57 protein-coding genes, 3 tRNA genes and 1 pseudogene (1 of these 61 cut by a window edge) are annotated in these 50,622 nt (G+C 51.7%); 31 read left to right on the forward strand and 30 right to left on the reverse strand.

Annotated elements, in window-relative coordinates:
* From cbiM to ldtA, 9 genes are all read left to right on the forward strand, one after another.
* Positions 1-671, forward strand: partial view of a cobalt ECF transporter S component CbiM gene (cbiM, locus tag OGY17_RS19055; RefSeq protein WP_003834098.1) — the 3' portion only. 67 nt of this gene lie to the left of the window's left edge; only the last 671 of its 738 coding nucleotides appear in the window; its start codon lies off the left edge, out of view; it ends in the stop codon at positions 669-671.
* A 2-nt stretch (positions 672-673) separates the two neighbouring features.
* Entirely contained in the window at positions 674-955 is a 282-nt protein-coding gene (locus OGY17_RS19060) for an energy-coupling factor ABC transporter substrate-binding protein (protein WP_003030289.1), read from the forward strand.
* Entirely contained in the window at positions 942-1,619 is a 678-nt protein-coding gene (locus OGY17_RS19065) for an energy-coupling factor ABC transporter transmembrane protein (RefSeq protein WP_286608080.1), read from the forward strand. The genes OGY17_RS19060 and OGY17_RS19065 overlap by 14 nt, the downstream gene beginning before the upstream one ends.
* An 8-nt stretch (positions 1,620-1,627) precedes the next feature.
* A complete protein-coding gene (locus OGY17_RS19070) occupies positions 1,628-2,443 on the forward strand; it encodes an energy-coupling factor ABC transporter ATP-binding protein (protein WP_003839037.1) in 816 nt (271 codons plus the stop codon).
* On the forward strand, positions 2,440-3,960 hold the full coding sequence (locus OGY17_RS19075; RefSeq protein ID WP_137377231.1) for a cobyric acid synthase: 1,521 nt from the start codon (positions 2,440-2,442) through the stop codon (positions 3,958-3,960). Before OGY17_RS19070 ends, OGY17_RS19075 begins: the two co-directional genes overlap by 4 nt.
* Positions 3,957-4,502: a bifunctional adenosylcobinamide kinase/adenosylcobinamide-phosphate guanylyltransferase gene (cobU, locus tag OGY17_RS19080; protein WP_258883582.1), complete on the forward strand. Its 546-nt coding sequence runs from the start codon at positions 3,957-3,959 to the stop codon at positions 4,500-4,502. Before OGY17_RS19075 ends, cobU begins: the two co-directional genes overlap by 4 nt.
* Positions 4,499-5,242 (forward strand): adenosylcobinamide-GDP ribazoletransferase, encoded by a 744-nt coding sequence (cobS, locus tag OGY17_RS19085; RefSeq protein ID WP_003834082.1) that lies wholly within the window; start codon positions 4,499-4,501, stop codon positions 5,240-5,242. Before cobU ends, cobS begins: the two co-directional genes overlap by 4 nt.
* A gap of 24 nt (positions 5,243-5,266) precedes the next feature.
* Positions 5,267-6,331 (forward strand): nicotinate-nucleotide--dimethylbenzimidazole phosphoribosyltransferase, encoded by a 1,065-nt coding sequence (gene cobT, locus OGY17_RS19090; RefSeq protein ID WP_008785130.1) that lies wholly within the window; start codon positions 5,267-5,269, stop codon positions 6,329-6,331.
* Positions 6,332-6,458: 127 nt separating this feature from the next.
* Entirely contained in the window at positions 6,459-7,388 is a 930-nt protein-coding gene (gene ldtA / locus OGY17_RS19095; protein WP_128612319.1) for a L,D-transpeptidase, read from the forward strand.
* 24 nt (positions 7,389-7,412) lie between these two features.
* On the opposite strand, the gene OGY17_RS19100 is transcribed toward ldtA, so the two are convergent.
* The 5 genes from OGY17_RS19100 to mtfA form a co-directional block, all read right to left on the reverse strand.
* Positions 7,413-8,096 (reverse strand): ABC transporter ATP-binding protein, encoded by a 684-nt coding sequence (locus OGY17_RS19100; protein ID WP_032669186.1) that lies wholly within the window; start codon positions 8,094-8,096, stop codon positions 7,413-7,415.
* Positions 8,097-8,106: 10 nt separating this feature from the next.
* On the reverse strand, positions 8,107-9,795 hold the full coding sequence (locus OGY17_RS19105; protein ID WP_048235115.1) for an ABC transporter permease: 1,689 nt from the start codon (positions 9,793-9,795) through the stop codon (positions 8,107-8,109).
* Complete coding sequence (locus tag OGY17_RS19110) at positions 9,779-10,816, reverse strand: extracellular solute-binding protein (protein ID WP_286608056.1); 1,038 nt, start codon at positions 10,814-10,816, stop codon at positions 9,779-9,781. Before OGY17_RS19110 ends, OGY17_RS19105 begins: the two co-directional genes overlap by 17 nt.
* A gap of 260 nt (positions 10,817-11,076) precedes the next feature.
* Positions 11,077-11,152 (reverse strand) — tRNA-Asn (locus tag OGY17_RS19115).
* Positions 11,153-11,284: 132 nt separating this feature from the next.
* Positions 11,285-12,049 carry a DgsA anti-repressor MtfA gene (mtfA, locus tag OGY17_RS19120; RefSeq protein ID WP_286608059.1) on the reverse strand — a complete coding sequence of 255 codons (765 nt, stop codon included), beginning with the start codon at positions 12,047-12,049 and terminating at the stop codon, positions 11,285-11,287.
* Positions 12,050-12,142: 93 nt separating this feature from the next.
* Here mtfA and OGY17_RS19125 point away from each other — a divergent pair.
* A tRNA-Ser gene (locus OGY17_RS19125) sits at positions 12,143-12,232 on the forward strand.
* Positions 12,233-12,401: 169 nt separating this feature from the next.
* On the opposite strand, the gene ompC is transcribed toward OGY17_RS19125, so the two are convergent.
* A complete protein-coding gene (gene ompC / locus OGY17_RS19130; RefSeq protein WP_032943839.1) occupies positions 12,402-13,601 on the reverse strand; it encodes a porin OmpC in 1,200 nt (399 codons plus the stop codon).
* A gap of 441 nt (positions 13,602-14,042) precedes the next feature.
* Between ompC and OGY17_RS19135 the strand changes: the two genes are divergently transcribed.
* The 3 genes from OGY17_RS19135 (at position 14,043) to OGY17_RS19145 (ending at position 16,690) form a co-directional block, all read left to right on the forward strand.
* Positions 14,043-14,735: a phosphohydrolase gene (locus tag OGY17_RS19135; protein WP_286608062.1), complete on the forward strand. Its 693-nt coding sequence runs from the start codon at positions 14,043-14,045 to the stop codon at positions 14,733-14,735.
* 76 nt (positions 14,736-14,811) lie between these two features.
* On the forward strand, positions 14,812-16,242 hold the full coding sequence (locus tag OGY17_RS19140) for a DNA cytosine methyltransferase (RefSeq protein WP_502872514.1): 1,431 nt from the start codon (positions 14,812-14,814) through the stop codon (positions 16,240-16,242).
* Positions 16,223-16,690: a very short patch repair endonuclease gene (locus OGY17_RS19145; RefSeq protein ID WP_103014242.1), complete on the forward strand. Its 468-nt coding sequence runs from the start codon at positions 16,223-16,225 to the stop codon at positions 16,688-16,690. Before OGY17_RS19140 ends, OGY17_RS19145 begins: the two co-directional genes overlap by 20 nt.
* Here OGY17_RS19145 and yedA read toward each other — a convergent pair.
* Complete coding sequence (gene yedA, locus OGY17_RS19150; protein ID WP_286608064.1) at positions 16,682-17,602, reverse strand: drug/metabolite exporter YedA; 921 nt, start codon at positions 17,600-17,602, stop codon at positions 16,682-16,684. The two genes, OGY17_RS19145 and yedA, sit on opposite strands and share 9 nt — an antisense overlap.
* A gap of 175 nt (positions 17,603-17,777) precedes the next feature.
* Here yedA and OGY17_RS19155 point away from each other — a divergent pair, with 175 nt between their 5' ends.
* Both OGY17_RS19155 and OGY17_RS19160 read left to right on the forward strand, forming a co-directional pair.
* Entirely contained in the window at positions 17,778-18,692 is a 915-nt protein-coding gene (locus OGY17_RS19155; protein WP_172111214.1) for a DUF808 domain-containing protein, read from the forward strand.
* Between the two features lie 77 nt (positions 18,693-18,769).
* Positions 18,770-18,955 (forward strand): YodC family protein, encoded by a 186-nt coding sequence (locus tag OGY17_RS19160; protein ID WP_003834060.1) that lies wholly within the window; start codon positions 18,770-18,772, stop codon positions 18,953-18,955.
* Positions 18,956-19,161: 206 nt separating this feature from the next.
* Here OGY17_RS19160 and yodD read toward each other — a convergent pair whose 3' ends face one another.
* Entirely contained in the window at positions 19,162-19,389 is a 228-nt protein-coding gene (gene yodD / locus OGY17_RS19165) for a YodD family peroxide/acid resistance protein (RefSeq protein WP_003030417.1), read from the reverse strand.
* A 163-nt stretch (positions 19,390-19,552) separates the two neighbouring features.
* On the opposite strand from yodD, the gene dsrB reads away from it, so the two are divergent.
* Positions 19,553-19,741 carry a protein DsrB gene (gene dsrB, locus OGY17_RS19170; protein ID WP_191215641.1) on the forward strand — a complete coding sequence of 63 codons (189 nt, stop codon included), beginning with the start codon at positions 19,553-19,555 and terminating at the stop codon, positions 19,739-19,741.
* 54 nt (positions 19,742-19,795) lie between these two features.
* On the opposite strand, the gene rcsA is transcribed toward dsrB, so the two are convergent.
* The 14 genes and pseudogenes from rcsA to fliF all read right to left on the reverse strand — a co-directional run bounded on the left by rcsA (position 19,796) and on the right by fliF (position 31,296).
* Positions 19,796-20,419 carry a transcriptional regulator RcsA gene (rcsA, locus tag OGY17_RS19175; protein WP_003030421.1) on the reverse strand — a complete coding sequence of 208 codons (624 nt, stop codon included), beginning with the start codon at positions 20,417-20,419 and terminating at the stop codon, positions 19,796-19,798.
* A 233-nt stretch (positions 20,420-20,652) separates the two neighbouring features.
* A pseudogene (gene fliR, locus OGY17_RS19180) lies at positions 20,653-21,493 on the reverse strand (flagellar biosynthetic protein FliR).
* A gap of 8 nt (positions 21,494-21,501) precedes the next feature.
* Complete coding sequence (gene fliQ / locus OGY17_RS19185; protein ID WP_008785117.1) at positions 21,502-21,771, reverse strand: flagellar biosynthesis protein FliQ; 270 nt, start codon at positions 21,769-21,771, stop codon at positions 21,502-21,504.
* A 9-nt stretch (positions 21,772-21,780) separates the two neighbouring features.
* Positions 21,781-22,518: a flagellar type III secretion system pore protein FliP gene (gene fliP / locus OGY17_RS19190; protein ID WP_286608065.1), complete on the reverse strand. Its 738-nt coding sequence runs from the start codon at positions 22,516-22,518 to the stop codon at positions 21,781-21,783.
* Positions 22,518-22,895, reverse strand: a complete 378-nt coding sequence (fliO, locus tag OGY17_RS19195; RefSeq protein WP_286550215.1) for a flagellar biosynthetic protein FliO — start codon at positions 22,893-22,895, stop codon at positions 22,518-22,520. Before fliO ends, fliP begins: the two co-directional genes overlap by 1 nt.
* Positions 22,895-23,308 carry a flagellar motor switch protein FliN gene (fliN, locus tag OGY17_RS19200; protein WP_003030433.1) on the reverse strand — a complete coding sequence of 138 codons (414 nt, stop codon included), beginning with the start codon at positions 23,306-23,308 and terminating at the stop codon, positions 22,895-22,897. Before fliN ends, fliO begins: the two co-directional genes overlap by 1 nt.
* The gene (gene fliM, locus OGY17_RS19205; protein ID WP_003030434.1) at positions 23,305-24,309 is read right to left on the reverse strand and encodes a flagellar motor switch protein FliM; all 1,005 of its coding nucleotides are present in this window, start codon (positions 24,307-24,309) and stop codon (positions 23,305-23,307) included. The genes fliN and fliM overlap by 4 nt, the downstream gene beginning before the upstream one ends.
* 4 nt (positions 24,310-24,313) lie before the next feature.
* The gene (fliL, locus tag OGY17_RS19210; RefSeq protein ID WP_003030435.1) at positions 24,314-24,781 is read right to left on the reverse strand and encodes a flagellar basal body-associated protein FliL; all 468 of its coding nucleotides are present in this window, start codon (positions 24,779-24,781) and stop codon (positions 24,314-24,316) included.
* Positions 24,782-24,885: 104 nt separating this feature from the next.
* Positions 24,886-26,100, reverse strand: a complete 1,215-nt coding sequence (gene fliK / locus OGY17_RS19215) for a flagellar hook length control protein FliK (protein WP_286608066.1) — start codon at positions 26,098-26,100, stop codon at positions 24,886-24,888.
* A complete protein-coding gene (gene fliJ / locus OGY17_RS19220; protein ID WP_003834052.1) occupies positions 26,097-26,540 on the reverse strand; it encodes a flagellar export protein FliJ in 444 nt (147 codons plus the stop codon). The genes fliK and fliJ overlap by 4 nt, the downstream gene beginning before the upstream one ends.
* A gap of 21 nt (positions 26,541-26,561) precedes the next feature.
* The gene (fliI, locus tag OGY17_RS19225; protein ID WP_003030440.1) at positions 26,562-27,932 is read right to left on the reverse strand and encodes a flagellar protein export ATPase FliI; all 1,371 of its coding nucleotides are present in this window, start codon (positions 27,930-27,932) and stop codon (positions 26,562-26,564) included.
* The gene (gene fliH / locus OGY17_RS19230; protein WP_198802511.1) at positions 27,932-28,639 is read right to left on the reverse strand and encodes a flagellar assembly protein FliH; all 708 of its coding nucleotides are present in this window, start codon (positions 28,637-28,639) and stop codon (positions 27,932-27,934) included. The genes fliI and fliH overlap by 1 nt, the downstream gene beginning before the upstream one ends.
* Positions 28,632-29,630, reverse strand: a complete 999-nt coding sequence (fliG, locus tag OGY17_RS19235) for a flagellar motor switch protein FliG (RefSeq protein ID WP_032943832.1) — start codon at positions 29,628-29,630, stop codon at positions 28,632-28,634. Before fliG ends, fliH begins: the two co-directional genes overlap by 8 nt.
* Positions 29,623-31,296 (reverse strand): flagellar basal-body MS-ring/collar protein FliF, encoded by a 1,674-nt coding sequence (fliF, locus tag OGY17_RS19240; RefSeq protein WP_071445475.1) that lies wholly within the window; start codon positions 31,294-31,296, stop codon positions 29,623-29,625. The genes fliG and fliF overlap by 8 nt, the downstream gene beginning before the upstream one ends.
* Positions 31,297-31,512: 216 nt before the next feature.
* Here fliF and fliE point away from each other — a divergent pair, with 216 nt between their 5' ends.
* Positions 31,513-31,827: a flagellar hook-basal body complex protein FliE gene (gene fliE, locus OGY17_RS19245; protein ID WP_204558141.1), complete on the forward strand. Its 315-nt coding sequence runs from the start codon at positions 31,513-31,515 to the stop codon at positions 31,825-31,827.
* A gap of 54 nt (positions 31,828-31,881) precedes the next feature.
* Here the strand turns inward: fliE and yedF are convergent, their stop codons facing one another.
* Both yedF and yedE read right to left on the reverse strand, forming a co-directional pair.
* A complete protein-coding gene (gene yedF, locus OGY17_RS19250; protein ID WP_000790504.1) occupies positions 31,882-32,115 on the reverse strand; it encodes a sulfurtransferase-like selenium metabolism protein YedF in 234 nt (77 codons plus the stop codon).
* On the reverse strand, positions 32,112-33,317 hold the full coding sequence (yedE, locus tag OGY17_RS19255; protein WP_204558138.1) for a selenium metabolism membrane protein YedE/FdhT: 1,206 nt from the start codon (positions 33,315-33,317) through the stop codon (positions 32,112-32,114). The genes yedF and yedE overlap by 4 nt, the downstream gene beginning before the upstream one ends.
* A gap of 185 nt (positions 33,318-33,502) precedes the next feature.
* On the opposite strand from yedE, the gene yedD reads away from it, so the two are divergent.
* Positions 33,503-33,916 carry a lipoprotein YedD gene (yedD, locus tag OGY17_RS19260; protein ID WP_003030454.1) on the forward strand — a complete coding sequence of 138 codons (414 nt, stop codon included), beginning with the start codon at positions 33,503-33,505 and terminating at the stop codon, positions 33,914-33,916.
* A gap of 40 nt (positions 33,917-33,956) precedes the next feature.
* On the opposite strand, the gene amyA is transcribed toward yedD, so the two are convergent.
* The 4 genes from amyA to fliD all read right to left on the reverse strand — a co-directional run bounded on the left by amyA (position 33,957) and on the right by fliD (position 37,707).
* Positions 33,957-35,444 carry an alpha-amylase gene (gene amyA, locus OGY17_RS19265; protein WP_286608068.1) on the reverse strand — a complete coding sequence of 496 codons (1,488 nt, stop codon included), beginning with the start codon at positions 35,442-35,444 and terminating at the stop codon, positions 33,957-33,959.
* Positions 35,445-35,512: 68 nt separating this feature from the next.
* Complete coding sequence (gene fliT / locus OGY17_RS19270; protein ID WP_008785101.1) at positions 35,513-35,884, reverse strand: flagella biosynthesis regulatory protein FliT; 372 nt, start codon at positions 35,882-35,884, stop codon at positions 35,513-35,515.
* The gene (gene fliS, locus OGY17_RS19275) at positions 35,884-36,291 is read right to left on the reverse strand and encodes a flagellar export chaperone FliS (protein ID WP_286608069.1); all 408 of its coding nucleotides are present in this window, start codon (positions 36,289-36,291) and stop codon (positions 35,884-35,886) included. The genes fliT and fliS overlap by 1 nt, the downstream gene beginning before the upstream one ends.
* Before the next feature lie 15 nt (positions 36,292-36,306).
* A complete protein-coding gene (gene fliD / locus OGY17_RS19280) occupies positions 36,307-37,707 on the reverse strand; it encodes a flagellar filament capping protein FliD (RefSeq protein ID WP_286608070.1) in 1,401 nt (466 codons plus the stop codon).
* A 255-nt stretch (positions 37,708-37,962) separates the two neighbouring features.
* Here fliD and OGY17_RS19285 point away from each other — a divergent pair, with 255 nt between their 5' ends.
* The 9 genes from OGY17_RS19285 to sdiA all read left to right on the forward strand — a co-directional run bounded on the left by OGY17_RS19285 (position 37,963) and on the right by sdiA (position 46,552).
* Entirely contained in the window at positions 37,963-39,234 is a 1,272-nt protein-coding gene (locus OGY17_RS19285) for a FliC/FljB family flagellin (protein ID WP_286608072.1), read from the forward strand.
* 78 nt (positions 39,235-39,312) lie between these two features.
* Positions 39,313-40,515: a flagellin lysine-N-methylase gene (fliB, locus tag OGY17_RS19290; RefSeq protein ID WP_286608074.1), complete on the forward strand. Its 1,203-nt coding sequence runs from the start codon at positions 39,313-39,315 to the stop codon at positions 40,513-40,515.
* Between the two features lie 197 nt (positions 40,516-40,712).
* On the forward strand, positions 40,713-41,432 hold the full coding sequence (fliA, locus tag OGY17_RS19295; protein WP_016153479.1) for an RNA polymerase sigma factor FliA: 720 nt from the start codon (positions 40,713-40,715) through the stop codon (positions 41,430-41,432).
* Positions 41,433-41,488: 56 nt separating this feature from the next.
* Complete coding sequence (gene fliZ / locus OGY17_RS19300; protein WP_032943824.1) at positions 41,489-42,040, forward strand: flagella biosynthesis regulatory protein FliZ; 552 nt, start codon at positions 41,489-41,491, stop codon at positions 42,038-42,040.
* Between the two features lie 225 nt (positions 42,041-42,265).
* Positions 42,266-43,066, forward strand: a complete 801-nt coding sequence (gene tcyJ / locus OGY17_RS19305) for a cystine ABC transporter substrate-binding protein (RefSeq protein WP_003030469.1) — start codon at positions 42,266-42,268, stop codon at positions 43,064-43,066.
* A gap of 107 nt (positions 43,067-43,173) precedes the next feature.
* The gene (gene dcyD, locus OGY17_RS19310; RefSeq protein ID WP_267458561.1) at positions 43,174-44,160 is read left to right on the forward strand and encodes a D-cysteine desulfhydrase; all 987 of its coding nucleotides are present in this window, start codon (positions 43,174-43,176) and stop codon (positions 44,158-44,160) included.
* Between the two features lie 21 nt (positions 44,161-44,181).
* Positions 44,182-44,850 (forward strand): cystine ABC transporter permease, encoded by a 669-nt coding sequence (gene tcyL / locus OGY17_RS19315; RefSeq protein ID WP_003030474.1) that lies wholly within the window; start codon positions 44,182-44,184, stop codon positions 44,848-44,850.
* A complete protein-coding gene (gene tcyN / locus OGY17_RS19320; protein WP_003030477.1) occupies positions 44,847-45,599 on the forward strand; it encodes an L-cystine ABC transporter ATP-binding protein TcyN in 753 nt (250 codons plus the stop codon). Before tcyL ends, tcyN begins: the two co-directional genes overlap by 4 nt.
* Before the next feature lie 230 nt (positions 45,600-45,829).
* Entirely contained in the window at positions 45,830-46,552 is a 723-nt protein-coding gene (sdiA, locus tag OGY17_RS19325; protein WP_008785095.1) for a quorum-sensing transcriptional regulator SdiA, read from the forward strand.
* Between the two features lie 66 nt (positions 46,553-46,618).
* On the opposite strand, the gene OGY17_RS19330 is transcribed toward sdiA, so the two are convergent.
* Positions 46,619-46,843 carry a DUF2594 family protein gene (locus OGY17_RS19330; protein ID WP_003030482.1) on the reverse strand — a complete coding sequence of 75 codons (225 nt, stop codon included), beginning with the start codon at positions 46,841-46,843 and terminating at the stop codon, positions 46,619-46,621.
* A 19-nt stretch (positions 46,844-46,862) separates the two neighbouring features.
* The gene (locus OGY17_RS23365; protein ID WP_445082762.1) at positions 46,863-47,006 is read right to left on the reverse strand and encodes a hypothetical protein; all 144 of its coding nucleotides are present in this window, start codon (positions 47,004-47,006) and stop codon (positions 46,863-46,865) included.
* A 296-nt stretch (positions 47,007-47,302) separates the two neighbouring features.
* Between OGY17_RS23365 and uvrY the strand changes: the two genes are divergently transcribed.
* The 4 genes from uvrY to OGY17_RS19350 all read left to right on the forward strand — a co-directional run bounded on the left by uvrY (position 47,303) and on the right by OGY17_RS19350 (position 50,619).
* Complete coding sequence (uvrY, locus tag OGY17_RS19335) at positions 47,303-47,959, forward strand: UvrY/SirA/GacA family response regulator transcription factor (RefSeq protein WP_003834023.1); 657 nt, start codon at positions 47,303-47,305, stop codon at positions 47,957-47,959.
* Positions 47,956-49,788, forward strand: a complete 1,833-nt coding sequence (gene uvrC, locus OGY17_RS19340) for an excinuclease ABC subunit UvrC (protein WP_286608077.1) — start codon at positions 47,956-47,958, stop codon at positions 49,786-49,788. Before uvrY ends, uvrC begins: the two co-directional genes overlap by 4 nt.
* 55 nt (positions 49,789-49,843) lie before the next feature.
* On the forward strand, positions 49,844-50,392 hold the full coding sequence (gene pgsA / locus OGY17_RS19345; protein WP_003030490.1) for a CDP-diacylglycerol--glycerol-3-phosphate 3-phosphatidyltransferase: 549 nt from the start codon (positions 49,844-49,846) through the stop codon (positions 50,390-50,392).
* 151 nt (positions 50,393-50,543) lie between these two features.
* Positions 50,544-50,619 (forward strand) — tRNA-Gly (locus tag OGY17_RS19350).
* Positions 50,620-50,622: the final 3 nt, after the last annotated feature.

Consider the following 50,622-nt stretch of genomic DNA (forward strand, 5'->3'; position numbering starts at 1 on the left):
TTGTTCCTGAACAAGCGTTCGCCATGCACATTATGGAAGGTTTCTTGCCGCCGATGTGGGCGCTGGCCTGGTGGCTGCTGTTTTTACCCTGCCTGTGGTACGGGCTGGTACGTCTGCGTCAAATTGTGCAGGAGGATAACCACCAGAAGGTTTTGCTGGCCCTGTGTGGCGCTTTTATTTTTGTGCTGTCGGCGCTGAAAATTCCTTCCGTTACCGGAAGCTGCTCACATCCTACCGGTGTAGGCCTGGCGGTTATCCTGTTTGGACCGGGCGTGGTAGCCATCCTTGGGGCGATTGTCCTGCTGTTCCAGGCTCTGCTGCTGGCACACGGTGGTTTGACTACGCTCGGCGCGAACGGCATGTCGATGGCGGTAATTGGCCCGGTAGTGGGTTACATGGTGTGGAAAATGGCCTGCCGCGCCGGATTGCGTCGTGATGTCTGCGTCTTCCTGTGTGCAATGCTGGCGGATCTCGTCACCTATTTTGTGACTTCTGTACAGTTGGGCGTTGCGTTCCCGGATCCCTCTGCTGGCGCTACCGGCTCAATCATTAAGTTCATGGGGATTTTCTGCCTGACGCAGATCCCAATTGCGATTGCGGAAGGGTTACTTACCGTGCTGATTTACGATCAGCTAACCAAACGCCAGTTGATAACCGCACAAGGGCATTAACGATGAAAAAGACGCTGATTATATTGGGCATGGTAGTGGCGCTGGTGATCCTGCCGTTCTTTATCAACCACGGTGGGGAGTACGGCGGTTCAGATGGTGAGGCGGAAAGCCAGATTCAGGCTATTGCCCCGCATTATGAGCCCTGGTTCCAGCCGTTGTATGAACCTGCAAGCGGTGAAATTGAAAGTCTGCTGTTTACGCTCCAGGGATCGCTTGGCGCAGCCGTGATTTTCTATATCCTGGGTTACACCAAGGGCAGGCAACGCCGTGATGACCGGGCTTGACAGGCTTAGCTATCAAAGCCGTTGGGTTCATGTCTCGCCGGTGCGGAAATTTCTGCTCTGGCTGGTGATGATGATTCTGGCGTTTACTCTGCCCCCATTGGGGCAGGGTATTGAGCTTTTACTTATTGCCGCGCTGAGCTGCTGGCTGCTGCGTATTTCCTTCTGGCGCTGGTGCCGTTGGATGGCATTGCCGTTTGGTTTTCTCACGGTTGGCGTGGTGACCATTTTGTTTAGCATCAGCCGCGATCCACAGACGCTGTTGGCCAGCATACCTGTGGGAAGTTTCTGGTTGGGGATCAGCGCACCAGGTCTGGTAACCGCCAATGAAACCTTCTGGCGCAGCCTTGCCGCGTTGGCGGCAACCTTCTGGCTGGTACTGAATCTGCCGTTTCCGCAATTAATTATCTTACTCAAACGCGCGCACGTTCCTCGCCTGCTAACTGAGCAGATCCTGCTGACCTGGCGGTTTATTTTTATCCTGTTAGACGAGGCGCTGGCTATTCATCGCGCACAAACGCTGCGTTTTGGTTATCGTAGCTTGCCGTTGGGCTACCGCTCTCTGGCAATGCTGGTGGGATTGCTGTTTACCCGTGTGTTGATCCGCTACCAGCAAATGACCACCACACTGGATATCAAACTGTATCAGGGTGATTTTCACCTGTAAGGAAAAGTATGCTTGCCACCTCAGCGCTTTGGTTTCGCTATCAGGATGACCCGATCCTCAAAGGGCTAACGCTGGATTTTTCGACGCATGCCGTCACCGGACTGGTAGGCGCTAATGGCTGCGGGAAATCCACGCTGTTTATGAACCTGAGTGGCTTATTGCGCCCACAGCAAGGCGCGGTGATGTGGCAGGGCAAACCGCTGGATTACAGCAAGCGCGGCCTGCTGGCGCTGCGTCAACAGGTGGCAACGGTATTTCAGGACCCCGATCAGCAAATCTTTTATACCGATATCGACAGCGATATCGCCTTTAGCCTGCGCAATCTTGGGGTGGATGAAGCTGAAATCGCTCGCCGCGTGGAAGATGCGCTTACGCTGGTCGACGCCCAGCATTTTCGCCATCAGCCCATTCAGTGTTTAAGCCATGGGCAAAAAAAACGCGTAGCGATTGCCGGGGCGTTGGTGTTGCAGGCGCAGTATCTGCTGCTGGATGAACCTACTGCGGGCCTCGACCCGTCAGGCCGCACGCAGATGATTGAGATAATCAAACGCATCGTTGCGCAAGGAAACCACGTCGTAATTTCCAGCCATGATATCGATCTTATCTATGAAGTCAGCGATGCTGTGTACGTTTTACGCCGGGGCGAAGTGCTCACGCACGGTACGCCAGGCGACGTTTTCGCCCGTACGGATCTTATTGAACAAGCGGGATTAACTCAGCCCTGGCTGGTGAAGCTGCATACAGAGTTGGGCTTCCCGCTGTGTAAAACAGAGGCTGAATTTTTTAGTTGTATGCGAGAGAACGCACTGAAGGAGGCGTCATGACGCAGGCAATAATGTTGCAGGGAACGGCATCTGATGTGGGTAAAAGCGTATTGGTCGCCGGGCTGTGTCGTATTTTTTATCAGGATGGACTGCATACCGCGCCGTTCAAATCGCAGAACATGGCGCTGAACTCTGGCATTACGCCAGAGGGAAAAGAAATGGGCCGCGCGCAAATTTTTCAGGCCGAAGCCGCAGGCATTACGCCAGATGTGCGTATGAACCCGGTGTTGCTTAAACCGACCAGCGATCGAAAAGCGCAGGTAGTGCTGATGGGTAAAGTGGCAACCGATATGGACGCGGTGAGTTACCACGAGTACAAGCCACGTCTGCGGGAACAGATCCTGTCAGTTTATAACAGCCTGGCGCAGGAGTTCGATGTGCTGGTGCTGGAGGGAGCGGGGAGCCCGGCAGAGATTAACCTGCGCGATCGCGATATCGTCAATATGGGTATGGCCGAGATGGCGCAGTGCCCTGTCGTTTTGGTGGCGGATATCGATCGTGGCGGGGTGTTCGCCTCCATTTACGGCACGCTGGCGCTGTTGCACGATCACGAACGCGCACGGGTAAAAGGGGTGATCATCAACAAGTTTCGCGGTGATGTGACGCTGCTGCACTCCGGTATCGAGCAAATTGAAGCGCTGACCGGCGTTCCTGTACTGGGCGTGATGCCATGGCTGGATGTTGATCTGGAAGATGAAGACGGCGTTGCGCTGCAAAAGGGCAAGTATTTGCGCACTGACAAACGCGACATCGACATCGCCGTTGTTCAAATTCCGCACATTTCTAACTTTACTGATTTCAATGCGCTTGCTGCGCAGCCGGATGTGCGCGTGCGCTATGTTCGTCAGCCTGAAGAGCTGGTAGGAGCCGATCTGGTGATTTTGCCGGGCAGCAAAAATACCCTTGGCGATCTGGTATGGCTGCGTGAAAGCGGGATGGCGCATGGCGTCGTGCAATTACATCGTAATAACGTACCGGTGGTTGGGATTTGTGGCGGCTATCAAATGCTCGGCGACACCATCATTGATGAAGTAGAGTCGGGCCTCGGTACGCTGCCGGGTCTGGGCTTACTCAATACAGTCACCCATTTTGCCCAGCACAAAACCACGACCCTGGTTGAGGGACAAATGTCTTCATCGCTGCCTGACTGGCTGGCCGGCACGGCGGGGTTATCCGTTCGCGGTTATGAAATTCATATGGGCGAAACAGCATTAACCGATGAATGCCGGTCGGTGATGACGTTGCACAAAGACGGCGGCAGCGTTGCTGACGGCGCGGTCACTCCGGATGGTCTGGCGTTCGGCACTTATCTTCACGGTCTTTTCGACAGCGATGATTTCACCCGAGCCTTGGTCAATGGCCTGCGAGAACGTAAAGGGTTAGCTCCGCTGGATTCCACCTTCCATTACGCGCAATATAAATCGCAGCAGTTTGATCTGCTGGCGGATGCGATGCGGCAACACATCGATATTGAAAAAATTTATACCATCATGCAGCAACACCGGGAGCCAGTATGATGATTCTGGTTACTGGCGGCGCGCGAAGCGGTAAGAGTCGGCATGCGGAAGCGCTGATCGCTGATTCCCCAAACGTTTTGTATATTGCGACTTCGCAGATTTTTGATGAGGAGATGGCTGCGCGAATTCAGCATCATCGCGATGGACGTCCTGCGCACTGGCGTACAGCCGAACGTTGGCAACATCTTGATGAACTGATCACGACAGCGAACGATCCTCAGGAAGCTATTCTGCTGGAATGCATCACCACGATGGTGACCAACATGCTGTTTGCGCTGGGCGGTGAAAGCGATCCGGACAGCTGGGATTACGCGGCGATGGAGCAGTCTATCGAAGGTGAAATCCGTTCGCTGATCGCAGCCTGTCAGCGCTGCCCGGCAAAGATCGTGTTGGTCACTAACGAAGTGGGAATGGGGATTGTGCCGGAGAATCGTCTGGCGCGGCATTTTCGTGATATTGCAGGACGCGTGAACCAGCGACTGGCGGCGGCAGCGGATGAGGTCTGGCTGGTGGTATCAGGAATTGGAGTCAAAATTAAATGAGTAAGTTGTTCTGGGCAATGCTCTCTTTTATCAGTCGCTTGCCCGTTCCTGCTCGCTGGTCGCAAGGACTGGATTTCGAGCACTATTCCCGCGGTATTGTAATGTTTCCCCTGATTGGCGTCGTGTTGGGAGGGCTGACGGGGCTGGTCTTTATGGCGCTCCAGCCCTGGTGCGGTATTCCGTTGGCGGCCCTTTTTGCGGTGTTGACACTGGCATTGCTGACCGGGGGATTTCATCTGGATGGTCTGGCGGATACCTGTGACGGCATTTTTTCGGCGCGCCGACGCGAGCGGATGCTGGAAATCATGCGCGACAGTCGTCTGGGCACCCACGGTGGACTGGCGTTAATTTTCGTTTTACTGGCGAAGGTACTGGTGGTGAGTGAACTGGCTTTGCGTGGCACGCCGATGCTGGCCGCGCTGGCAGCGGCATGTGTCGCCGGGCGAGGAACGGCGGTGTTGCTGATGTATCGGCATCGCTATGCCCGCGAAGAAGGACTGGGCAACGTTTTTATTGGCAAAGTCACCGGGCGTCAAACCTGCGTTACGTTGGGATTAGCGGCGATCCTTGCCGCCGTGCTACTTCCCGGCATGCGCGGCGTGGCAGCGCTGGTTGTCACAATAGTGGCGATTTTTATTCTTGGGCAGTTATTAAAACGCACGTTGGGTGGGCAAACCGGCGATACGCTGGGCGCTGCCATTGAACTTGGCGAGTTGATTTTCTTGCTGGCTCTGCTCTGAGTCAGCCCACATACTGGAACCCTTATGCAGACTTTAACCTCTTTACTCCGCACGATCCCATCACCCGACAGTGCCGCGATGCTGCGTGCACAGCAGCATATTGACGGCTTGCTTAAGCCGCCGGGAAGTTTAGGGCGACTCGAATCTCTCGCCGTACAATTGGCCGGGATGCCTGGCCTGAAGGGTGTGCCGCATGTGAATGGCAAAGCGATGCTGGTGATGTGCGCCGATCACGGCGTGTGGGATGAAGGGGTTGCCGTTTCGCCTAAAGTTGTTACGGCTATACAGGCTGCCAATATGACGCGTGGAACGACCGGTGTCTGCGTCCTGGCCGCTCAGGCTGGGGCGAAGGTTCATGTGATAGATGTTGGGATTGATGCTGAACCTATTCCCGGTGTGGTGAATATGCGTGTGGCACGCGGCTGCGGCAATATAGCCGAAGGTCCGGCAATGAGCCGTTCGCAGGCCGAGGAGCTGTTGCTGGAAGTCATCCGCTATACCCATGAACTGGCAAAAGACGGTGTAACGCTGTTTGGCGTCGGGGAGCTTGGTATGGCAAATACCACACCTGCGGCGGCCATTGTCAGCGTGCTGACCGGCAGTGATGCTGAGGAAGTCGTGGGTATTGGCGCTAACCTTCCTCTTTCTCGGGTGGGGAATAAGGTAGACGTTGTGCGCCGGGCAATTGCCGTCAATCAACCGGATCGCCATGACGGTGTCGATGTGCTGGCTAAGGTTGGCGGGTTTGATCTTGTCGGTATGGCGGGGGTGATGCTTGGGGCGGCCTCCTGTGGTCTGCCTGTGGTGCTGGACGGTTTTCTTTCGTATTCTGCTGCTCTGGCGGCCAGCCAGATTGCACCACAAATTAAACCCTACTTAATTCCGTCACACTTCTCCGCTGAGAAGGGCGCCCGCACCGCGCTGGCGCATCTTGAATTGGATCCTTATCTGAATATGGGGATGCGTTTAGGCGAAGGTAGCGGGGCCGCGTTGGCGATGCCGATTATTGAAGCTGCCTGTGCGATGTACAAAAATATGGGGCAGCTCGCCGCCAGTAACATCGTGCTTCCAGATGGTAAGGAAGCGTAGTTACCGTTCAACCTGAACCTCGCCTGATGGCGAGGTTTTTTTATGCGCAAATATGTCGTAACCCACTAAAACAGATAATAAAAGCTATACTTTACGGATATCTGTTGCGACGAAGGAAAGGAAAAAGATGCGTCGTGTAAAACTGCTTTGTTCACTCATTATGCTGCTTGCGAGTCAGGGAGCGCAGGCGGTGAGTTATCCGCTGCCGCCAGAGGGTAGTCGCCTGGTGGGTAGCACTTTGACTATTACGGTTCCACCAGGAAACACCAAGCCGCTGGAGGCATTTGCCGCTCAGTACGGGCAGGGGTTGAGCAATATGCTTGAAGCCAATCCGGGCGTCGATGTTTTTCTGCCTAAATCGGGTTCAACGCTGGTTGTGCCGCAGCAACTGATACTTCCGGATACCGTGCGTGAGGGGATTGTCATCAACGTCGCCGAGATGCGGCTTTACTATTATCCTGCTGGCAGCAATACGGTTGAGGTTTTACCCATTGGCATTGGTCAGGCGGGTAGAGAAACGCCGCGTAACTGGGTGACGGCGGTCGAACGTAAGCAGGAAGCACCAAGCTGGACGCCGACGCCAAATACCCGACGTGAATACGCCGCTCGCGGGGAAAGCTTGCCGGCTTTTGTTCCTGCCGGACCAGAAAATCCGATGGGCCTGTATGCAATTTATATTGGCAGGCTTTATGCCATTCACGGGACAAATGCCAATTTCGGTATTGGTCTGCGGGTAAGCCAGGGGTGCATCCGTTTGCGGAATGACGACATCAAGTACCTGTTTGATACGGTGCCTGTAGGGACGCGTGTACAATTAATTGACCGACCGGTGAAATACAGCGAAGAGCCGGACGGTAGTCGCTGGGTGGAAGTACATGAGCCGCTGTCACGAAACCGTTCGGAATACGAGTCTGACAGAAAGGTGCCTTTGCCAGTCACTCCCGCTCTGCGCACCTTTATCAGCGGGAATGACGTGGATGTGAGCCGCGGAAGCCAGGCGTTGGAAAGACGTTCCGGTATGCCGGTGAACATCAGCCTGGTACAGAAGCATTATTAATTTTTAGGGCGACCCTGTTTACCTTCAGGTCGGATGGGTCGCTTTTTTAATTTGATACTGCCCCATTTTTACCACGCCAATATGGTCAGCCATTAGCTGGGCTTCGTGTTCACTGTGGGTAACCAACAGCGCCGTTTGCCCGGCGGCGCGCAAAATATCCCGTACCTCGTTGCCAAGACGCTCACGCGTGCGCTTATCCAGGCTGGAGAAGGGTTCATCGAGCAACAGGATTTCCGGATGTGGCGCCAACGCGCGCGCAAGGGCGATACGCTGTTGTTGCCCGCCGGAAAGCTCATGCGGATAGCGGTTGGCATGGCTGTGTAACTCCACCATTTTCAACAGCTCAGTCACTCTGGCCTGTTGTTCCTCACGCGGCATGCGACGCAACCCAAAGGCCACATTTTGTTGCGCGGTCAGATGTGGGAATAACGCATATTCCTGGAAGACCATGCCGACATGACGTTTTTCCGGTGGCAGATGAACGCCGGGACCGGCAACACGTCGCTGTGACACATAGATCTCTCCGTTTTGCAGGCGTTCAAATCCGGCAACTGCGCGTAGTACCGTGGTTTTTCCGCAGCCTGAAGCGCCCAGCAGACAGGCAATTTCACCTTTACGTACCGACATTGAAAATCCGCTCAGTACCGATTGCTGGCTGTTGCCATAAGCAACGTGTACATCCTGGAGTCGTAATGCAATTTCTGACATTGTTGCTCTCTTAACCACGGCGTGTCATTTGGTGACGCACCAACAAAATAACCGGTAACGTGCCAGCTAAAACAATCATTAGCGCGGCGATAGCACCTTCTTCATAGGTTCCACGGGCGGCTTCCGCATACAGCAACGTTGCCAGCGTTTCAAAATTGACCGGGCGCAAAAGCAACGTTGTTGGCAGCTCTTTCATGGCATCAGCAAAAACCAGCAGGGCACTGCTGACTAACGCCGGGCGCAGCAGGGGAAAATGGACTCGTGCAAACGTCCCCGCACCATTCTCACCCAACAGACGAGACGCCTGTTCCAGCGAAGGTGGAATGCGGCCCAGACCAGAATCCAGCGCGCCAATGGCAATCGCCTGGAATCGCATGGCACAACAAATTACCAGCAGGATCCCGGCGGACATCAGCGGCAGGCCGCGAACATCCAGTAAATCTGCCAGCCAGCGGTCGACAGCCATGGCGGGGGGTAAAAAACCAATCGCCAGAATTGTGCCGGGAACCGCATAGCCTAAAGAGGCCAGACGCATCACGCCGCGACGAAATCCCGGCATGGCGTTGTCTGCGGCGCTATGACGCGCGCTCCAGGCCACCAGCATACTGACGCAAACCACCACTAGCGTAGTTCCCGCTGCCAGCGATAGCGTATTTTGCAATGCTGACAGTAACGAAGAGGAAAGGGGGTTCTCATCACCTATACGTTTGGCGCTTTCCCACATTAAAAACAGTACCGGAGCCAGAAAACCCAGCACAACAGGCAGTGAAATAACGCCACCGAGCAGCCAACCACGCCAGCCCTGCACGCGCGTTGGTTGAATTTCCCGTAGGCTGCGGCTGCTGAATCCTTGTTTTCTGCGACCATAAAATTCCAGCGTCAGAATAAGGAATATAAACATCAGCATCATGCAGGCAATTTGTGCCGCGGCAGATAAATCAGAGCGCGAGATCCATGTGGTGTACACGGTAACGGTTAACGTCTGTACACCGAGAAACTCCGATGCACCAATATCGTTGAGCGTTTCCAGCAGTGCCAGACTGATCCCAACGGCTAACGCCGGACGTGCCATGGGTAAAGCAACACGAAAGAAGGTTCCGGTTGCGCTGCATCCCAGCGTGCGTGCGGCTTCCAGTAAATGAGCCGGTTGGCTAATAAACATGGCGCGGGTTGTCAGATACACGTATGGGTACAGCACTAATCCGAGCAGGATGATTGCGCCGGAAAGTGAGCGTAAATCAGGCAGTCGGAACTGTCTTGGGCTGTCAAAACCCAATAAAAAACGGATAAAGGTTTGCAGAGGGCCAATCGGATGCAGCAGATCGAGCCAAGCAAAGGCCACAATGTAGGTCGGCATCGCCAGCGGCAACAGTAACGCCCAGCTAAGAATTTTACGTCCAGGAAAATCCCATGCCGTTACCGCCCATGCGCTGCCTACGCCAATCACGCCGACCATCACCGCGACACCGGCTAATAACAGCACGGTATTTTTTAGTGCGGCAGGCAGTACATACGTCAGGAGATTATCCCAGTGAGATAAATCGGCCTGGGTAGCCTGCCAAATCAGCGCAATGATCGGTGTCAGAACGCCAAGCGCTACGCACAGCGCGCCAAGATGTAGCGGCGTTAATAATGACTGCGGCCCGGAAACCAGGCCGCGTAACGTCGGAAACTGCAGAGGTTTATTGATCGAATCCAACTTTATCTACCAGCAGACTAGCTTGTTTACGATATTTAACGATTTCGGTTAACGGCGTTTTATCGACGTCGATTTCACCAATAGTTGCACTGATAACCGGATCAAGCGTCACGCCTTTCAGTACCGGGTATTCGAAGTTCGCTTTCGCATACTGCTGCTGGGCAGGTGCGGAAACCAGATATTCCATCAGCTTAACGGCATCGGCTTTATTTGGTGCATAGCGGGCTACAGCTGCGCCACTGATGTTGACGTGTGTACCGCCATTTTCAAAGGTGGGTTTAACGACTTTAATCGCATCGCCCCACTGACGCGCATCGCTGCCTTCTTTGGCGTTTTTCATATGGCCGACGTAATAGGAGTTGGCGAGACCAATATCGCAAATTCCGCCGAGAATATCGCGAGCAACATCGCGGTCGCCACCGGTAGCTTTACGCGCCAGGTTAGCTTTCACACCGCGCAGCCATTCTTCGGTCTTTGCTTCACCGTGATGAGCAATCATTGCGGCGACCAGCGCTGTGTTATACGGGTGTTGTCCGGAACGAATACAAACTTTACCTTTGTACTCAGGGCTGGCGAGTTGTTCGTAATGCCAGTTATCGATTGGCAGTGACTTCTCGGCATACAGTACGCGGGCACGCATCGACAGCGCAAACCACTGATTATCTGCGCCGCGCAGATTAGCCGGAATAGCGGTTTTCAGTGCTTCTGACTCTACTGGCTGAGTTACACCCGCTTCCACTAAATCAATGAGGTTACCGGCATCAACGGTCATCAGCAGGTCAGCAGGTGAATTTTTACCTTCAGCTTTAACGCGCTCAAGCATACCGTCCTTGATATAGACCGTACTGACTTTGATGCCGCTGGTTTTGGTCCAGCTATCAAGCAAAGGCTGGATCAGACCCGGTTCACGGGTGGTATAGAGCGTTAACGTATCCTGAGCGAAAGCCGGTAGGCTAACTGAGAAGACCAGGGCAGTGGCAAGTGTGATACGGCGCAGTCCGGCGCGAGGCAGAGAATTCATCGTTTATATCCCAGAGTAATTGGAACGTACAGTGAACCGAGCGGGGGGCTCGTTCCTTTGGCTCGCGTACAATAAATGATAATCACTAGCACTTACAATAATTGCAAAGTTTAAACGATTTACATTTACATAACTTTAATCAACGTTGTGATGCGGCATGTAACAGCGGTGCAGAGCAGGCAGGGGGCTTATGAAAGGGATTTTATAGCGACCTGAAAAGCAAAAAGCCTGCTTAGTTTCCTAAGCAGGCTTCTTAAATATGGCTCCTCTGACTGGACTCGAACCAGTGACATACGGATTAACAGTCCGCCGTTCTACCGACTGAACTACAGAGGAATCGTGTGAACGAGGCGCATATTACTGACCTCACCATGAGGTGTCAACAGTAAAATTAGCGCGTCATTTCAATTGGTTAATTAATCTTCAAATTCAGCGTTAATGCACATTTGGTGAGCGACAATGGCCACCTTAGCGGGTATCGCGTAACCGCTCCATGGGGTTCTGGCGGTAAAACTGAATGAAACGTTGCCATAAGGCCGGAAAACGTGGTGCTAATAATTCAGGGGCACTGAAGAAATACTCCGATAGAACGGCAAAGCATTCGGCAGGATCGGTCGCTGCGTAGGCATCTATACTGCACGCGGTTTCACCGACCAGATCAATTTCATCCTGAATGTTATTCATTGCGGCATGCAGATCGTGCTCCCAACTGGCAATATCTCGCAGAGGGATCGCCGGAATACCGCTGGCGCGGTCGCCATTACGCATATCAAGCTTATGTGCCACTTCATGGATGATCAGATTAAAGCCGGAGGCATCAAAAGAATCCTGAATGTCGAGCCAGTTGAGGATTATCGGACCTTGCTGCCAGCTCTGCCCGGACTGTACAACACGTTGATTATGCACCAGCCCAATATCGTCTTCCCATTCATCGTCCACGACAAACGGGGCAGGGTAGATGAGAACTTCATGGAATCCGTCGAGCCACTCAATCCCCAATTCCAGAACAGGCAAACAGAAAAGCAGCGCAATGCGCGCACTTTTTAGTGGATCAAGTTCAAACCCCTGAAGCGCTACCAATCTTTTTTGCTGTAAAAAGCGCTCGGCCAGGGCGATAAGCCTGGCTTGTTCTTGCTCGGTGAGATTCACCAGAAGAGGAATAGCCAGGGCGTCGTCCCACGGCCAGTCGTCACTCCGGGTTGTTTCTTGCTCTTTCCAGGGCCACTTAATCATCGTTTTGCTCGCAAACTCGTCACTTGAACGAAATTGACGGAACGGGGTCTGTTAAAATGCCAAATTACCTGGCATCATGGCAACCGCCAAAACGGAGAGATGCCAGAGCGGCTGAATGGACCGGTCTCGAAAACCGGAGTAGGGGCAACTCTACCGGGGGTTCAAATCCCCCTCTCTCCGCCACTATTCAAGCACTTGCACGCCTCGCTTTCAACGACAGTTCTCATGGATGTTTTTTTCTTTGAGTATCCTCACAAGTTTATCGTTGTAATGCCCGTGTGATAAAAAAATACGTTTCGTATAAATAAAAAGCCCGCTTCATATGAAGCGGGCTTGCTTGTTTTTGCGTCAATTAGAATTGGTAGACTAAACCAACGGCAACGATGTCGTCAGTTGCGATACCATTGCTTTCATAGAAGCTGTCGTCTTCATCCAGCAGGTTGATTTTATAATCGACATAGGTGGACATGTTTTTGTTGAAGTAGTAAGTCACACCCACATCAACATATTTGACCAGGTCTTTGTCGGTATAGCGTGGGGTGCCGTTGCTATGGTGATCCCAGCCGCCTAAGTCGACGCCTTTAGACTGCAGGTAAGCGATGGAAGGGCGCAGACCGAAGTCGAACTGATACTGCGCAACAACTTCAAAGTTCTGTGTTTTATTAGCGATCCCGCCTTTAGCAACATCTTTGCCTGTAGCATCTTGATAAGTTCCGCTACCGTATGCTGTCATGTTACGGGTTTCTGCATACATAGCAGCCAGGTAAACGTTGTTAGCGTCATACTTAGCGCCAATAGTCCAGGCATCTGCTGTTTCGCCGCCTGCGTATTTATTCTCATAGCTACGATCGCCACGACCAGCAGCAACCTGATTGTTAGAACGGTCAGAACTGGAATAAGCAGCACCAAGGCTTAAACCAAAGTCGAAGTCATAGGAGGTTGACAGACCGAAACCGTCGCCGTTTTCTTTAGACAGTTTACGGTTCTCACCGTTACCAGTACCTTCGCCTGCTCCTGCACTTTCATTATTACCCTGGTATTGCAGTGCGAAGTTCAGACCATCAACTTGACCGAAGAAACCTTTATTACGGTAGGTGGCAACACCGTTGGTACGACCGGTCATATACACGTCGGTCTGGGTGTAGGAGTCACCGCCAAATTCCGGCAGCATATCGGTCCAGGCTTCTACGTCGTAGACCACGCCGTAGTTACGACCGTAGTCGAAGGTACCGTTCTCACCAAAGCCTAAACCGGCAAAGGCCAGACGAGTCCAGGAATTTGCGCCTTCACCTTCGGTACCGTTAGCCTGGATGTTGTATTCCCACTGACCGTAACCGGTCAGCATGTCGTTGATCTGGGTTTCGCCTTTAAAACCCAGACGCGCATAGGTCTGATCGCCATCGCTGTCAGCATCGTCAGAGAAATAACGCAGACCATCGACTTTACCGTACAGATCCAGTTTATTGCCGTTCTTATTATAGATTTCAGCCGCATTTGCTGCGCCTGCAGCTAATAAAGCAGGGAGAAGCAGTGCCAATACTTTTCTTTTCATTATGTATTCCCTTTGCATGATAATTAAAATGAATATGTAGTACTATCCGAGTGACTACATTTGGATACTATCTATGAAGTTCATTTAATTTAAAATATAACATGTAACAAATGTATTTAAAATATTTCAAAATATTTCATTTGCATCTTTATATAATTATGCGTGTGTGTTAATTACATTGGTATTCGTCATGTGAATTGTTTTTAATCAGTTAGTTATATGTGTTTATCTATTTATTTGTTATGTGCATTTTATTTGTTTTAGATGTTTGTTTTTAATATTCATATAAATTATTTTTCGATATTGGCGTGGTGGGCTTTATAAATTCATGTGGATTTTATTTTTAGTGCAATAATAAAAGATGATTATGTAATGGGGCGGGCGGTGGTCTGCAATGAAAATTATTGCTAAGGTGATTTTCTTTCTACAAAGGGAGATAGCATGAAACTGCACGACTGGCAGTCGCGATTTGAAGCCTGGTTAGCTGATAACCATTCTGGACAAGATGCTGCACATGACATCTTTCACTTTCGACGTGTGTGGATAACGGCGCAAAAGCTGAGTACAGATGCAACCGTAGACTGGCTGGTGGTGCTGACCGCGTGCTACTTCCACGATCTCGTCAGTCTGCCAAAGAACCATCCTGAGCGTCATTGTTCGTCGGTACTGGCAGCCCAGGAAACACGTCGTGTTTTGATGCGCGATTTTCCGGATTTTCCACAACAGCGGTTATCGGCAGTGTGCCATGCCATTGAGGCGCACAGTTTTAGCGCCAAAATCGTGCCAGAAACCCTTGAAGCCAAAATTGTGCAGGATGCGGACCGGCTTGAGGCGCTGGGTGCAATTGGTTTAGCGCGCGTATTTGCCGTTTCAGGGGCGTTAGGGGTTGCGCTGTTTGATGCGGAAGATCCGTTTGCCCGAAAGCGTAGCCTTGACGATAAACAGTACGCGCTCGATCACTTCCAGACCAAGTTATTGACGTTGCCGTTGACGATGCAAACCGAACAAGGGAGGCATTTGGCACAACATAATGCGGATTTTTTACTGACGTATATGGCGAAGCTGAGTGCGGAGTTAAAAGGAGAATACGAAATGCTGGATCTTGACGCGATTCAACCCTTTAAAGCGCGCTAGTCGTCAATACGGCTGAAACGTCAACCGTGCTAATTTATGTTAATCTGTCGGTTATCCATTTCTGCCGGTTAAATGTATGCAGGATAATTTTTCAGTAGCAGGCTCCATGAACCCGATGACAGATGAAAACGAGACCGACGTGCAGGTGATGTTGGCTAAGTTGCTTGAAATATATGACGTGAAAACGCTGGTTGCTCATCTGAATGGCGTTGGCGAGAACCGCTGGAGCCCGGCCATTTTTAAACGAGTGGTTGCTAATGAAACATGGCATCGCCTCAGCGACCGCGAGCTCATTCATCTGAATACTTTGTTGCCGAAACCACCTGCGCATCATCCGCATTATGCCTTTCGCTTTATCGATCTTTTTGCTGGCATTGGCGGTATTCGTCGCGGCTTTGAAGCGATTGGCGGGCAGTGCGTGTTTACCAGTGAGTGGAACAAGCATGCGGTGCGCACCTATAAAGCGAACAACTACTGCGATCCGCTCCAGCACAACTTTAATGAAGATATTCGTGATATCACACTCAGCCATCACGATGGGGTGAGTGACCAGCAGGCGGCAGAACATATTCGCCAGCATGTTCCTGAACATGACGTGCTGTTAGCCGGATTCCCTTGTCAGCCATTTTCTCTGGCTGGTGTATCAAAGAAAAATGCGTTAGGGCGGGCACATGGTTTCGCCTGTGATACGCAAGGCACGCTATTTTTTGACGTGGTGCGCATTATCGATGCGCGTCGGCCCGCCATATTTGTGCTCGAAAACGTCAAAAACCTGAAGAGTCACGATCAGGGCAAAACGTTTCGCATCATTATGCAAACGCTGGACGAGCTGGGTTATGACGTAGCGGATGCGGCGGATAACGGCCCGGACGATCCGAAAATCATCGATGGGCAACATTTTTTGCCTCAGCATCGCGAACGTATCGTGCTTGTCGGCTTCCGACGCGATCTGAATTTGAAATCAGACTTCACGCTGCGGGATATTGTCACGCGTTATCCGCAGCGGCGTACCACGCTTGCGGAACTGCTTGAGCCGACCGTCGATGCGAAATATATACTGACGCCGGTGCTGTGGAAATACCTCTATCGCTATGCGAAAAAGCATCAGGCGCGGGGCAATGGATTTGGCTATGGCATGGTGTATCCCGGTAACCCTGATTGTGTAACGCGCACGTTATCTGCGCGTTATTATAAGGATGGAGCGGAGATCCTGATTGACCGTGGTTGGGATATGGCGCTGGGTGAAAAAGATTTTGACGATCCGCAGAATCAGCGCTACCGCCCACGCAGACTTACGCCCAGAGAGTGCGCGCGCCTGATGGGGTTTGAATCTCCGCAGGGCTATCAGTTCAGGATCCCTGTGTCAGATACCCAGGCTTATCGCCAGTTTGGTAATTCGGTAGTCGTTCCGGCATTTGCGGCGGTGGCCAGGTTGCTGGAGCCGAAAATCAGGCAGGCAGTTGCTATTCGCGAGAAAGAGAATCAGCGTGGCAGACGTTCACGATAAAGCAACACGCAGTAAAAATATGCGGGCGATAGCTACCCGCGATACCGCAATTGAAAAACGCCTTGCCAGCGTGCTGACAGAGCAGGGGGTAACGTTTCGCGTGCAGGATGCGACGTTACCCGGTCGCCCTGATTTTGTGGTGGATGATTATCATTGTGTGATTTTTACTCATGGCTGTTTCTGGCACCACCACGATTGCTATTTGTTTAAAGTCCCCGCGACACGAACGGAATTCTGGCTGGAAAAAATAGGCAAAAATGTCCAGCGCGATGCGCGGGATTGTGAAAAGTTGCAGGTTCTGGGCTGGCGCGTACTGATTGTCTGGGAGTGTGCCCTGCGTGGTCGCAAAAAGCTGGACGATGAAGCGTTATCTGAACGTGTCATCGAGTGGATCTGCGGCGGTGGTGACACCGCGCAGATCGACACACTCGGTATTCATTTACTGTAACGTTTTTTCCGACGGGGTAGCAACAGCTTCCGCTTTAACAGGGAACAGGTATTTCCCCAACGTTACCAGCACCACAGCAAACACGATCACGCCGAGCGCCAGCCATTCTATAGGGGCCAGTCTTTCTCCCCCCAGACCGGTACCTAACAGCACGGCAACAACCGGATTGACGTAGGCATAGCTGGTGGCTAGCGCCGGGCTGACATTGCGGATCAGGAACATATACGCATTAATGGCAATAATGGAGCCAAACAGGGCCAGGTAAGCCACCGCCATAAAGCCTGAAAATGTTGGCATGGTGGTCAGTTTTTCCCCGGAGAGTAGCGATGCACACATCAGCACAATACCGGCGGCTAACATTTCAATGGCTCCGGCCATCATGCCAACGGGTAGGGTAATGCGTGAACCGTACACCGAGCCAAACGCCCAGCTTATTGAACCGATTAGGATCAAAATAGCGCCCCACGGATTGCCACTTAAATTGCCCCCGCTGTTCAGCATGATGATCCCTGCTAGCCCAATCGCTATCCCCAACCATTCCAGCTTGCGCGTTTTGATGCCAAAAAAGTGGCTAAAATACAGCGTAAATAACGGGACGGTGGCGACCACAACGGCGGCAATACCGGAAGGGACATTTTGGTGTTCTGCGACGGTGACCAGCCCATTACCTACAGCCAGCAGCAGGATACCAATTAACGCGGCGTTCAGGATTAGGCGTAAGGGGGGCAGCTTGTGCCCGCGAATAAGTAAGAAACTTGTTAATAAAATGCCCGCGGAGAGAAAACGTACGGCTGCCATCATTAACGGCGGCCAGCTTTCAACGCCAATGCGAATAACGAAGTACGTGGAACCCCAAATGATGTACAGCGCGAATAGCGCACTGAAAAGCGGTAACAATTGCCTGAAACGCATAATCCCTCACGGTGGAAATAAAAAGGTGCAACATAGTAAACGTCAAAACTATCTTACTGGCGAGATTTATAATTACGTGTTGATGTTAAAAACTTGTTGACCAGAAAGGTCAGTTTCAGCATTGCGTGTTTTACTTCATACTTATGACTGCAAAAAAATAATATTGAGGGTGAAAATTTTGGCAGGAAGTAGCTTACTGACCTTACTCGATGATATCGCCACGCTGCTGGATGATATCTCAGTGATGGGAAAACTGGCCGCGAAAAAAACCGCGGGCGTGCTGGGGGATGATCTGTCGCTTAATGCGCAGCAGGTGTCGGGCGTGCGGGCGAACCGCGAACTCCCGGTGGTCTGGAGTGTGGCGAAAGGATCGTTTGTTAACAAAGTTATTCTGGTGCCGTTGGCGCTATTGATAAGCGCATTTATTCCCTGGGCGATCACCCCCTTATTAATGGTAGGCGGGGCGTTTCTCTGTTTTGAAGGGGTGGAAAAGGTTCTGCATACCCTGGAGGCGCGGAAGCACAAAGAAACTCCGGAAGAACGTCAGCAGCGTCTGACATCTTTGGCGGCGCAGGATCCGCTCACCTTTGAGAAAGATAAAATCAAAGGGGCAATACGTACCGACTTCATTTTGTCTGCCGAGATTGTCGCAATTACGCTGGGTATTGTAGCGGACGCACCCTTGCTGAATCAGGTGTTGGTGCTATCAGGTATCGCGTTAGTGGTGACCGTGGGCGTGTATGGCCTGGTCGGGATTATCGTTAAGCTTGATGACATTGGGTACTGGTTGGCAGAAAAGCGTAGCCTGCTTGCCCAGTCGTTGGGCAAAGGGTTACTGGTGGTTGCCCCCTGGCTTATGAAAACACTTTCTGTGGTCGGCACACTGGCGATGTTTTTAGTGGGAGGCGGCATTGTGGTACACGGAATATCGCCGCTGCATCATGCGATTGAACATTTTGCTCAGCAGCAAAGTACATTGATTTCGCTAATGCTTCCGACCCTGCTTAACCTGGTGCTCGGCTTTATCATCGGTGGGATTGTCGTTTTGCTGGTAAAAGCTGTCGCCAGAGTGCGCGGGATTTCGCACTAATTGTTACAGGACTGATTACGCAAAACGCCTCCTTGTCATCTAAGGTGTAAAGGTTTCTCTTGATACAGGAGGCAGGTATGGTCTTTTCTGTCAGTGAGGAAGTCACCTCTAAAGAAGGTGGCCCACGTATGATCGTTACCGGGTATGCCAGCGGAATGGTGGAGTGTCGCTGGTACGACGGCTTTGGCGTTAAACGGGAAGCATTCCGTGAAGATGAACTGGTGGTGCCTGGAGAGCGAAGACAGCTCTCCCAGGATGCCTGAACATTTGGCTCGACCGTAACCTGGTGATCTCTCACCCATTAGTTATATTTATCATTCCGGTGAGAATTATTTACTTGTCAGGCAAAAAAATTGCAGATAAGGTTTGGTTCACATCAGATTTTCTGGTGTAACGAATTTACAAGTGCTTCTTGCATAAGCAAGCTTGATCCCGACCCGATAAGGGCCGGGATTTTTTTCGCCCTCAGTCAGCGATTGATTTCCGACACGCTAAAATCATGGATATCAAGCTCGAACGCATCGGCCAGTTCATGCCATGTATGGTAATCACGCCCGTCAACGCTGACGCGCTCCGGGTCATCCTGGCTGCGATGAATTTCACTCTCGCAGATTTCGTTGATTGCCTTTAGCAGCGCGTCGACATCGACGCTGACTTCACGTTTGGCCGTATCGCTGTACTCTTTCGCGGTTTTCATCCTCATACCTCTCAACCGTTAAGGATACCGGGGGAGCGTACCCAAACATCAGATACGCACAACTTAAGTATAGACCGTCGATAAAACCCGCAATCGCGCGTGCACAGCGCTGCCAGAAAAAGGAATTTGTTCTACACTGGCACAAAGCCACAGGAGGAAAACTATGAAGGTGAATGATCGGGTTACAGTCAAAACGGACGGCGGTCCTCGTCGACCGGGCGTGGTACTGGCAATCGAAGAGTTTAGTGAAGGCATCATGTACCTGGTTTCGCTGGAAGACTACCCGCTCGGTATCTGGTTCTTTAATGAATCAGGTCATCAGGATGGTATCTTTGTGGAAAAAGTGGAGTGAGATGAGTTTCGCTGTTTGATTCTGACTGGTGGAGTCGCCACCAGTCAGAACGTCTTAGCGCATATTCACAAAGATACCATTGGTGACGTTATCCGTAAGCCTTACAACGTGATAGATAACTTGCTTATTATGCGTTTTAATCTTTCGTTTTATATTCCCCTTATGGGATGACACCGTCTTGGCTTTGATATTCATTTGATCTGATATCTGTATTGTTCCCTGACCCTCCATCCACATACGCAGCATGCTGGATTCGGTTCGACTTAATGATAATGTCGGCAGATTCACATCAATAGCAATATCTACTTCCTTTTTCAGAATATCGCCAAGTAGTTTATCCAGTGAGTCAGGTTTAATCGATTTAGAACTAATCAATAAATTTTTTCTGACGAGTAGATATTCATCAAAATGTACGTTGGCAATTGCCATAAACACAATAAATAATGTGCTGGGATGCTGATTAATGATTTGCTTTATTTGCTGGCTATTAGCAGGATCGTGGATAAAGCAGTCCTCATTAATAAACACCACAGCGGGTTGTTGAGAGACACAGGCGAGACTGAGTTCATCAACGTTGGAAATGTTGTTGATTTCCCTTTTTTTCACTCCCCGACTTACCAGATATCCGGTTAACCCTAGTCGGGTGTAACTGCATAAATCCATAATAATCGTTGACATGGCATACCCTCACTCAATGCGTAACGATAATTCCCCTTACCTGATTATTTCATCACAACTAAACGGAATAATAACGACCCAAGATGACGCTTTCGCTGTTTTTCAGGCGAATTTACTATCCCGTAAAGTTGCGTATAATTTGCCAGGAAACATCTTAAAGTAAAGTGAATGTTGCGTTATGTGAGTGAGGCAAAAACAAATAAGCCGCGACAGAGATATCCTGGTGGATGTTGTCACTTTTTAAATTTAGGACAATCCTTAGTAAAACAGGATAAAAAATAAGGGTTATTATTTTCCAGGCATTTCGCTGACGATATCGGCCAGTAAATTAAAAATTTCACTGAATAATCGTTCGCAGAATGGCGCAATTAATGGCATTAGCGCCGCCATTAGTGAAATACCTACGGTCAGAGTGAGAGGAAAGCCGATGACGAAAACCGACAGCTGTGGTGCCATGCGATTTAACAAACCAAGTGCAAGGTTCAGCGTGAGCAGCAGCGTCATTACCGGCAGGGCCAGCATTAGCCCGTTGAGGAAAATCAGGCTGCCCGCCCGTGCCAGCGCGAGAAACGCATTGCTGTTCACCGGATTGCCGCCGATGGGCAGAGTATGAAAAGTATCTACCAGCAGCGAAATCAGCCATAAATGGCCGTTAAAGGTGAGGAACAGCAGCATGGCGAGCATGTCGATCAGTCGTGCCAGAACCGGCATATTCAGACGGCTACCGGGATCGAAGAACGTCGCGAAGGAAAGGCCCATTTGCAGGCCAATTAATTCCCCGGCGGTACGTACTGCGGCAAACGCAAACTGCATGGTGAAGCCTAATGCGATACCGATCAGGATTTGTTGCATTGCCTGCCAAAGCGCGCCAACAGAAAAGATGGGGACGTCAACGGCGGGAATCGATGGGGCGATAACGACGGTAATCATCAACCCCAGCCCCAGCTTTACCCGTTTGGGGATGGCTCGTTCACTGAGGATGGGGGCCGTTGAGATGAGCGCCAGTATGCGCAACAAAGGCCAGAAGTATAAATTCAGCCAGTGGAGCCACTCAACGCTGGACACCTGCAACATAACGTTGTCTACCCGATGATATAGGGGATATTGCTGAACAGCGTACGCACGTAGTCGAGCAGCAGGTTAAGCATCCACGGGCCAGCAACAATGATGGCAATAAACACCGCGACAATTTTGGGGATGAAGGACAGCGTCATTTCGTTAATCTGGGTCGCCGCCTGCAGAATACTGATGATAAGACCCGTGATGAGAGCGACCAACAGCAAAGGTGCGGCAAGGGCCAGGGCGACTTTCATCGCCTCTGTGCCCATCATCATGACCGATTCAGGAGTCATTTCGCGCCTCTAACTGTAAAAGCTTTGTGCCAGCGAGCCGACAAGCAGCTGCCAGCCGTCTACCAACACAAACAGCATCAGCTTGAACGGTAACGCGATTGTGGCGGGCGGTACCATCATCATCCCGAGCGCCATCAACACGCTGGCGATCACCAGGTCGATAATCAGAAACGGAATAAAAATGGTAAAGCCTATCTGGAATGCTGTTTTCAGCTCACTGGTGACATAAGCGGGCAGCAAAATTCGCATCGGCACGGCTTCTGGTCCCTGTAACGGACCGCTGTTTGCTAAGCGCGCGAAGAGTGCCAGATCGGCTTCACGGGTCTGGCGCAACATAAACTCACGCAGCGGCTGGGCGCCTTTCTCCATGGCTTCCTGCATGGAGATCTTCTCTTCGCTGAACGGTTGGTATGCGTCAACGTAGATTTTATCGATCACCGGCGACATGATGAAAAAGGTCAAAAAGAGCGCCAGGCCCAGGAGCACCTGGTTAGGTGGTGCTGAGGGGGTACCCAGCGCATTTCGCAGTAGACCGAAAACGATGATGATGCGGGTGAAGCTGGTCATCATCAGCAAAATTGCAGGCAGGAACGTCAGCGAGGTGATGAACACCAGCGTCTGCACGGGTAACGTCCAGTTTTGTGCGCCGCCCGGCAAAGGCTGACTAACCAGACCCGGGAGTTGGGCGAGGGCAACGGGGCTGAAAAGCCACAAGCCTGCCAGCGTAAGGGATAACAAACGGCGCATCAGGATCTCCCAGGACGCTTCAGCAAACTCTTCATCATGGCCTGGAAATCCGCAGGGGAGGCCGTTTTTTCTTCTGCATCGGCAGGTGCCGGGGGCAGGGTGTGCAGGACGTTAATCTGCGAGGTTGTGACGCCCAGTACCAGACGGGCATCTTCGACCTCGACAATCACCACGCGCTCACGTGGACCCAGTGAGGTGCTGGCCGTGACTTTCAGCCCGCGCGTACCGGCACTTTTGGGGGCAAACCCCAGACGTTTAATGACCCAGGCCGCCGCCAGGATCAAGACGATGATCCCGAGCAGCGCGCCGCTTACCTGCACCAGCGGTGAGCCGGGAACGGCGGCGGGTTGAGAAACGGTAGCCTGGGTATTCATGATTAACGGCTCAGGCGGCGCATACGTTCAGACGGGGTGATAATGTCAGTGATACGCACACCGTATTTATCCGCAACTACGACGACTTCGCCCTGGGCAATCAGATAACCGTTGATCAGAATATCCAGCGGTTCGCCTGCCAGACCATCCAGTGCGACAACCGAACCCTGCGTCAGACGCAGCAGCTCTTTGATGGTCATGCGGGTACGGCCCAGTTCGACGGTCAGCTTGACCGGAATGTCCATGATCAGGTCGATGTCCTGCAAAGCACCGCTGACGTCGCCGCCACCTAACTGCTGGAATACCGCATCGGCCGCACTTTTGGTGGGCGTGGTTTTTTGCTCGTTTAACGCGTCAGCCCACAGATCGTCCAATGCGCCAGTGTTCTCATCGGACGGATTATTCATATCACTCATTTGGGCTGTTCCTCATTCAGCGAATTCAAAATCGGGTTTATCAGATGTTCTACGCGTAACGCATACTGACCGTTTACGGTGCCATACTGGCTGGTCAGCACAGGCACGCCGTCCACATGAGCAATAATGCGGTCGGGTTTTTCAATCGGCAGTACATCGCCGGGTTTCAGTTTTAAAATCTGGGATAGCCGCAGCGGAATGTCGGCAAAGTTTGCCACCAGCTCCAGCTCAGAATGCTGAACCTGACGCACCAGATTATTGCGCCAGTTCTGATCTTCATTACGTGAGTTTTCCAGCGGCGGATTCACCAACAGCTCACGCAACGGTTCAATCATGCTGAATGGCAGACAGATGTTAAATTCACCGGTCAGGTTGCCAATTTCAACGTGGAACGGGGTATTCACCACGATGTCGTTCGGAGAGGTAGTGATATTGGTAAATTTCACCTGCATCTCAGAACGGACGTATTCCACTTCCAGCGGGTTGATGGCCTTCCACGCGTCGCTGTAGCTTTCCAGCGCCAGCTTCAACATGCGGTTGATAACGCGCTGTTCCGTGTGCGTAAATTCGCGACCTTCGACTTTCGTCGGGAAACGACCGTCACCGCCAAACAGGTTGTCTACGGCGATAAATACCAGACTCGGTGAGAACACCACCAGACCCGTACCGCGCAGCGGCTTCAGGTGGATTAAGTTCAGGTTGGTCGGAACCGGTAAGTTGCGCGCAAATTCATGGTATGGCTGGATACGGATCGCACCCACGGTAATATCCGGGCTACGGCGCAACAGGTTAAATAATCCCATTCGGAACTGGCGCGCAAAGCGTTCGTTAATGATCTCCAACGCCTGTAAACGCTCACGTACCACGCGACGCTGAGTGTTGGGATCATAAGGACGAATATCGCTTTCTTTTGCGATACCTGAAATGGGTTCGTCTTTGGTTTCGCTATCGCCGTTGAGCAATGCGTCGATTTCAGCCTGAGAAAGAATACTGTCGCCCATGTCTTTACCGCAGAATAAAAGCTGTATAAAGAACGTCGGTGACAACCTGTTTCGGCTGTCCAACAACGAGCGGAGTCGCCAGCGTCTCTTTGATGGCGGTAATCAGCTGTTGCTTACCTTCCTCGGTGGCGAGTGTGGCTGCATTCTGACGAGAGAACAGCAGCAGCAAGCGGCTGCGCACTTCCGGCAGATATTCGTTAAGACGTGAACGTGTCGCCTCATCTTTCATGCGCAGCGTGATACCGATATACAGTACACGGTCTGCATCACCCAGATTGACGGTAAAGGTATCCAGCGCAAAGAACACCGGTGCTGGCGGTGGAGCCGGTTCCGCTTTGACGCTGGCGGACGGCTGCTGCTGCATGCGCCAGTAGCTATAACCCGCAGTTGCGCAGGCGGCGAGGGTAATTAATACCAGCAGAGGGATCCAAATAGCGCGTTTACTTTTTTTGTTAATCGCGGAGTCAGTCATCAGATACGGGCTTCCTGTTTCGGTACAGCTTATGGGCTGATTATCCCGTGTCCTGTCCACGACAAAGCGTGGAAAAGACGCGGATAATCATGCTACCTCTGGCGTTAGGCGAAGATGTCTACTGCGCCATCGCCGCGGGCAGCGGCTTGCAGCGAGGCTGGGGTTGCCAGTATTGCGTCATCTTCAGCGGCAAAAATGTCTTGTCCTTGAGCGCGACCAGCCTGCTGTTGCTGCCCGGAAGACTGCTGTTGTCCGGCGAAGCTTTCACTGCTGATGTTGCTTTGCCCCAGTTGAATGCCGCTTTCAGCCAACTGCGTACGCAGCATCGGTAATGCGGCTTCCAGTGCGGCGCGCACGTGACTGTGCGGTGATACCATTTGCAACTGTGCGAGGTTGTCGTCCAGCTTGAGAGAAATATGTACCTGACCCAGGTCCTGCGGATGCAGACGCAGCTCTGCGCTTTGCTGGCCCTGGCGCGTAAACAATGTGACGTGCTGGCTCAGCGATTGCTGCCATTCATGGCTACCTAACGGAGCGCTTAACACTGGCGCGGCCGTCGGTAACGGTTGTGCGTGTGTTTGTGGACCACTTAGCGGGGCCGCAGTCATGCCAATGCTGGTCGGTGACGGGGTGCTGTCGATTTCAGCTCTGGCGTTCGCCGCCGCCGTCAGCGGGGTTAGTGTTGGATTGTTTGCCTGATTAGCACCACCGCCAGCAATTGTGACATCCGCTTTGCCTTTTTTGGCATCACCCGGCAGCAATGCGTCTGCGTTATCAGTCGTCGCGCCGTGTACCGCGCCACGTGACAACACCGAAAGCGTGGCATCAACCGGGGCTGGTGCGCTGTCGACGGCAGGCGTAGCCAGCGGTTGTCCTGGCAGCATGGCGAACAACGCACTCAGGTTGGCGAGATCGTCATCACTCAGCGTAGTGTTTTTTTCGTCCTGCTGAGCAACTTTGCCCAGCGTCGTCAGGGCATTAGCTTTCAGTGAAGGTGTGAGAGCGGACAACAGTTGCTGAGCGTCTGTCATGTCGGCAAGAGAAGCCTCGGTTTGTTGCTCCTGTTGCGCCAACAGATCGGTTAATTTGACCGACTGTGCGGCATCGCCATTTTTTTGCAGTAACCCTTTTTGCAGCTTACTGCTGGCCGCCTGTAAGTCGGCAAGCGACAGCGGAACGTCTTTACCCTGCGCGTCGCCCGCACCTAATGCGCCAGCCAGCAGCGCTAAAAAATCCTCGGGTGAATCTACCGCTTTGCCTGACTGAAGACCTGCGGCTACGTCGGTGTCGGTGGTAATCAGTTGGGGTAAAGTAATCATTCGGGTTTCCTCATAGCTGCGCGCTGAGCAAATTCATCCATTTTTTTCTGATCCAGACGGTTTTCGGCTAGTAACGCCGCCGAGGTTTGTCTGTCCTGCAACGTCTGCCACGCCTGTAATCGTTGTTTTTTGTCGCGCCAACTGTTCAAAGCCATGTCCACTTTTTGCGTCCACTGATTGAGCTGTTGGCGGTGTTGTTCAATCGCTTTTTCCAGCGTCTGAATGAATTGCTGGTAGTTAATCCAGCGATTGCTGGTAATACCCTGGCCCATATCGGTATTCAGATTGTTGCGATACTCATGCTGATAATCGATCAGCATTTTTAACTGTTCTTCCGCCTGCTGACAGCCACGACGCATCTCTCCTAATAAGACAGCGGCGTCATCTACCTCTTTTTCAGCCAGGTCTTTCAGTGTTGCTAACGCACCATGTTGTGCCATGACCTATGCTCTCCTGCTTAATCACACACCAGGGAAAATCAGTTCTAAAGCTTGTAGAGAATCTTCCCAGTCAGCCCGTTCAAAGATGCCTTGCTGTAAAAACGCTTCCAGCTGTGGCCATAAGGCGATGGCTTTATCCAGCATTGGATCGCTGCCTTTGGCATACGCCCCCACGCTAACCAGATCGCGGTTACGCTGGAAGCTGGACAGCAACTGTTTAAAGTTGCGCACCCGTGCGTAGTGTTTTTCACTAATGAGCGCGGTCATGGCGCGGCTGATCGAGGCTTCAATATCGATGGCCGGATAGTGACCCGCCTCGGCAAGATGACGAGACAGCACAATGTGGCCGTCAAGAATCGCGCGCGCGGAATCGGCAATCGGGTCCTGCTGGTCGTCACCCTCGGTCAGTACCGTATAAAACGCGGTGACTGAACCGCCTCCGTGAATACCGTTTCCGGCACGTTCAACCAGCGCCGGTAATTTGGCGAATACTGACGGTGGATAACCTTTGGTTGCCGGTGGCTCGCCTATTGCCAGGGCTATCTCACGTTGCGCCATCGCATAGCGGGTGAGGGAATCCATAATCAGCAATACGTGCTGTCCACGATCGCGGAAATCTTCGGCGATGCGCGTGGCGTAGGCCGCGCCTTGCATACGTAACAGCGGCGAAACGTCCGCCGGAGCAGCAATCACTACCGAGCGTGCGCGACCGTCAGCGCCGAGAATATTTTCAATAAAATCTTTAACTTCACGGCCACGCTCGCCAATCAGGCCCACGACGATGACGTCGGCCTGGGTATAGCGCGCCATCATGCCGAGCAGGACACTTTTACCGACGCCGGAACCTGCGAAAAGCCCCATACGCTGGCCGCGACCAACGGTTAACAACGCGTTGATGGGGCGTACGCCAGTATCCAGGACGTGTTCAATTGCGGTACGTTGCAGCGGGTTAAACGGTGGTGTAATCAGCGCGCCGGTTTCGGTGGTATCCGGGGCGGGCAGTCCGTCGAGCGGTTTGCCGCTGCCGTCCAGCACACGCCCCAGCAGAGCAGGGCCAAGCGGTAATTGCTTCCCGCTTTGCAGACCTTCTCCTGCAATGTTCTTCGCGTATACGCGTGCGCCGGGCAGAACGCCTTCGACCTCTTCGAGCGGCATCAGAAACAGACGTTGACCGTTAAAGCCTACGACTTCGCTTTCAACTTCCTGGGTTTCGTTGCCATCCTGGCGTTCAATGACGCAGGTGGCACCCAGCGGCAGCTGTAACCCCGTGGCTTCCAGCACCAGCCCGGTGGCGCGGGTCAGGCGACCGTAACGACGCACCGCAGGCAGCAGCGACATTTTCTCTTCGAAGTTGTCCAGCGTATTGAGCCAGCGAGTCAGGCGAGTGGTCATTACACGACTCCCGGCGCTGCCAGACGGCAGAGTTCTTGCCAGCGTGTGGCGACGCTGGCATCCAGATCGCCTTCGTCGGCTGAGACTTTACAACCGCCGTGATGCAGCGTGGGATCGCCGCGCAGCCGCCAGCCGTGCAGGCTGAGAGTGGCACCGAGCATCTCCTCCACACGCTGGAGATCGTCCGGATGTACGCGTAGCTGTGGCTTACCGCTAAACAGCGGTTCCTGTTGTAATAACTGTTGGATCTGCTTAATCAGCGCAGCGTTATCCACGATAGGCGTCTGACCAATCACCTGACGCGCAGCTTCCAGCGCCATTTGCATCAGGCGCGAGGCAATGACGCTGTCCAGTGCGTCCAGCGTATTCTGAAACTCGCTCACCAGCTGCTGCATACGGGCATGAATCGGCGCATGCTGCGCACGCGCCTGGTTCTGGCCTTGCTCCAGCCCCTGGCTCAGACCATCCTGATAGCCTTGTTCATGACCCTTTTGTCGACCTTCCGCCAGCCCCGCGTTATACCCTTGCTCATGGGCCTGCATTTGCAGCTGTGCGAGCTGTTGTTCAAGCTGTTGCTCTGCCGAAAGCTCGGGTTCTTCCGTCTCTTCGGACAGCGGCGTTTCGCTGTGGTCGGCCAGCACGAACTCTGCCATCGGTGGGGCGAGATCGTCCGGAGTCCAGACTTTCCACGGCAGTTCGTTAGACATAGGTATCCTCGCCGCTGCCGATCACCATCTCGCCGGTTTCCGCCAGACGACGCACAATAAGCAGAATCGCTTTCTGTTCGTTTTCCACCTGCGACAAGCGCACCGGACCGCGGTTGGCAAGGTCGTCGCGCAGAATATCGGCAGCACGTTGCGACATGTTGCGCAGGAACTTCTCGCGTAGCGGCTGTTCGGCACCTTTCAGCGCAATCAGCAGCGATTCGGAATCCACTTCCTGCAGCAGGCGCTGGATACTGCGATCGTCGACGTCCACCAGGTTTTCGAACAGGAACATCTCGTCGATAATTTTCTGCGCCAGTTCGCCGTCGAACTCGCGTACGGCGGTGATAACCGCTTCTTCCTGCTGGGTTTTCATCAGGTTGATAATTTCTGCCGCCGTTCTCACGCCGCCCATTTTGCTGCGCTTGAGGTTCTGGCCATCGAGCAGACCGTTCAGTACCTCGGTCAGTTCTGCCAGTGCGGCAGGCTGCACGCCGCCGAAGGTAGCAATACGCAGCATCACGTCGTGACGTAAACGCTCGTCGAACAGCGCCAGAATATCGGCGGCCTGGCCCCGTTTGAGGTGCACCAGAATGGTGGCGATAATCTGCGGATGCTCGTCGCGGATAAGGTCGGCGGCGCTTTGCGGCTCCATAAAGTTGAGCGTTTCAATACCGCTGGTGGTATCGCGGGTTTCCAGAATATCTTCCAGCAGGCTGGAGGCGCGTTCCTCGCCCAGCGCTTTCACCAGCACCGAGCGCAGATATTCGTTGGCGTTGATATTCAGCGCGGCAAACTGTTCTGCTTCTTGCTCAAACTCGGCCAGCACGTCCGTCAACTGTTTGTTGGAGATCTGGCGTACGTTCGCCATCGCTGTACTCAGCGCCTGAACTTCGCGCGTGGAAAGGTGTTTAAACACCTCTGCCGCGCGATCTTCGCCAATGGTCATCAGCAGGATGACGCTTTTATCGGTACCGGTAAGGGCATTACTCATGATCGTTACTCATCCACTGGCGAATGACCAGCGCCACGACGCGCGGATCGTTATCTGACATTTCACGAATACGCTGGCTCATCACTTCTGCACCCAGACGCTGATTCGTACGACGCTGCTGGGTCTGCTCGTCTTTGCTGAGGCGAACTTCTACCGCTTCTTCGGTTTCCTGACGGATCCGCGTTTGTTCTTGTACCGCTTTTGCTTCTTCGCTGCGGCGAACCAACTGCGGGCGAACAGCTTTGCGCCACAGGATCCAGGCAACAAGCAGAACCAGCAACCAACGGCCTGCGGTCATCAACTGATCAATAAAGAACGGCTGTTTCCAGAACGGCAGCTCGCCAATGGAATCGTCGGTCGCCGTGAACGGAGAGTTCACCACGTTCAGGGTATCGCCACGTTTGTCGGAGAAGCCCATCGCTTCGCGGGTCAGGTCCTCAATCTGTTTCATCTGATCGGCGGTTAACGGCAGTGGTTTGCCGTCCGGCAACGTTTTATAGTTGACCACCACAGCCACCGAGAGACGCTGCACATCCCCGACGTTCATTTTGGTGTGGCGAATGGTACGGTCGACTTCATAGTTGCTGGTTTCATTGCGCTGCGTACTGCGTGGACCGGCATTATTGCTGTTATTTGCCGTCTGCGTGGTTTGCGCATTTTGCTGATTAGCTGGAGGGTTGGCGATTGGCGCGGTATTCGCCGGTGCTGGCTGATTAGACAATGCGCCCGGTACGCCGCCTGGCGCTCCGCTTCCGATCTGCTCGCTGACGTTTAACTGGCGTGAACGCAGCACGGCCTGGGAATCATCACCGTTTGGACGGTACTGTTCTTCGGTTTGCTCTTTATTAGCAAAATCCAGCTGCGCGGTGACCTGCGCATGTACGTTACCGTTGCCGACAATCGGCGACAGGATCGATTCGATACGACGTTGAACGCGGCCTTCGACATCGCTGGCGTATTTCAACTGCGCATCGTTAAGATCGCGGCTGCTGGTGTTTGACTGAGTTAACAGATGACCCGCCTGGTCGACCAGCGTAACGTTGCCCGGCGGTAACCCGGCGACAGCGCTGGAAACCAGATGCGTAACTGCACTGATCTGACCTTCATCCAGTGCACGGCCTGGTTCAAGATTCACGGTCACGGAGGCTGAAGGCGCTTTTTGCTCACGCACAAACAGCGACGGTTTCGGCATTGCCAGATGCACGCGGGCGCGTTTTACCGGTCCCAGCGTTTCAATGGTCCGGGCTAATTCACCTTCCAGCGCACGCTGGTAGTTGACCTGCTCGCTAAACTGGCTGATACCAAACTTTTCCTGATCCAGCAGTTCAAAACCAACGGCGCCGCCTTTCGGCAGGCCTTGCTGCGCCAGACGTAAGCGCAGTTCGTGGACTTTATCGGCAGGAACTTCTATAGCACCGCTTCCCTCAGTAAAACGATAGGGAACGTTCATCTGCGTCAGTTGGGTGACAATCGCGCCACCATCCTGATCGGAAAGATTGCTGAACAGCGTGCGATAGTCAGGCGCTTTGGCCCACAGGACCATCGCCACGATGATAGCGACGGCAGCGGCTCCCGCCACAATCAAAGGAATTCTGGGATTCGCGCGCAGGCGGTTTAACCACTCGAGAGGTTTAAGCTGGGTTGCAGTCGATGCTGTCGCACTCATCTCGCACCTCGTGGCTTATCGTGGACGGCGTTTTTTGCAAAGTGGAACAAGACTCACTCCCGGGTCAGCAAACTCGAAAAATTGACGGTCTCATTATTTGCGGTTTCGAATTTTTCTATGCGTTAAAAACCGTGGTTTTTTATCGTTATTTAACGCCTTTATCTTATTGACTAACTGGTAATCTCAGCTACGTAAAAAATCATCCAGGGGATCAGAATGTCGGCAATACAGGGGATTGAAGGGGTCATCAGCCAGTTACAGGCCACGGCGCTGTCAGCAAAAATGCAGGATATGCAGCCACAACCGACCGTGAGTTTTGCCGGACAACTGCATGCGGCGTTAGACAGAATCAGCGATGTGCAAACCGCGTCCCGTACGCAGGCGGAGAAATTTACCCTGGGTGAGCCGGGTATTGCGTTAAATGATGTGATGACCGATATGCAAAAGGCGTCGATATCGATGCAGATGGGTATTCAGGTGCGTAACAAACTGGTGTCGGCGTATCAGGAAGTGATGTCGATGCAGGTGTAGGGACAACATGCTGGGAATGTTTGCCGGATAAGCGCAGTGCCATCCGGCAACCAGTTACTTCTGAATCAAATAGCGGATCGTTGGACCATCCTGCTGAATATCCAGCACCGTATAGCCGTGATTACGCGCATCCAGTGGAATATTGTTGATTGACTGCGGGCAATCGCTCACCACTTCCAGAATTTCACCTTTCTTCAATTGCGGCATCGCTTCCAGCGTGGCTACAGCCGGATATGGACACGGTTCGCCGACCATATCGAGGCGATAATCAGGCACGATATTTTTCATACAGACTCCTTGGCAGGCGTCAGCCCTGCACGACGGAAGAAACGTTTTTCCCAGCCGATAATGAGCATCAGCGCGGAAAACAACAGCAGATAGGTCACCAGCAGACCGCCGAGCGGACCGAAGGTGTTGAGCAGATTCACTTTGTCCCAGTTGGTGGCAAGCGCGGGAGCAAAATCATCCCAGTAGTAGGCCAGAATGGTCGAGCCAATAACGTTGCCCAGACCAACCCACCAGTAATGCACCTGGCCTTCGACGGCGCGATACATCCAGCCGGTTTCACATCCGCCCGCTAAAACGATGCCAAAGCCGAACAGCAAGCCGCCAATCACCGCATTCGGACCCGCCCACATGATTTTAGGCTCGACGCCCAGTTGCACGTAGCTAAAGATACCTATGGCGCTGACCGCCATCCCGAAGATGATCGCTTTTGCCATATGGGTGCGACCGGAAATCCACAGGTCGCGGAAGGCGGAGGTGAAGCAGATTTGCGCCCGTTCAATCAGCAGTCCGAACCCAACGCCGAACAGCATCGCCAGACCGAGCTTGGGTTTATCCATCGCCGTGAGTAGCGCCCAGCCGATCATGCCGATAAACACCAGCATGCCCAGGCGGAAACGGCGACGGGCCTGATCCGGCTTTTGCGTCAACGGCGAAGCGGCGGAGACTTTCTGCATTTTGACCGGAATACGAAACATCGGCAGCAGGGTAAAGCGTGCACCAAACCATGAGCCAATAGCTGTGGCCAGCGCAAAAAACCAGGCGTGTAGCGAGAACTGCGGAATGCCGGTGAAGAATGCGGCCAGGTTACAGCCCATTGCCAGCCGTGCGCCGAATCCGGCGATTGCCCCGCCGACTATCGCCTGCATAATGCGCACCCGACTGCGCGGCATGCGTAACTTGACGTTGTTGGCCCACAGTGCGGCAGCAAAACAGCCGCCGAACATACCGAGGATCATCATGCCGTCGATGCGGGTCAGGGGCGAGCCTTCGAGATGGATCAGCTTGTAGTATCCCCACTCTTCGGCGTGCACACCAAACAGTTGCAGGATTTGACCACCCCAGCGGGTGAATTCACCGGTAACGGCCCAGAAGGTTCCCGTAATGCCGAAATAATAAGTGGAGAGAATACCCGCTGCGATGACCGCAGGGGCGGGGGCCCAAAATTTAATTAACCAGGCCTGTTTGAAGTGTTGCCATGACATGCGTTGTGCCTCTGAACTCAGAAGGTATGTAACAAGAAGTGTGGATACTACACCGTTCAGAATTTTTGACTATGAGTAATAAGAGGTAACACCGTCTGGATCAATCTTTCTCAACGCTGCCGAAAGGCTGGCGACATCAGGCCTTTAATGCCACAATCCCATTTTCTTCGCATGCAGGATGAATGATGAAAAAATTAGCAATCGTTGGTGTATTTCTGGCGCTTACCGGATGCGCCGAAGTAGAAAATTATAACGACGTGGTGAAAACGCCAGCGCCAGCCGGTCTGGAAGGATACTGGCAGTCAAAAGGTCCGCAACGCAGTCTGGTGAGTCCGGAAGCGATTGCCAGCCTGGTGATAACGAAAGAGGGCGATACGCTGGATTGTCGCCAGTGGCAGCGGGTGATCGCGCTGCCAGGGAAACTGACGATGCTCTCTGGCGATCTCACCAACGTGACGGTGAAACGCGAGCTGTACGAGATCGAGCGCGAAGGCAATACGCTGGAATATGACGGTATGACGCTGCAGCGGGTGGATCGCCCGACGCAGGAATGTGCTGACGCGTTAAAGAAAACGCCGCTGGCAACACCGCTGCCATAAGCCGTACGCCCCGGTAACCATCGGTCACCGGGGTTGAGCTTTACAACACGTCTTCAATCACCCACACGCTGACGCTCCCGCCGTTACAGAAAAACGTCGCTTCGCCGTTTTCATCGGTGATCACGCTTTCTTCACGATTTCCCAGATAGTCCCGCCAGGTTTTATTGCCATAATTGGCGCCGAGATTGATGGTCTTTTCTCCGTCATCGCCGTTAGACAGCACCACCACACAGCCGGGATCCTCATCCGTACCGCTGCGGCTAAAAGCGATACAGTTAGGGTGGTCAAAAAAGAGCGTCTGTACCCCATGCGCGAAGCGCTGGCGTGCGAGGATCAGTTCATCAAGCTGTTCAATGATCGGCATGTCGATAGGATAGATTTCGCCATCGCCGCCGGTGTCTTCGTAATGCGCTCCGTAGAGGTCAGGGTAAAATACCGACGGCACGCCGTTTTCGCGCAACAGGATCAGTGCATAGGCCAGCGGCTTAAACCACGGTTCGACAGGGGCTTCGAGTGCCTGCAAGGGTTGGGTGTCGTGATTGGCCACCAGCGTGACGGCATGAAACGGATCTGCCTCCACTAACGTGTCGGTGAAAATCTGGCTCATGTCGTAATCGCGGCCCTGACGGGAGGCTTCATGGAATTTCATCTGCAAAGGGGCGTCGAATAGCATGGTTTTCCCCTCCACCTGATTTATGTAGGTTTGCAACTTATCGACTTCATGGGACCAGTATTCCGCCACAATAAACAGCGGCTTGGGTGCAACCTCCTGCACGTGCTCAATCCACTCTTTGTAAAACCATGCCGGAATATGTTTCACCGCATCTAAACGAAAACCGTCACACTGGGTTTGCTCCATTACCCAACGCGCCCAGTATTTGAGCTCCTCAGTCACCGCGTGATTGCGAAAATCAATGTTTTCGCCCATCAGATAATCAAAATTACCCAACTCATCATCGACCTGATCGTTCCAGCCTTCTCCGGTGTAATCGTTAACGATTTTAAAAATCCCGTCTTCGGTTGGGTTCTCGATATGGTCAATGCCGCTGAAGCATTTAAAGTCCCAAATGAATTGCGAGTACTGGCCTGCGCGGGCAGGGAAGGTATAGCGCGTCCAGCCCTCACATTCGATAATCTCATCATCTATTTGCGTGCGATCTTCGGCGTTAACGCGCTGGACGCGGATCTTTTCTTTCTCATCAGCGCCCATTTTGTGGTTAACCACCACGTCCAGCAGTACGGCAATATCATTGTGCTTAAGTGCGTCAATCGCCGCCAGCAGCTGGTTTTTATCGCCGTATTTGGTGGCGACGGTTCCCTTTTGGTCGAATTCGCCCAGGTCAAACAGATCGTAGGAATCATAGCCAACGGAATAGCCGCCGGACGCGCCTTTATAGGCGGGGGGCAGCCATACCATATTGATGCCGATATCATTGAGTCCGCCTGCGCGTTCGGCAAGCTCAGGCCAGAGTTGACCGCCATCAGGGTAATACCAGTGGAAGTACTGCAATAACGTGGGATTTTTCATCTTCCGTGCTCCAGAAGTCGTTTGGCCGACCTCTGGAGTATGGAAGATAATTCAGACGAGACGGGAAATTATTGTGGCGAGGTGGGGGCGTCGGGTACCAGCAGCATGCCGGAAAGACGACCATAGGCGTTATTCAGCGTCTTTTGGCGTGTCGACTGGCCGATGAGGTTGCTGAGCTCATCCAGTCGCTGCTGCAACAACGTTTTGAGTAATTGTTCGTTATCCAGCGTTTGCTTAATATACCCGGCCACTAAGTCCTGAATACTTCGCGTAATGCCCGGTGGAGTTTGCTCTTCCATGACCACTTCAATACTTTGCAGATAGGTAACTTCCTGTTCCAGTAAAAGGTCCCATTCACCACGCTGCGCCAGTTCCAGCAGCGAGTGACTGAGTAGCGCGATGCGCTGCCAACGGTTGATAAACTCCACGGCTGAGGTCATTAACGAGACTCCTGGGACGACGCTTTCGGTGAGATCTGTTTCCAGGCTTCCGCAATGTTGCCGAGCAACCCTTCGACTTCTTCAATGGCTTGACAATCATTACGCAAGTTGGCTTGCAGTAAACGGCGAATCATATAGTCATAGAGCGCAGACAGGTTGGTGGCGATTTCACCGCCATTTTCCTGATCCAGACCTGCTTTCAGACCATTGTCGATAATATTAATGGCTTTACTTAACGCCTCGCCTTTGGCGACGATATCGTCCTGTTGCATAAACAGGCGAGCGCGCACCAGGGCGCTGTTCGCACCATCAAACAACATTTCGATCAGCTGATGTGGGCTGGCGCTCATCACGGCGCTTTCCACGCTGACCTGTGCATAGGCTTTGGTACCGCTCGCGGTATACATACTTACCTCGTGTTATCAGGATTTATTCATCGCTGTAAATTGTTGGCCCAGATAGGTACTGGTGTTATTCAGCTTGCTCATCATGCTATCGAGCTGGGTAAACTGCGCCGTATAGCGCGCAACCATGTCATCAATGCTGGCGCTAACTGACAGATACTGTTTGGTCAGTTTTTTCAACGTGGCGTTAATGGTGTCTTGCGCATTATCGATAATGCCGTCATCAGCCAGATAACTTTTCACTTCAGCGGCAATTTTGGTGGTGATGCCAGTTTCCTTGCCGTCGCCCGCCAGCAGTTCACGAACAGAGGCGGTATTTTCGTCCAGCGCTTTTTTCAGTTTGGTATCATCGATGGACATCTTGCCGGTTTTGCCATCTTGTTTGATGCCGATTTCATTCAGGGTCTTAAAGGCACCTTCAGTACCAGAGTTGGCAAACTGCGCGCGAATACCGGTCTGAATGGTACGCACCACGCTATCACCGACCAGCGCGCCGTTATCTTTATCCTGACCTTCAGCCCCGGCATCAACCGCTTTATACTTGGTCAGCGTATTGAAGGTATCAATCAGCGAGTTATAAGCATCAACCCAGCCTTTAATTGCTTCTGTCGCTTTGTCATTGCTTTTGGTCACGGTCACGCGCGCATCAGTGACTTTCTTGGTCAACTCCAGCGTGACGCCCTGCGGCGCATCGGTGACTTTGTTGCTTTGACGTTCAATATCGATACCGTTCATCGTGAGCTTGGAGTTTTGGGCCTGAACCAGCTCGGTCATTTTTCCAGTACCGGTCTTACTGTCGTAGGCCAGCAGATCGTTCAGCTTACTGTCGCCGTCAACGGAGATAGTCATCTTACTGTCCATACCTTCAGCGGCGGTCAGTACCAGTTTAAACTCGCCGTCTTTCACCTTGACGATACTGGCAGAGATACCGCTGTCGGTATCGTTAATTGCCTTGCTGATATCATCCAGCGTGGTCTTATCTTGCGAGAGTTTAATCTCCAGTGGCTCTTTCCGACCCGGCTGTTCAATTTTAATTGTACGAGTACCAGAACCATCACCCAGAGCCTCTTTGTTTGAAGCAACTGATTTGGTACTCAGAGATTGCGCCTGTGCCAGTTGCGTGACGCTGATGGTATAAATACCCGGTGCCGCACCGGCTTCCGTGGTGATTTTCAGATCTTCGGTACTGCTGGTGACATTACTGCTTCTGAACAGCTCCGGTTTATTTAACGCGGTATTGGCCGTCTGGAATTTTTCCAGCGCACTCTTAAGCGTACCGTAGGCCGTCAGGCGGGCGGTATTGTCGGTCTGTTGCTGAGTAATTGGATTTAAACGTTTTTTCTCAGCAATAGTCAGGTTGTTTAGCAACGTGTCCAGTGGTAAGCCTGAGCCTACGCCTAATGATGTAAATGAAGCCATGCCCGATTCCTTGTGATTGCAAACAATTGTTATGCGGGTTATCGGCAATTTGCGCGCAAAGTTTAATGATAGTTTGGTGAAAATAATGCGCAGAATAGTGGGGCATATAGAGGGTATTTCGCGGGCTAAGAAAAAAGAGGGCGAAAAGTAAAAATTTTCTAAAGTTCGAATTTAAGGTGCCGATACATGGGTTACGGTCAGAAACCGTGGGCAACAGCCCAATAACATCGAGTTGTAATTGATAAGGAAAAGATCATGGCACAAGTCATCAATACAAACAGCCTGTCGCTGTTGACCCAAAACAACCTGAACAAATCTCAGTCCGCTCTGGGCTCTGCTATCGAGCGTCTGTCCTCTGGTCTGCGTATCAACAGCGCGAAAGACGATGCTGCTGGTCAGGCGATTGCCAACCGTTTCACCTCTAATATCAAAGGCCTGACTCAGGCGTCCCGTAACGCCAACGACGGTATTTCTATCGCGCAGACCACTGAAGGCGCGCTGAATGAAATAAACAACAATCTGCAGCGTGTGCGTGAACTGTCTGTGCAAGCGGCGAACGGTTCTAACTCAGATTCCGACCTGAAATCTATTCAAGATGAAATCGATCAGCGTTTGAATGAAGTCAACCGTGTTGCAGAGCAGACTGACTTCAACGGTAAAAAAGTATTAAGCCAAGATGGTCAATTAACTATTCAGGTAGGTGCAAATGATGGTGAGACTATTACCATCGATCTGCAAAAAATTGATAAAACTGAATTGGGACTGGATAAACTTGATGTATCCAAAGGGGTTGCAAGTACCATTAGTGATAAGTCAACTTTAAAAGTTGGAACAACTGTTGACTCGGCTAAGTTTACTGATGGCTCAACAGGCACTAAGCCAGCTGCTGATAAATTAAGCTTAACTCAGGATAAAAGTGGTAAGTACTTTATCCAAGATGACACTACAACTGGTACTCCTAAGTTTTATGATGCTAACGTTGATGCTGCTACTGGTGCGATTAGTTTTGACTCAAGTAAGGAAGTAACTGCTGTAAACCCTACGGCGGTTGCAACGTTAAATCGCGATGTGAAGATTGATACGAGCGATCTAAAAGGCAATGAATCATTAGTTAAGTACAAAGATAGTGATGGTAAAGACGCTTATGCCGTTCGTACACTAGCAAATGATGGCACTTCAACATTTAAGGCCGCGACTTTTGATACTGACGGTAAAGTTAAAGCCGGAACTACGGCTGTGACTGTGAAATCTGATATTGATCCGTTATCTAAAATTGATGATGCCTTAAATAAAGTTGATGCATTCCGTAGCCAGTTGGGTGCTGTTCAAAACCGTTTTGAATCCGCAATCACAAACTTGGGTAACACAGTTAACAACCTGTCTTCAGCTCGTAGCCGTATCGAAGATTCCGACTACGCGACCGAAGTGTCTAATATGTCTCGTGCACAGATCCTGCAGCAGGCGGGTACTTCCGTTCTGGCACAGGCTAACCAGACCACGCAAAACGTACTCTCTTTACTGCGTTAATCCATCGATTGGATTACCTAGTAGTCAGAGCCAATAAAGGCAGCGAGAGCTGCCTTTTTCTATACTGGAGTTTGAATAATGCAAGAAATTACCGTTACCGAACCGGCTTTTGTTAAGGCCTTCCAATGCTCTGGAACGCAATGTCGCGATCATTGCTGTAAAACATGGCGTATAACCCTGGATAGGTCAACGGTGAAAAAATATATTTCCAGTAAAGATGATCGTATCAGAAAAATCGCTAAGGAAAATATTATTCTCCTTAAAAAGGATATCGGTAATTGGGGATTAATCAAACTTAGTGAAGATAGCGGGAACTGCCCTTATCTGACTGAGGACAGTCTGTGTCAGGTACAGAAAACGTTGGGTGCGAAGGCATTAAGTACAACATGTAAAACATTTCCGCGTAGTGAGCGTATCTACAAAAACGATGTAAGAAAAGCATTACATCTGTCGTGTCCGGAAGTAGCGAGTTTAGTCCTGACCGATCCCAATGCGATGGTTCTGAATGAGAGCAGTAAAATTGTGCCAAATGCTTTTACTGCATCGGTCTTTTCGCAACAGCAAAAGCTGCTTAATCTTTTCTGTCTAAGCCTTGTGGAACAGGCAGGGCGTGATGTAAATGTTGGGCTGTATGCACTTATTAAACTTACTTTATGCGTTAAGAAGTTTAATCAGATTGATAATGTGGCGCTGGCTGAAGTTGAGCAAATTTATCACGCGATTATGACTCAGATGCAGTCAGGTGAAATGCGAGAGGAGTTGTCGAAATTTTCTGCTGACAACAATGTTAAAGTCAATTTAGTGCTCTTGCTTCAGGATTATTTCCGCAGTCTGCCGGTAAGCCGCGCCAATGGTGTACTTAACTATTATATCCAGTGTCTTTTGAGAACATTGACCCTGGAAGATAATCACTCTGTGGGTGAAGGGGTTGCTAAACTTGAGGCTACATGGCAGAAGGTTTACGAACAACAGGATGAGGCTGGATTCGATCTTAAAAATTTCATTTTGTATAAAATTTGGGAAAACAACTTTCCCAATCAAAAGAACGTAGACCCGCTTCGTACGTTATATATGATAAGTGTCGAATACTATTTTATCAAAATACTGATTGCCGCGAGCGCCTACGAGAGAACGTATCTGGAGAAGGAGGATGCTATCAATATCGTCTATAGCTTCCATTCGCTAAGCCAGCATAATCCGACCGTGCATGAAAACTTCCATAAGCACATCGAGACCGTGCGCACAGGGGATGACCTGTCGATGATTCATCTCTTGACATAATTTTAACGGGGATGCGTTGAAAACGCATCCCTCGCAAGCTAACTATTTGATTTATGCTTGATTATTTCTTATGCGAAATAACGCTATCAGCTACATAAGTGAAATAACCCTTCTTTTATAGCCTTATTCCTCCGATAGAACCCCCTGCAGAAACGGATAATCATGCCGATAACTCATTTAACGCAGGGCTGTTTATCGTGAATTCACTGTATACCGCTGAAGGTGTAATGGATAAACACTCGCTGTGGCAGCGTTATGTACCGTTGGTGCGTCACGAAGCATTGCGCCTTCAGGTGCGTTTGCCGGCGAGCGTAGAACTGGATGACCTGCTACAAGCGGGCGGCATCGGGTTATTGAATGCCGTTGACCGATATGACGCTTTGCAAGGAACGGCATTTACCACTTACGCAGTGCAGCGTATTCGTGGAGCAATGCTGGACGAACTACGTAGCCGGGATTGGGTGCCGCGTAGCGTTCGGCGCAATGCTCGCGAAGTGGCACAGGCGATGGGACAACTGGAGCAGGAATTAGGGCGCAACGCGACGGAAACCGAAGTGGCGGAGCGTCTGGCTATTCCTGTGCAAGAGTATCGTCAGATGTTGCTCGATACCAATAACAGCCAACTCTTCTCTTATGACGAGTGGCGGGAAGAGCATGGCGATAGTATTGAGCTGGTGACGGAAGAACATCAGCAGGAAAACCCGTTACAACAGCTTCTTGAGGGTAACCTCCGCCAGCGCGTGATGGACGCGATTGAGGCGTTGCCGGAGCGCGAAAAGCTGGTGTTAACGCTGTACTACCAGGAAGAGCTGAATCTGAAAGAGATTGGCGCGGTACTGGAAGTCGGGGAATCACGGGTCAGCCAGTTGCACAGTCAGGCCATCAAACGTCTACGCACCAAGCTGGGTAAGCTATAGGGGTACATCATACCCCTGAACAATGCCGCATTACGAATTGACTACCAGGAGTTCTCATGACGGTGCAGCAATCAAAAAGACGGCCTCTAAGCCGCTACCTCAAAGATTTCAAACACAGCCAGACGCATTGCGCCCATTGCTTTAAGTTGCTCGACCGGATCACGCTGGTTCGTCGTGGGCAAATTGTGAATAAAATCGCCATCGCCCGTCTGGACACTTTGTTGGATGAAGTCGAGTGGGAGCAGGAGAAAAAAGAGTGGGTGGCACTGTGTCGTTTTTGCGGTGATTTGCATTGCAAAGAGCAGAGCGACTTTTTCGACATTATCGGTTTTAAACAGTTTTTATTTGAGCAGACCGAAATGAGTCACGGCACGGTACGTGAATACGTTGTCCGTCTGCGTCGCCTCGGGAATCACCTGACCGAACAAAATATCTCTCATGACCTGCTGCAGGAAGGGTTCCTCGACGAAAACCTTGCCCCGTGGCTGCCGGAAACCAGCACCAACAATTACCGCATCGCCTTGCGTAAGTATGAGCAGTTTAAAGCCCATACCCATATGGGACATATGCAGAAATCCTCCTGGACAGCCAGTTCTGATATATATTAAAAACGAATAAGGTGTAACAGAGTCGTGTTTGTGGATCACGACAAACGCTCTACACTACAGTCATATACACGTCATCCTTCAAGCTGTCTCTGCGTTGGCTGCGCTCATTCACCCCAGTCACTTACTTTAGTAAGCTCCTGGGGATTCACTCGCTTGCCGCCTTGATACAACTCGAATGATTTTGTGTATAAATAGCAGTCACTAATGACAATATTCGGGGTAACTATGAAATTAGCACTTCTGGGACGTCAGGCTCTGATGGGTGTAATGGCTGTTGCACTTGTCGCCGGAATGAGCGTAAAGACTTATGCAGATGAAGGTCTGTTAAATAAAGTTAAAGAGCGCGGCACGCTGCTGGTGGGCCTGGAAGGGACCTATCCCCCGTTTAGTTTTCAGGGCGATGACGGCAAGCTGACCGGTTTCGAAGTGGAGTTCGCTGAGGAACTGGCCAAGCACCTTGGGGTGAAAGCTAACCTGAAGCCGACCAAGTGGGACGGTATGCTGGCCTCTCTTGATTCCAAGCGCATTGACGTGGTCATCAACCAGGTGACCATCTCTGACGAACGTAAGAAAAAATACGATTTCTCTACCCCGTATACGGTTTCTGGTATTCAGGCGCTGGTGAAGAAAGGTAATGAAGGCGTTATTAAGACCGCTGCCGATCTGAAAGGTAAAAAAGTCGGCGTTGGTCTGGGCACCAACTATGAAGAGTGGCTACGCCAGAACGTGCAGGGCGTGGATATTCGTACCTATGATGATGACCCGACCAAATACCAGGATCTGCGTGTAGGCCGTATCGACGCCATTCTGGTTGACCGTCTGGCGGCGCTGGATCTGGTCAAGAAAACCAAGGATACGCTGGCTGTAACCGGTGAAGCATTCTCCCGCCAGGAGTCCGGCGTGGCGCTGCGCAAAGGCAATGAAGATCTGCTGAAAGCGGTTGATGCGGCCATTGCTGAAATGCAGAAAGACGGTACGCTGAAAGCCCTGTCTGAAAAATGGTTTGGAGCGGATGTGACGAAATAATCGGCATCCGATGAAAAAAGGCGCCTTTAACAGCGCCTTTTTTTATTCCATTGCGCCTGAACGTGCATAATAAAAAGAACATCACAACAACGAATACCGGAGGCTGTATGCCGCTGCATAACTTAACGCGCTTTCCACGTCTGGAATTTATTGGCGCACCAACGCCGCTCGAATATCTTCCACGTTTCTCCGACTATCTCGGGCGCGATATTTTCATCAAACGCGATGACGTCACGCCGATGGCCATGGGTGGCAATAAGCTGCGTAAGCTGGAATTCCTGGCCGCAGACGCACTGCGTGAAGGCGCTGATACGCTGATAACCGCGGGTGCCATCCAGTCTAACCATGTTCGACAGACGGCGGCGGTAGCGGCGAAGCTTGGGCTGCACTGCGTAGCACTGCTGGAAAATCCGATTGGCACTACTGCGGAAAACTATCTCACCAACGGCAACCGTCTGCTGCTGGACCTGTTTAATACGCAAATCGAAATGTGCGATGCGCTGACCGACCCTAATGCGCAACTTCAGGAACTGGCGACGCGCATTGAAGCGCAGGGCTTCCGCCCGTATGTGATCCCCGTTGGCGGTTCCAACACACTGGGCGCATTGGGTTATGTGGAAAGCGCGCTGGAAATTGCCCAGCAGTGTGAAGGGGCCGTTGCGCTTTCTTCCGTTGTGGTGGCATCGGGCAGCGCGGGAACGCACGCCGGGCTGGCCGTAGGCCTGGAACAACTGATGCCAGACGTCGAGCTGATCGGCGTGACCGTCTCGCGCAGCGTCGCCGATCAAAAGCCCAAAGTAGTAACGTTGCAGCAGGATATTGCCCGTGAACTGGAACTGACGGCCTCGGCGGATATCCTGTTATGGGACGATTATTTTGCGCCGGGCTACGGTACGCCAAACGAAGAAGGCATGGAGGCGGTAAAACTGCTGGCGCGCCTGGAAGGCATTTTGTTGGATCCGGTGTATACCGGTAAGGCGATGGCGGGTCTGATTGACGGCATCAGCCAGAAGCGCTTCAAAGACGAAGGGCCAATCCTCTTTATTCATACCGGTGGGGCACCTGCACTGTTTGCCTACCATCCTCACGTGTAACAACCAGGTCGAAAAACGCTAATGCATGAAAGTATCCAACTGGTAATTGATTCTCTGCCGTATCTGCTCAAAGGCGCGGTTTTTACGCTGCAACTGAGTATCGGCGGGATGTTTTTTGGCCTCGTGCTGGGGTTTATCCTGGCGCTGATGCGTTTGTCGCCGCTGTTGCCTGTGCGCTGGCTGGCGCGTTTTTATATCTCTATTTTTCGCGGAACACCGCTGATTGCCCAGCTGTTCATGATCTATTACGGTCTGCCACAGTTTGGTATTGAGCTTGATCCCATCCCGGCGGCGATGATTGGCTTGTCGCTGAATACGGCGGCCTACGCTGCGGAAACCCTGCGTGCGGCAATCTCTTCCATCGATAAAGGGCAGTGGGAGGCAGGCGCCAGTATTGGTATGACGCGCTGGCAGACCATGCGCCGGGCAATCCTGCCGCAGGCTGCGCGCGTTGCGTTGCCGCCGCTGAGCAACAGCTTTATCAGTCTGGTGAAAGATACCTCTTTGGCCGCCACTATTCAGGTACCGGAACTGTTCCGTCAGGCGCAGCTGATTACCTCGCGTACGTTGGAAGTCTTTACGATGTATCTGGCGGCCTCGTTGATTTACTGGGTGATGGCGACGGTGCTTTCTGCGCTGCAAAACTATTTTGAAGAACAACTGAACCGCCAGGAGAGAGAGCCGAAATGAGTGCTATCGAAGTCAGAAACCTGGTCAAAAAATTTCATGGGCAAACGGTGCTGCATGGGATCGATCTTGACGTCAAACCTGGTGAAGTAGTAGCGATTATCGGGCCGAGCGGATCGGGCAAAACCACGCTGCTGCGTAGCATTAATTTGCTGGAGCAACCGGAGGCGGGCACTATTAAAGTGGGTGAGATTACCATTGATACCGCGCGTTCGTTGACCCAGCAGAAAGGGCTGATTCGTCAGTTACGTCAGCACGTCGGTTTTGTGTTCCAGAACTTTAATTTGTTCCCGCATCGGACGGTGCTGGAAAACATTATTGAAGGGCCGGTGATAGTCAAAGGTGAACCAAAAGCTGAAGCGACAGCTCGTGCGCGTGAATTGCTGGCGAAAGTCGGGTTGGCGGGCAAAGAAACCAGCTATCCGCGGCGTTTATCGGGCGGACAGCAGCAGCGCGTAGCGATTGCCCGGGCACTGGCGATGCGACCTGAGGTTATTTTATTTGATGAACCTACCTCAGCGCTTGACCCTGAACTGGTTGGCGAGGTGCTGAATACCATTCGCCAGTTGGCGCAGGAAAAACGCACCATGGTAATTGTGACGCATGAAATGAGCTTCGCTCGCGATGTTGCCGATAGAGCGATATTTATGGATCAAGGACGGATAGTGGAGCAGGGACCAGCAAAATCCTTATTCACGCATCCGCAGCAGCCGCGTACCCGTCAGTTTCTTGAGAAGTTTTTGATGCAATAAATAGTGCATATAGCACTCGTCGGAATTGTTTCTGGCGAGTGCTGTTCGCATAACTATTTATAATTATTGCTTTATTATTAATGCTTGAATCTGTTACTTCCTTCCACTGTTGAGTAATACTCAAGTAATTCTTCATTTGTCCGATAATTTGCATATATAAAATACATTTATGTGTTAGCTTGTTTCATATGTTTGGATGATTATCAATCTCAGGGGCATTACCACTTAGTATGCAGGATCATGATTTCTTCACCTGGCGACGGAGCATGCTGTTACGCTTTCAGGAAATGGCGACGGCAGAGGATGTCTATACGGAATTACAACAACAGACGCAGCACTTAGAGTTCGATTTTTACGCGCTCTGTGTTCGTCATCCGGTACCTTTTACCCGACCTAAAACGTCTCTTCATACGACCTATCCCAAAGCATGGGTGGCGCATTATCAGTCCGAAAATTATTTCGCCATTGATCCGGTGCTGAAACCTGAAAACTTCAGTCAGGGGCATTTACCCTGGAACGATACTCTGTTTCGCGATGCGCAACCTTTGTGGGACGCCGCACGCAATCACGGTTTACGCAAAGGGATGACGCAATGCTTAATGTTGCCTAATCGGGCGTTGGGTTTTTTATCGGTATCGCGTGCAAGTATCCGTAACAGTCGCCTTGCGAGCGATGAAGTGGAGCTCAGGATGCAGCTTCTGGTACGGGAAAGCCTGTCTGTACTGACGCGGCTGGAAGATGACATGGTTATGGCGCCAGAAATGCGCTTTAGCAAGCGGGAAAAGGAAATATTGAAATGGACGGCGGAGGGGAAGACCTCTTCAGAGATAGCCATCATTCTGTCGATTTCTGAAAATACCGTAAACTTCCACCAGAAGAATATGCAAAAGAAATTCAATGCACCAAACAAAACGCAGATAGCCTGTTATGCCGCGGCAACCGGGCTTATCTGAGTAAATTATCGTTCTGAGTGTCAGACGCAAAACCGGCTGAGAGCATTGCTATCAGCCGGTTTCTTTTTACTGGCGGTAAGCTTGTTTAATTTGCTTAACCGTGTTGGAAAATACCGCCGCCTGTGATTGATCTTCAATCAGCGCGAGCTGTTTTTCCATTTTAAGAATCACGCGGCCTGCATCGGCTTGACCCATTGCCTGCAGCATCAGCGTTAACATGGCTTTCAGGCAGGTGACTTCATTGGCCAGTTCCTGGTTATTCTCAGCAGTGGAAAAGTCAGGCGTACTCATTTATTTTCCTCGTTATGTTTCAATGAAAAAGTGCGATGTCAAATCTTAAGGCGGCGGAGTATACCATAAGCGAGGCTAAAAATATCTGTGGTTGTTTTTTGCGCGGACCAATGTTGCGGACATTAAAATAAACAACATGTTGCAGTGCATATATTTTCTCCACATGTTGTTTATTTCGAGTATTTTCCTCGTTAATTATTGTTACAACTTTGACTGCCTATTTTGCATTCAGCGGGGGAATATGAATTTTTTGTCACTATTCTGAAACAGCTATGCAGATATAACCGTGGCAGAAGGCTGTCAGGACTGAAAGTTTCCACTCGTCGTACAATCTAATTTCCAAAAACGAGAGCAAAATCGAAAGTCGGGCGTTTTTTACATTTCAAAGTTGAGATAAAACCCGTTAACATAGGGCCGATTAACTATCGGTAGCGTTATCCCTATTCTGGAGATATTCCTTTGATCAACGTTTTTCTTGTTGATGACCACGAACTGGTGCGCGCAGGGATACGACGCATTCTGGAAGATATAAAAGGCATAAAAGTTGTCGGCGAAGCGTGCTGCGGTGAAGATGCGGTAAAATGGTGCCGCTCAAATTCCGTTGACGTTGTGCTGATGGATATGAATATGCCCGGTATTGGCGGTCTGGAAGCAACCCGCAAAATTGCGCGTTCCACGGCAGACATTAAAGTGATCATGCTGACGGTACACACCGAAAACCCATTACCTGCAAAAGTTATGCAGGCAGGGGCCGCAGGGTATCTCAGCAAAGGCGCCGCCCCCCAGGAAGTAGTGAGTGCCATTCGTTCGGTTTTTTCCGGGCAGCGTTATATTGCCTCCGATATCGCTCAGCAAATGGCGCTCAGCCAGATTGAGCCTGAGAAAACGGAAACCCCGTTTGCCAGTTTGTCTGAACGCGAGTTGCAGATTATGCTGATGATCACCAAAGGTCAGAAGGTCAATGAGATCTCAGAACAGCTGAATCTTAGTCCTAAAACGGTGAACAGCTATCGCTATCGAATGTTCAGTAAATTAAACATTCACGGCGATGTAGAGCTGACTCACCTGGCAATTCGCCATGGCCTGTGTAATGCGGAGACATTAACAAGCCAGTGACCGATCAGTTTGATGCCAAAGCGTTCCTGAAAACCGTGACCAGTCAGCCCGGCGTCTATCGTATGTATGATACCGCCGGGACGGTTATCTATGTCGGGAAAGCGAAAGACCTGAAAAAAAGGCTTTCCAGCTACTTCCGTAGTAATCTTGCGTCACGCAAGACCGAAGCGCTGGTCACGCAAATCCAGCAGATTGATGTCACGGTGACGCACACTGAAACCGAAGCGTTATTGCTTGAGCACAACTACATCAAGCTGTATCAGCCGCGCTATAACGTATTGCTGCGCGATGATAAATCCTACCCTTTTATATTCCTTAGCGGCGATACCCACCCGCGCCTGGCGATGCATCGCGGGGCAAAGCATGCCAAAGGCGAGTACTTTGGACCGTTCCCTAACGGTTATGCGGTGCGTGAAACGCTGGCGCTGTTGCAGAAAATATTCCCTATCCGCCAGTGCGAAAACAGCGTTTATCGCAACCGTTCTCGGCCTTGTCTGCAATATCAGATTGGCCGCTGTCTCGGTCCGTGTGTCGCGGGTCTGGTGAGTGAGGAAGAGTATGCTCAGCAGGTCGAGTATGTTCGTCTGTTCCTGTCCGGAAAAGACGATCAGGTATTAACGCAGCTGATCGCCCGCATGGAAAAGGCCAGCCAAAATCTCGAATTTGAAGAGGCTGCGCGCATTCGTGACCAAATCCAGGCCGTACGCCGCGTGACAGAAAAACAGTTTGTCTCTAATACCGGAGACGATCTGGACGTCATTGGCGTGGCGTTTGACGCCGGTATGGCCTGCGTGCACGTTCTGTTTATTCGCCAGGGTAAAGTGCTGGGCAGCCGCAGCTATTTCCCGAAAGTACCCGGTGGTACGGAACTCGGCGAGGTCGTCGAAACCTTTGTCGGGCAGTTTTATCTGCAGGGGAGCCAGATGCGTACCTTACCCGGGGAGATCCTGCTCGATTTTAATCTTAGCGATAAAACCCTGCTGGCAGACTCTCTGTCTGAACTGGCCGGCAGGAAGATTAACGTGCAGACGAAACCGCGAGGGGATCGCGCACGTTATCTCAAGCTGGCGCGGACCAACGCGGCAGTGGCGCTCACCACAAAACTTTCTCAGCAGTCGACGATTACGCAACGTCTGACGGCGCTGGCATCGGTGTTGAAGTTACCTGCGGTGAAGCGTATGGAATGCTTCGACATCAGCCATACGATGGGTGAACAGACGGTAGCTTCCTGCGTGGTCTTTGATGCCAATGGCCCGCTGCGCGCAGAGTATCGCCGCTACAACATTACCGGCATTACGCCGGGTGATGATTATGCGGCGATGAATCAGGTTTTGCGTCGGCGTTATGGTAAGGCGATTGAAGAAAGTAAGATTCCGGACGTCATATTGATCGACGGCGGTAAGGGTCAGTTAGGGCAGGCGAAAGCCGTTTTTGCTGAGCTGGATGTTCCCTGGGACAAACAGCACCCACTCTTGCTGGGGGTGGCAAAAGGGGCCGATCGTAAAGCAGGCCTGGAAACGCTGTTCTTTGAGCCGGAAGGTGAGGGCTTTAGCTTGCCGCCGGATTCGCCTGCATTGCACGTTATCCAGCATATCCGCGATGAATCTCACGATCATGCGATTAGCGGGCATCGTAAAAAGCGGGCGAAAGTGAAAAGCACCAGCACGCTTGAGACCATCGAAGGTGTCGGGCCAAAGCGTCGCCAGATTTTGTTGAAATATATGGGAGGTTTGCAAGGCCTTCGTAACGCAAGTATCGAAGAAATTGCAAAAGTGCCGGGTATTTCGCAAGCTCTGGCAGAAAAGATCTTCTACTCGTTGAAACATTAGGCCCTCTGTAGCAACATAGGGGTAATTTCACTGACAACAGATAGTTATCCGTCATATGCAATTTAATATCCCTACGTTGCTCACGCTGTTTCGCGTCATCCTGATCCCATTCTTTGTATTGGCTTTTTACCTGCCATTCACCTGGGCTCCCTTTGTTTGTGCGCTGATCTTCTGTATCGCAGCGGTCACTGACTGGTTTGACGGTTTTCTGGCGCGCCGCTGGAACCAAAGCACGCGTTTTGGCGCCTTCCTCGATCCGGTCGCTGATAAAGTGCTGGTGGCAATCGCGATGGTCCTGGTGACAGAGCATTACCACAGCTGGTGGGTAACGCTCCCTGCCGCAACAATGATTGCGCGTGAAATCATCATCTCTGCACTGCGTGAATGGATGGCCGAACTGGGTAAACGCAGCAGCGTAGCCGTATCCTGGATCGGTAAAGTGAAAACCACTTCGCAAATGGCTGCACTGGCCTGGCTGCTGTGGCGTCCAAATATCTGGGTAGAGTATGCTGGGATCGCACTTTTCTTCGTCGCCGCGATACTGACTTTGTGGTCAATGTTCCAGTATTTGAGCGCTGCACGTGGAGATTTGCTTGATCAGTGATCGTTTCGACGCAAATTTCAGCAAACGATCGTCAGTGGTGAAAAATATCGTTGACTCATTGCGTCAGGTAAGTAGAATGCAACGCATCGAACGGCAGCACTGATTGCCAGACGATAACAAAATCAAGTGATTAACAAAGTTACTTGGTGATGCGGGAATAGCTCAGTTGGTAGAGCACGACCTTGCCAAGGTCGGGGTCGCGAGTTCGAGTCTCGTTTCCCGCTCCAAAT

The organism is Citrobacter sp. Cpo126, assembly GCF_030332445.1.
Classification (GTDB): Bacteria; Pseudomonadota; Gammaproteobacteria; order Enterobacterales; family Enterobacteriaceae; genus Citrobacter; species Citrobacter portucalensis.

Excerpts from the sequence above, each read along its gene's own strand:
- OGY17_RS19060 (WP_003030289.1), top strand. The coding sequence starts at position 674 with ATGAAAAAGACGCTGATTATATTGGGCATGGTAGTGGCGCTGGTGATC.
- OGY17_RS19065 (WP_286608080.1), top strand. The coding sequence starts at position 942 with ATGACCGGGCTTGACAGGCTTAGCTATCAAAGCCGTTGGGTTCATGTC.
- OGY17_RS19070 (WP_003839037.1), top strand. The coding sequence starts at position 1,628 with ATGCTTGCCACCTCAGCGCTTTGGTTTCGCTATCAGGATGACCCGATC.
- OGY17_RS19075 (WP_137377231.1), top strand. The coding sequence starts at position 2,440 with ATGACGCAGGCAATAATGTTGCAGGGAACGGCATCTGATGTGGGTAAA.
- cobU (WP_258883582.1), top strand. The coding sequence starts at position 3,957 with ATGATGATTCTGGTTACTGGCGGCGCGCGAAGCGGTAAGAGTCGGCAT.
- cobS (WP_003834082.1), top strand. The coding sequence starts at position 4,499 with ATGAGTAAGTTGTTCTGGGCAATGCTCTCTTTTATCAGTCGCTTGCCC.
- cobT (WP_008785130.1), top strand. The coding sequence starts at position 5,267 with ATGCAGACTTTAACCTCTTTACTCCGCACGATCCCATCACCCGACAGT.
- ldtA (WP_128612319.1), top strand. The coding sequence starts at position 6,459 with ATGCGTCGTGTAAAACTGCTTTGTTCACTCATTATGCTGCTTGCGAGT.
- OGY17_RS19100 (WP_032669186.1), bottom strand. The coding sequence starts at position 8,096 with ATGTCAGAAATTGCATTACGACTCCAGGATGTACACGTTGCTTATGGC.
- OGY17_RS19110 (WP_286608056.1), bottom strand. The coding sequence starts at position 10,816 with ATGAATTCTCTGCCTCGCGCCGGACTGCGCCGTATCACACTTGCCACT.
- mtfA (WP_286608059.1), bottom strand. The coding sequence starts at position 12,049 with ATGATTAAGTGGCCCTGGAAAGAGCAAGAAACAACCCGGAGTGACGAC.
- ompC (WP_032943839.1), bottom strand. The coding sequence starts at position 13,601 with ATGAAAAGAAAAGTATTGGCACTGCTTCTCCCTGCTTTATTAGCTGCA.
- OGY17_RS19135 (WP_286608062.1), top strand. The coding sequence starts at position 14,043 with ATGAAACTGCACGACTGGCAGTCGCGATTTGAAGCCTGGTTAGCTGAT.
- OGY17_RS19140 (WP_502872514.1), top strand. The coding sequence starts at position 14,812 with ATGCAGGATAATTTTTCAGTAGCAGGCTCCATGAACCCGATGACAGAT.
- yedA (WP_286608064.1), bottom strand. The coding sequence starts at position 17,602 with ATGCGTTTCAGGCAATTGTTACCGCTTTTCAGTGCGCTATTCGCGCTG.
- OGY17_RS19160 (WP_003834060.1), top strand. The coding sequence starts at position 18,770 with ATGGTCTTTTCTGTCAGTGAGGAAGTCACCTCTAAAGAAGGTGGCCCA.
- yodD (WP_003030417.1), bottom strand. The coding sequence starts at position 19,389 with ATGAAAACCGCGAAAGAGTACAGCGATACGGCCAAACGTGAAGTCAGC.
- dsrB (WP_191215641.1), top strand. The coding sequence starts at position 19,553 with ATGAAGGTGAATGATCGGGTTACAGTCAAAACGGACGGCGGTCCTCGT.
- rcsA (WP_003030421.1), bottom strand. The coding sequence starts at position 20,419 with ATGTCAACGATTATTATGGATTTATGCAGTTACACCCGACTAGGGTTA.
- fliQ (WP_008785117.1), bottom strand. The coding sequence starts at position 21,771 with ATGACTCCTGAATCGGTCATGATGATGGGCACAGAGGCGATGAAAGTC.
- fliP (WP_286608065.1), bottom strand. The coding sequence starts at position 22,518 with ATGCGCCGTTTGTTATCCCTTACGCTGGCAGGCTTGTGGCTTTTCAGC.
- fliN (WP_003030433.1), bottom strand. The coding sequence starts at position 23,308 with ATGAGTGATATGAATAATCCGTCCGATGAGAACACTGGCGCATTGGAC.
- fliM (WP_003030434.1), bottom strand. The coding sequence starts at position 24,309 with ATGGGCGACAGTATTCTTTCTCAGGCTGAAATCGACGCATTGCTCAAC.
- fliL (WP_003030435.1), bottom strand. The coding sequence starts at position 24,781 with ATGACTGACTCCGCGATTAACAAAAAAAGTAAACGCGCTATTTGGATC.
- fliK (WP_286608066.1), bottom strand. The coding sequence starts at position 26,100 with ATGATTACTTTACCCCAACTGATTACCACCGACACCGACGTAGCCGCA.
- fliJ (WP_003834052.1), bottom strand. The coding sequence starts at position 26,540 with ATGGCACAACATGGTGCGTTAGCAACACTGAAAGACCTGGCTGAAAAA.
- fliI (WP_003030440.1), bottom strand. The coding sequence starts at position 27,932 with ATGACCACTCGCCTGACTCGCTGGCTCAATACGCTGGACAACTTCGAA.
- fliH (WP_198802511.1), bottom strand. The coding sequence starts at position 28,639 with ATGTCTAACGAACTGCCGTGGAAAGTCTGGACTCCGGACGATCTCGCC.
- fliG (WP_032943832.1), bottom strand. The coding sequence starts at position 29,630 with ATGAGTAATGCCCTTACCGGTACCGATAAAAGCGTCATCCTGCTGATG.
- fliF (WP_071445475.1), bottom strand. The coding sequence starts at position 31,296 with ATGAGTGCGACAGCATCGACTGCAACCCAGCTTAAACCTCTCGAGTGG.
- fliE (WP_204558141.1), top strand. The coding sequence starts at position 31,513 with ATGTCGGCAATACAGGGGATTGAAGGGGTCATCAGCCAGTTACAGGCC.
- yedF (WP_000790504.1), bottom strand. The coding sequence starts at position 32,115 with ATGAAAAATATCGTGCCTGATTATCGCCTCGATATGGTCGGCGAACCG.
- yedE (WP_204558138.1), bottom strand. The coding sequence starts at position 33,317 with ATGTCATGGCAACACTTCAAACAGGCCTGGTTAATTAAATTTTGGGCC.
- yedD (WP_003030454.1), top strand. The coding sequence starts at position 33,503 with ATGAAAAAATTAGCAATCGTTGGTGTATTTCTGGCGCTTACCGGATGC.
- amyA (WP_286608068.1), bottom strand. The coding sequence starts at position 35,444 with ATGAAAAATCCCACGTTATTGCAGTACTTCCACTGGTATTACCCTGAT.
- fliT (WP_008785101.1), bottom strand. The coding sequence starts at position 35,884 with ATGACCTCAGCCGTGGAGTTTATCAACCGTTGGCAGCGCATCGCGCTA.
- fliS (WP_286608069.1), bottom strand. The coding sequence starts at position 36,291 with ATGTATACCGCGAGCGGTACCAAAGCCTATGCACAGGTCAGCGTGGAA.
- fliD (WP_286608070.1), bottom strand. The coding sequence starts at position 37,707 with ATGGCTTCATTTACATCATTAGGCGTAGGCTCAGGCTTACCACTGGAC.
- OGY17_RS19285 (WP_286608072.1), top strand. The coding sequence starts at position 37,963 with ATGGCACAAGTCATCAATACAAACAGCCTGTCGCTGTTGACCCAAAAC.
- fliB (WP_286608074.1), top strand. The coding sequence starts at position 39,313 with ATGCAAGAAATTACCGTTACCGAACCGGCTTTTGTTAAGGCCTTCCAA.
- fliZ (WP_032943824.1), top strand. The coding sequence starts at position 41,489 with ATGACGGTGCAGCAATCAAAAAGACGGCCTCTAAGCCGCTACCTCAAA.
- tcyJ (WP_003030469.1), top strand. The coding sequence starts at position 42,266 with ATGAAATTAGCACTTCTGGGACGTCAGGCTCTGATGGGTGTAATGGCT.
- dcyD (WP_267458561.1), top strand. The coding sequence starts at position 43,174 with ATGCCGCTGCATAACTTAACGCGCTTTCCACGTCTGGAATTTATTGGC.
- tcyL (WP_003030474.1), top strand. The coding sequence starts at position 44,182 with ATGCATGAAAGTATCCAACTGGTAATTGATTCTCTGCCGTATCTGCTC.
- tcyN (WP_003030477.1), top strand. The coding sequence starts at position 44,847 with ATGAGTGCTATCGAAGTCAGAAACCTGGTCAAAAAATTTCATGGGCAA.
- sdiA (WP_008785095.1), top strand. The coding sequence starts at position 45,830 with ATGCAGGATCATGATTTCTTCACCTGGCGACGGAGCATGCTGTTACGC.
- OGY17_RS19330 (WP_003030482.1), bottom strand. The coding sequence starts at position 46,843 with ATGAGTACGCCTGACTTTTCCACTGCTGAGAATAACCAGGAACTGGCC.
- pgsA (WP_003030490.1), top strand. The coding sequence starts at position 49,844 with ATGCAATTTAATATCCCTACGTTGCTCACGCTGTTTCGCGTCATCCTG.